Here is a 53578-nt window from a genome sequence, read left to right on the forward strand (position 1 = left end):
ACGCTCGACCGGCCGAAGGTCAATGCCATCGACATCGAGACCTCGCGCGCGCTGGGCCATGCCTTTTGCGAGCTGCGCGACGATCCGGATCTGCGCGTCGGCATCGTGACCGCGGCCGGCGAGAAGATTTTCTCGGCCGGTTGGGATCTGAAGGCTGCCGCGGCGCAGAATCTGGTCGGCAAATGGTGGAAGCACGATTACGGCCCCGGTTCCTTCGCCGGCTTGACCGAGCTCTGGGATCTCAACAAGCCGGTGATCGCGGCGGTCAATGGATTGTGCATCGGCGGCGGCTGGGAATTGGCGCTGGCCTGCGATCTGGTCATCGCGGCCGAGCATGTCGAGTTCTCGCTGCCCGAATTGCCGCTCGGCATCGTGCCGGATTCCGGCGGCGTGCAGCGCCTGCCCAAGCGCCTGCCGCACAACATCGCCATGGAAATCCTGCTGCTCGGCCGCCGCATGCCGGCGCAGGAAGCCGCGCATTACGGCTTCGTCAACAAGGTGGTGCCGAAGGAAAAGCTGATGGAGGCGGCACGGGAATGGGCCGACCTCATCGCGACCGGCGCGCCGCTCACGGTCCAGGCGCTCAAGGAATGCATCCGCGAGATGGAGGATAAATCGATCCGCGAGAGCTTCGACCTCATCCGCTCGGGCACCATGAAGACCTATGAGGCGGCCGATGAATCCGCCGACGCCAAGGAAGGCGTCAAGGCCTTCGCCGAGAAGCGCAAGGCCGATTTCAAGGGCGGCTGATCGGCGGACCCTCCAACATGAAAAAGGCCGGGAAGAGGGGCTCTTCCCGGCCTTTTTGTTTCCGCGCGCCTTACGCCTCGTGCGGGCGCAGGACGGCGCGGGAGATGATATGGCGCTGGATCTCGGAAGTGCCGTCCCAGATGCGCTCGACGCGGGCGTCGCGCCAGAAGCGCTCGATGCCGGTTTCCTCCATGAGGCCCATGCCGCCGAAAATCTGCACGGCCTGGTCGGTGACCCGTGCGAGCATCTCGGTCGCAAAGAGCTTGGCCATGGCGTAATCCTGGTCCTGGGCATTGCCTTCCGCTGTTTTCCAGGCGGTCTGCAGCACGAGGAGATTGGCCGCCTCGATCTCGGTCGCCATGTCGGCGAGCTTGAAGGAGACGCCCTGGAACTTGCCGATGGTCTGGCCGAATTGCTTGCGCGTGGCGGCCCAGCCGGTGGCCATCTCCATCGCGCGCTGGGCGCGGCCGACACATTGCGCGGCGACGGTGAGGCGTGTGGCGCCCAGCCAGGTATTGGCGACATCGAAGCCGTGATGCACCTCGCCCAGGACCTGGCGCTTGTGGACGCGGCAATTGTTGAACACCAATTCGCAATGGTGGAAGCCGCGATGGCTGACCGAGCGCGAGCCCATGCGGACTTCCAGCCCCGGCGTATCCTTGTCGATGAGGAAACTGGTGATCAGCTTCTTCGGGCCGCGCTTCGTCTCCTCGGTTCCGGACGAGGCGAAGAGGATGATGTAATCGGCGACATCGGCATAGGAGATGAAATGCTTGGTGCCGTTGATGACGAAATCATCGCCTTGCGCCTCGGCGCGGCATTGCATCGAGCGGACGTCGGAGCCGGCATTGGGTTCGGTGATGGCAAGGCATTCCACCCGCTCGCCACGGATGGTGGGGAGCAGATAGCGCTCCTTCTGCTCGTCATTGCAGGCGCGGAGGATGTTGCTCGGTCGATGCACGGCATATTGCAGGGCGAAGGAAGTGCGGCCGAGTTCGCGCTCGAACAAGGTGAAGGCGAAATGGTCGAGGCCGCCGCCGCCCAGTTCCTCGGGCATGTTGACCGCGTAGAAGCCGGATTTGATCGCGCGCTCGTGGATCTGATGGATGAGTTCCGGGCGGACGTGATCGGTCTTCTCGACCTCGTTCTCGAACGGCACGAGTTCCGCTTCCACGAAAGCGCGCGTGGCGTCTACGAGCATCTGCTGCTCGCTGGTCAATCCGAAATTCATGTCACGTCACCCTTTTTTAGGCGGCATTCCGATAGAGCGGCCAGCCTGGGCGGGCCGCGGCAGTTTCGCATGTTCGGCGGCGATCGCCTCGATCCGGGCCAGCACATCCGGCTGGAACGGCGCCACGCGCGGACCGGTCATGTCCATGGAGAGCTGCATCTGCTCGTTGGTCGCGACCGGTTCAGCCTCGTCGCCGCGATACATCGTGTGGAAGATGTGGAGGCGCTTGGCATCGACACCGAGGAAGGTGGTCTCGACGCGCACTTCCGTTCCGACCTTCACCTCTTTCAGATAGTTGAGGTGCAACTCGGCGGTGAACAGCGAGTGATTGCTGCGCTCCCGCCCCGCCGCATCGAGCCCGATCTGGTCCATCATCGCGTCGGTCGCGTGACTGAAGATGACCAGATAGAAGGCATCGTTGAGATGCTTGTTGTAATCGGCCCATTCGGGCCGAACGACCTCTCGATGCGGGCGGAGCAGGGCGCTCATCAAATCAGTCCTCGTACTTCCAGCCGTGCTTGGCCTTGGCCTCGGTGATGGCACCGATCACGCTGATGATGCAATCGTCGCGCAGGCGTTCGAGATCCTTGATCGAATGCTTGCCGGCCTGAGCCCCGGTGCCTTCGACGATCTTGTTGATGAGATCGTCGGTCAAGGGCGGGGCTTTGAGATGGGTCCAGGGCAGGTCCAGCGCCGGGCCGAATTGTTCCAGGAAGTGGCGCATGCCCGCTTCGCCGCCCGCCATGTGATAGATCATGTACATGCCGAAGAACGACCAGCGGATGCCAAAGCCGAAGCGGATCGCGTCATCGAGTTCGCCGGTAGTGCAATAGCCGTCCTTCACCATGTGAAGGCCTTCGCGCCAGACCGCTTCAAGGAGACGGTCGGCGAGGAAGCCCGGGACTTCCTTGCGCACATGGAGCGGGCGCATGCCGAGGCTCTTGTAGAACTCGATCGCGGCGGCGACGGCTTCGGGCGAGGTCCATTTGCTGGGGCAGACTTCAACCAGCGGCAGCAGATAGACCGGGTTGAAGGGATGGCCGACCATGCAGCGTTCGGGATTCTTCGCTTCCTTGTAGAAATCCGAGGGCAGCAGGCCCGAGGTCGAGGAACCGATCATGGCGTCGGGCTTCGCCGCCGCGGTGATCTGGGCATGGAGCTTGGTCTTCAGGTCTTCACGCTCCGGCGCACTCTCCTGGATGAAATCCGCATCCTTCACGGCTTCTTCCACGGTGGCGACGAAGGTGAGGCGGCTCTGGGAAGCGCCGGGCTTCAAGCCGACCTTTTCCAGCGCCGGCCAGGCATTGGCGACATTGGCGCGGAGCTGCGCCTCGGCACCCTTGCCGGGATCCCAGGCGACGACGTCGAGGCCGGCGGCGAGGAACCGCGCGGCCCAGCCCGAGCCGATGACGCCGGTACCGATGATGGCGCATTTCTTGATGTTGGTGATCATGTTCATATGTCCTTGGTCTGTTTAGCCGCGCGCCTTGAGGCCGAGCTTCTTGCGGCCTTCGGCCGGGGTGAGCGGGCGGGCGCCGAGGCGCGTGATGATTTCGCAGGCGCGCTCGGTCAGCGAGCCGTTCGAGGCGTGGACACCCTTGTCCAGCCAGATATTGTCTTCGAGCCCGACGCGCACATGGCCGCCCAGCAACAAAGCCTGCGCCAGCATCGGCATCTGCATGCGGCCGATGCCGAAGCCCGCCCAGATGGCGCCCGCGGGCAGATTGTCGACCATCGCCTTCATCGTGGTGGTGTCGGCGGGAGCGCCCCAGGGAATGCCGAGGCAAAGCTGGAACATCGGGCTGTCGCCGAGGAGGCCTTCCTTCAGCATCTGCTTGGCGAACCACAGATGGCCGGTATCGAAGATCTCGAGCTCGGGCTTCACGCCGAGTTCCATCACCTTCTTGGCACCGGCGCGCAGCATGTTCGGCGTCGAGATATAGGTGTAATCGCCATCGCCGAAATTGAGCGTGCCGCAATCGAGGGTGCAGATTTCGGGGAGCAAGGCTTCGACATGGGCGAGGCGGGTGAGGGGGCCGACGAGGTCGGTCGCCTTGCCGAATTTGAAGGGATCCTCGCCGGCGCCGATTTCAAGATCGCCACCCATCCCAGCGGTGAGGTTGATGATGACGTCCGTCCCGGAGGAACGGATGCGGTCGACCACTTCGCGGTAGAGGTTGACGTCGCGGCTGCCCTTGCCGGTTTCCGGATCGCGCACATGGCAATGCGCCACGGTGGCGCCGGCCTTGGCGGCCTCGATTGCCGCATCGGCGATCTGCTTCGGGGTCACGGGAATGGCCGGGTGCTTGCCCACGGTATCGCCGGCACCGGTGACGGCGCAGGTGACGATCACTTCGTAATTCATGGCTGGCTCTTTCTTTGCGGCATGAAGCTTTGAGAGATTCTGGTTGGCGGCGATGCTGGCCCGGAGGCCTTGCGGCAGGTTGACGCATTCCGACAAGCGCTTGATGAATTCCGCCGCGCCCGCCTTACCGCAGCGACGGCATGATGCCGAGGGCCGGGCGGCGGCGCTCGGCGCTGGGGGCCTTGCCCGCCCAGCCGTGATAGGAACGCGAGAAATGCGCGGCCGAGCCGAAACCGCAGGCGACCGCGACCTCGACGATCGACATATCCGTGTATTGCAGCATCGAGCGCGCCCGCTGCAGGCGGAGGTCGAGATAGTAGCGGCGCGGCGACATGCCGAAGAATTTGTCGAACAGGCGCTCCAATTGCCGCAGCGACAAACCGGCGGTCTTGGCGAGGACCGCACTGGTGACCGGTTCCTCGAGGCGCGATTCCATCAGCTGGATGACGCGCGAGAGGCCGGCATGGCTGATGCCCTGGCGTTCCTTGGGCTCCATGCGCTGGCGGTCTTCGGGCCCGCGGATTTCCGGATGGATGAATTGCTCGGACACAGCGGCGGCGAGGCGGTGGCCGTGCTGGCGCCTGATCATGTGCAGCATCAGGTCGAGGGCGGCGGTGCCGCCGGCGCAGGACCAGCGGTTGCGGTCGATGACATAAAGGGCGTTCTCGACCTCGACCTTGGGGAAAGCTTCGGTAAAACTGTCGAGGCTTTCCCAATGGGTGGTCGTGCGATAGCCATCGAGGAGCCCGGCGCGCGCCAGCAGGAAGGCGCCGGTATCCATGGCGCCGATCTCGATCGCGGCACTGTTCTGGCGCTGCAGCCAATGCTTCAATTGCGCATCGAAATAGCGCAACGGATTGAAGCTGGCGCAGATCACGACCATGTCGTAGGTCGGATGCTTGGCGATCGAATGATCGGCCGCCAGCGACATGTTGTTGGAAGCGGTGACCGGATTGCCGTCCCGCGACAGCACTTCCCAGCGATAGAGTTGCCGGTCGGCCATGCGGTTGGCGACCCGCAGCGGTTCCACCGCCGAGACGAAGGCCATCATCGAGAAAAGCGGCATCAGCAGGAAGCCGATGGTCATCGGTTGGTCGTTATCGGATGTCGGCGGCATGGGTGTGGCGATCGCTTCCGGCCGCTCAACGCGGGCTAGGGAGAGAAATTTGTTGTGGCGCTGCATGATGCAGTGTCGCATACAGGCAAGCAAGGGGATGCGTTGGAACGGGGATGACGTGGGTATGAGCAGGGATAAAGCGCAGCCGGAGCCGGAGGTGGTCGACTTCATCAACGCCTCGGATGCCGTATTTACAGCAGCTTTTGACGCCCTGCCGATTGCCGAGCAGCGCGCTGTCTATGACCGGTTCTGGCAGCGGTTCAATGCGCCGCGACCGGCCGGCGTGACGGTTGACGACATCACCCTGCCGGGGCCGGGCGGCCCCTTGCGGGCCTTGCTGTACCGGCCGGAAGGGGCCGCTGGACTCGTACCGGCGATCGCCTATTTCCATGGCGGCGGCTGGACGCTGGGCTCGCCCGAGAGCCATGACATCGCCACCTCGCGGCTTTCTGCGCAGACAGGTGCCGCGGTCCTCAGCCTCGATTACCGATTGTCGCCGGAGCATCGTTTTCCCGACGCGCTGATGGATTGCCGTGCGAGCCTCGACTGGCTGGTGCAGGAAGGACCGCGTTTCGGCCTCGATCCCGACCGGATCGCGGTGGCTGGCGACAGTGCCGGCGCCAATCTCGCGGCGGCACTTTGCCTGTGGGTGCGGGACCATGGCGGGCCGAAGATCCAGTTTCAGGCCTTGATCTATCCGATGCTGACCTGTCCGGTGGAGCCCGGCAATTCCGGCGGCGTGTCGCCGGAATCCGTCAGTCAGTATCTCCGCGCCTATTTCGGCGGCCGGGCGCTGTGCAATGATCCATATGCGATGCCGCTTTCTGCCAAGTCGCTCGAAAATGTGCCGCCGGCCTACATTGCGACCGCGTCCCTGGACCCCATTATGCTGCATGGCGAACGCTATGCCGAGCGTCTGCGTCATGCTGGCATACCTTGCGATTATAGTTGTGGTTCCGGCCTGCCGCACACTTATCTAAGGGTGCTGCACCAAAGCCGGCAGGCCGCCGCTGAGTTCGCCGCCTTGTGCACTGCCGCAAAGCATGCGCTAACTCCCAATCTGGTGCGAGCCATCTGAAATATCGTTCACGATCCGGCCATTATGTCGCATACCAATGACCGCGTGTCGTAAATCATCAAGAATCCAGAACGCAGCGCCGTAATGATGCGTTACGTTAAGCGAGATGGCATCACCGCTTCAAAGACGGATGAGCCACGGAAAACAGGGTTCGCCGCCGGTCGGCATGGGGTCGGTCGGTTCGGCCGTTAGGGAGAGATAAATATGAATCAATGGGAAGAACTGCAGCAGGCCGCTTTCACCAAGCGGATCTCGCGGCGTGACTTTATGCGCCGTGCGACCGCGCTCGGCGTGTCGACGGCTTTGGCCACCGGCGTGCTGGGGAAGGCCGGCTATGCGCAGGAACCGAAGAAGGGTGGCAAGTTCATCATCGGCCTCGGCCATGGTGCCACGACGGATTCGCTGGATCCGGCGACCTATCCGGACCAGATGACCGGTACGGTCGGCTGGGGCTCGACCGCCAACAGCCTCACCGAGATGGACGAGAAGGGCAATATCGTCGGCGACCTCGCCGAGAGCTTCGAGCCTTCGGCCGATGCCAAGACCTGGACCTTCAAGCTGCGCAACGGCGTTACCTTCCACAACGGCAAGTCCGTGACGGCGGAAGACGTCGTGGCCTCGTATCAGCACCATATGGGCCCGGATTCGAAATCGGCGGCGAAATCGATCGTCGACACGATCACCGAGGTCAAGGCCGACGGCAATAACATCGTCTTCTCCCTGACGGGCGGCAATGCCGACTTCCCCTTCTATGTCAGCGATTATCACCTGCCGATCATGCCGGCCAAGGATGGCAAGGTCGATTGGCAGTCGGGCATCCGCACCGGTCCGTTCGTGCTGGAAAGCTTCGATCCGGGCGTCGGCGCCAAGATGAAGCGCAACGAGAACTACTACAAGGACGTCTGGTTCGACGAGTTCGAAGTGAAAGTCATCGCCGATGTGGCGGCGCGTACCAATGCGCTGACCTCGGGCGAGATCCACTTCATGGATCGTTGCGACCTCAAGACCGTCAATCTGCTGAAGCGCAACAAGGAACTGACGATCAATCAGGTGACCGGTTACGGCCACTACATCTTCGTCATGAACACCCAGGTGGCGCCGTTCGACAACCCGGACGTCCGCAACGCGCTGAAATACGCGATCGATCGTGACGAAATCCTGCAGAAGGTGTTCCTGGGCTATGGCTCGGTGGGTAACGACAACCCGATCGCGCCCAGCGTCCAGTATGCGATCAATCCCGAGCCGGTCCATTCGTACAATCCGGACATGGTCAAGGAACTCCTGAAGAAAGCGGGCCTCGACAGCCTGTCGGTCGACCTCTCGGTCTCCGATGCCGCCTTCTCGGGCGCGGTGGATGCCGGCACCCTCTTCAAGGAGAGCGCTGCCAAGGCCGGCATCAACATCAACGTCATCCGCGAAGCGGACGATGCCTATTGGGACGCCGTCTGGCTGAAGAAGCCGTTCGTCGCTTCCTATTGGAACGGCCGTCCGGTCCAAGACTGGATGTTCACCACGGCCTATGCGGCGGACGCCGCCTGGAACGACACGTTCTGGAAGAATCCGCGTTTCAACGAGCTGCTGGTCGCGGCCCGTTCGGAAACGGATTCCACCAAGCGCGCGGCCCAGTATGCCGAGATGCAGCAGCTCGTCCATGACGATGGCGGCCTCATCAACATCGTCTTCAACTCCTACATCAGTGCCAATTCGAACAAGGTCGCCCATGGCGAAATGCTGTCGAACTGGGATGTCGACGGGATGAAGATCGCCTCGCGTTGGTGGTTCGCCTAATATCGGCTTGAGGTGAGGCCGGGCCGCAGCCCTTTGGGCCGCGGCCCGGCCGAACTCATTCCGAAGCCATGCAGTCAAGCTAGCAAATGAATTATTGGGGAGGCACCGCGGGGCAGGCGGTGCGGGACGCGATGCATCCAATCCTTCGAACGGTCTTGCAGCGATTGGGACTGGGCGTCTTGACCCTGTTCATCGTCTCGCTGGTGATCTTCTCGCTCATCGAAATGCTGCCCGGCAATTTCGCCAAGCGCATCCTGGGCCAGGCCGCGACGCCGGAAACGGTCGCCGCCTTCGAGAAGGAAATCGGCCTCGACAAGCCGCCTGTCGAACGTTACGTGAGCTGGATCGGTGACGTGGTGACCGGCGAATTCGGCAATTCCTTCACCAGCCGCGTCGGCTATCAGCGCAAGGTCGCGGACCTCATCGTGCCGCGCCTGAAGAACACGCTGTTCCTGGCCAGCATGACCGCCGCCGTTGCCGTGCCGCTGGCGTTGATGCTGGGTATCCTGGCGGCGCTTTACCGAAATTCCTGGTTCGATCGCGTGGTCAATTCCGCGACCCTGACCACGATCTCGATGCCGGAATTCTTCATGGCTTATATCCTGATGCTGTTCCTGGCGGTCAATTGGCAGCTCTTCCCGAGCTTGGCGTCGGTCGATCACGACACGCCGCTTTGGGAGCGCATCTATCGCTGCACCTTGCCGGCGCTGACGCTGACCCTGGTGATTGTGGCACACATGATGCGCATGACCCGGGCCGCCATCATCAACCTGCTCGCCAGCCCCTATATCGAAATGGCGCGCCTTAAAGGCATCAGCAAGTCGCGCGTGATCCTGCATCATGCCTTGCCCAATGCCTGGGCGCCGATCGTCAACGTGATCGCCTTCAACCTTGCCTATCTCATCGTTGGCGTGGTGGTGGTCGAGGCGGTCTTCACCTATCCCGGCATCGGGCAGTTGATGGTCGACGCGGTGCGCACCAAGGACATGCCGGTGGTACAAGCCTGTGCGCTGATCTTCGCCGCGACCTATATTCTGCTCAACCTGCTGGCGGACATTATCTCGATCGCCACCAATCCACGCCTGTTGCATCCACGATGAGCTGGGCGCAGGCGGAGAAGGGCGACATGATGAACATCGATCTCTGCGTGGGGAACAGGCATGAGTGACGCAGCAGCATTGACCAAGACACCGCGCGCCCGACGCTCCAAGATCGAGGCAGCCTTGCGTGAATTGCGCAAGGCGCCGTGGAGTGCCTGGTTCGGCATGATCGTGCTTTCCGGCTATATCATCGTCGCCTTGTTCGCGCCGATGATCGCGCCGCACGGTGAATCCGAAGTGGTGAGCAACGAGCCCTTTGCCGTCTGGAGCGACGAGTTCTGGTTCGGCACGGATCAGCTCGGTCGCGACATGCTCTCGCGCATGATCTATGCCGCCCGGAACTCGATGGGCATCGCCTTTGCCGCGACCGCGGTCGCCTTTCTGACCGGCGGGTTGCTTGGCATCGTGGCCGCCCTGCTGCGCGGCTGGGTCGATCAGATCGCCAGCCGACTGGTCGATGCCGTGATGGCGATCCCCAGCCTGATCTTCGCCCTGATGGTGTTGGCGATTTTCGAACAGCCGACGGCGCTCAACATCATCCTGGTGATCGGTTTCGTCGACGCGACCCGCGTCTTCCGTCTGACCCGCGCCGTCGCCATGAATGTGGTGGCGCTGGATTTTGTCGAAGCCGCGAAACTCAGAGGCGAAAAAACCGGCTGGATCGTGTTCCGCGAAATCGTGCCGAATATTCTGCCGCCCCTCATTACGGAATTCGGTCTCCGGTACTGCTTTGTGTTTCTCACCATCAGTTCGCTGTCTTTCCTCGGCCTTGGCCTGCAGCCACCGACGGCCGATTGGGGCCTGATGGTGAAGGAAACGGCGACGCTTATCACCTATGGCGACATCACCCCGCTGCTGCCGGCGGGTGCCATCGCCTTGCTGACCGTCTCGATCAATTTCGTCGTCGACTGGTTCCTTCACAAGACAAGCGGGTTGCGCGATGGCCAATGACAACATGAAGCAGCCGGCGCGGGAGAAGGGCTCGGTCCTTCTCGAGATCAAGGATCTCCGCATCGAAGGCGAGAGCGACGACGTCTGGCACAAGATCGTCAAGGGGGTCAGCCTGACCCTGCGGCGCGGTGAAGTGCTGGGCCTCATCGGCGAATCCGGCGCCGGCAAATCGACGCTGGGCATCGCCGCCATGGGTTTCGCCCGGCCGGGTTGCCGCTTTACCGGCGGCAGTATCGTGTTCGACGGCATCGATTTGATGAAAGCGAGCGAGGAGGAGCGGCGCAAGCTGCGCGGTTCGCGCATCTCCTATGTCGCGCAAAGTGCGGCCGCTGCTTTCAATCCGGCCCATCGCCTCATCGATCAAACCACCGAGACGGAAGTTCAGCACGGGATCCGCAGCGGCAAGGCCGCGGTTACCGATGCGCAGGATCTCTATGGTCGTCTGCGTCTCCCCAATCCGACGACGATCGGCGAGCGTTACCCGCATCAGGTCTCGGGCGGCCAGTTGCAGCGCGTGATGACGGCGATGGCGATCACCTGCCGGCCAGATCTCATCATTTTCGACGAGCCGACCACCGCCCTCGATGTCACCACCCAGGTCGAGGTGCTGGCGTCGATCCGCTCGATCGTCGAGGAATTCAACACGGCGGCGATCTATATCACCCACGACCTCGCGGTCGTGGCACAGATGGCACATCGCATCATGGTGCTGCGTCACGGCAATCTGGTTGAGGAAGCGCCGACGCGCGAGATGCTGACGGCGCCCAAGGAAGATTATACGAAATCGCTTTGGGCAGTGCGCGGCCTTGCCAAGCCAGAGCAATCCAATGACGACACCATCCTCAGCATCGAGCATGTCGATGCGGCCTATGGTAATGCGGTCAAGATCCTGGACGATGTCTCGGTCCGCATCCCCCGCGGCCGCACGGTCGCGGTGGTGGGTGAATCCGGCTCGGGAAAATCGACCCTGGCCCGCGTCGTCACCGGTCTGCTGCCGCCCAGCAAGGGCCAGGTTTTGTTCAACGGCCAGCCTCTGCCGCCGTCGCTGAAACAGCGCGACAAGGAATTGCTGCGCCGCATCCAGATGATCTATCAGAGCCCCGACACGGCGCTCAATCCGCGGCACCGCATCTACGACATCATCGGCCGGCCGCTGCAATTCTATCATGGCCTCCATGGGAACAAGCTGGAGCAGCGGATCGTCGATCTTCTGAAGATGATCGAGCTCGACGAGAGCTATATCGACCGTCTGCCGAGCGAGATTTCCGGCGGCCAGAAGCAGCGCGTCTGTATCGCGCGGGCTCTGGCGGCCGAGCCGGAACTCATCATCTGCGACGAAGTCACCTCGGCGCTCGATCAGATCGTGCAGGAAGAAATCCTCAAATTGCTGCTGCGCCTGCAGGCGGAGTTCGACATTTCCTATATGTTCATCACCCATGACATCGCGACGGTGCGCGCCATTGCCGACGAGATCGTGGTCATGAACCAGGGCAAGGTCGTGCAGCAGGGGCCAAAGACAGAGGTGCTTTCCCCGCCTTATCCTGCCTATACTGAGCTCTTGTTGTCGTCGGTTCCGGAAATGGACCCCGACTGGCTGACCAATCTCCTCGAGAAGAGGCGGGTCAAGAGCAAGTGAGTGGATCATGGCGGTTGCAGTTGAAACCCCTCTGAAAGTCGAGACTACCGAACATTTCTGGATCACCTTGAAGGATGGCTGCCGGTTGGCAGCGCGCCTCTGGCTGCCCCAGGGTGCTGCCAAGAAGCCGGTTCCGGCGATCCTCGAATACATTCCCTATCGCAAGCGCGACGGCACCCGTTCGCGCGACGAGCCGATGCACGGCTATTTCGCCGGCCATGGCTATGCCGTCTTGCGCGTCGATATGCGCGGTTCGGGCGAGAGCGACGGGTTGATGTGGGACGAGTACCTGAAACAGGAGCAGGACGACGCCCTCGAAGTCATCGACTGGATGGCGGCGCAATCCTGGTGCGACGGCAATGTCGGCATGATGGGCAAGTCCTGGGGCGGGTTCAACTGCCTCCAGGTGGCGGCGCTACGGCCCAAGGCGTTGAAGGCCGTGCTCTCGGTCTGCTCGACCGATGACCGCTATGCCGACGACATCCATTACATGGGCGGGTGCCTGCTCAACGACAATCTGTGGTGGGGCACCATCATGCTGGCCTATCAGGCGCGGCCGGCGGATCCCGAACTCTTCGGCGAGGGCTGGCGCGAAAATTGGCGCGAGCGGCTGGAGACCATGCCGTTCTGGCCGGCGCTTGCCATGCATCACCAGCGCCGCGATTCCTATTGGCAGCATGGTTCGATTTGCGAGGATTGGGACGCGATCCAGGTGCCGGTCTATCTAATCGGTGGCTGGGTCGATTCCTATACCAACACGGTCCCGCGCATGCTTGAGCGCCTGAAGGTGCCGCGCAAAGGCGTCATCGGCCCCTGGGCGCATATCTATCCGCAGGACGGGACGCCGGGACCGGCGATCGGCTTCCTGCAGGATGCGGTGGCCTGGTGGGATCGCTGGCTGAAGGGCAGCAGCAATGGCGTCGAGAACGAACCGATGCTGCGCGCATGGCTGCAGGAATACACGCCGCCGGAAACGACGCGGCTTTCGCATCCCGGCCATTGGGTGGCCGAACAGAGCTGGCCGTCGCCCGGCATCGAGCCGACGCATTTTTATCTCAACAAGGACGGGCTCGCCGCCGTGGGCGGTGCCGAGGAAACAGTGCCCTTGTGCTCGCCGCAGCATCTGGGGCTTGCCGGCGGCGAATGGATGGGCGCTGGTTGCGTCGGCGAATTGCCGGGCGATCAGCGGATCGATGATGGCGGCTCGCTAGTCTTCGACACGGCGCCGCTCAACGAGGCGATGCAGATTCTGGGTGCACCGGAACTGGAGCTGGAATTCACCAGCGACAAACCGGTGGCGCAACTTTGCGCGCGCCTCTCAGACGTGGCGCCCGACGGCAAGGCGCTCCGCGTCAGCTTTCAGGTAATCAATCTCACGCATCGGGACAGTCATGCCGCGCCGACGCCATTGGTTCCCGGCAAGCGCTATAAGCTGAAACTGATCCTGAATGCCTGCGCTCATCGCTTCGCAGCCGGTCATCGCCTGCGCATCTCGCTTTCCAGCGCCTATTGGCCGCTGATCTGGCCGTCACCGGCAGCGGCGACGCTGGGCATCGTTACCGGCGTGAGCCGTCTCACGCTGCCGCATCGGCGGCCACAATCGATTGATGGCTCCGAGCCTTTCGCCAAGCCCGAGGCGGCGAAGGCGACGCCGGTTACGCAGGTCAGCGAAGGCAGCGTCACGCGCAGCGTCAGCTTCGATATCAGTTCAGGCGCCGTCACGACGGTTACCGATACCGAGGGCGTCTTCGGCGAGGGCCGCCAGCGCTTCGACGAGATTGGCACGGAAGTGCTGCACAATATCCGCCGCGAGTTGAAGATCGCGCCCGACGATCCGCTTTGTGCGTCCTATGCCTGCCAGCAGACCTATGTGCAATCGCGGCCCGGCTGGGATATCCGCATCGAGGTGAAGACCCGCATGCATGCGGATGCGGATTTCTTCTATGTCAGCGGCGATCTCGATGCCTTCGAGAACGGCGACCGTTTCGTCAGCCGCGAATGGCAGGAAAAGATCAAGCGCGATCTCGTCTAGAGCTCGATTTTCTTCCCCAGGCGGCCGGCGAGATCCTGGATGAATTGCCAGGCGACGCGGCCGGAACGGGCGCCGCGCGTCATCGACCATTCGACGGCTTGCGCCTGGACTTCCTCGGCGGGCAGATCGAGGCCGAAGCTGCGGCAATACCCGTCGATGATCGCGAAATAGGTTTCCTGGTCGCAATTGTGGAAGCCCAGCCACAGGCCGAAGCGATCCGAGAGCGAGACCTTTTCCTCGACGGCTTCGGAGGGATTGATCGCGGTCGAGCGTTCGTTCTCGATCATGTCGCGCGGCATCAGATGTCGCCGGTTCGAGGTGGCGTAGAAGAGAACGTTGGTCGGCCGGCCTTCGATGCCGCCTTCCAGCACCGCCTTCAGCGATTTGTAGCTGGCATCGGCCGCATCGAAGGAAAGATCGTCGCAGAAGATGACGCTGCGATGCGGCGCCGCGCGCAGCAAGGTCAGCAGGCGGGGCAGGGTGACCAGATCCTCGCGGTGGATCTCGATCAGCTTCAGCGGCGATTTGATGGCGAGATTGATGGCGGCATGAACCGCCTTCACCAGCGAACTCTTGCCGGTTCCGCGCGCACCCCACAGAAGAGCGTTATTGGCCGGCAGCCCTTCGGCAAAGCGCCGCGTGTTGTCGAGGAGGATGTCCTTGTTGCGATCGATCCCCTGCAACAGGTTGATATGAACCCGCGACACGGCCGGGATCGGTTCCAGCCAGGATGTCTCGGCATGCCAGACGAAGGCGTCGGCGGCGGAAAAATCGATCGGCTTGGCCCGGGTCGGCGCCAGCCGTTCGAGGCTGTCGGCAATGCGTTCTAGCAAGGGGCGAATTTCGTCGATGCTCATCTGTCTGTCCTTATGGATCAGCAGATTTCTAGCGGCTTCGCGGCTTTCACGCCAGTCCCCAGGCCAGAGTCCCCGGGCTAGAGCGACCACGGTCGTTGCGGGTCGTCCATGCGGTAGTGAATATAGCCGAACAGGGCTTCGATCTCGCCGCCGCCACGGCGCAGCGGCAGCAGCAGGATCAAATAATCGACATGGTCGCGGCTGTTGTCGCGCACCCAGCGCAGGCTGTCATGGCGCAGCGCCACAATTCCCGCGGCGGCGTCGAGATGATGTTGCCAGATATGATGGTAGGCCTCGGTGCTCGGAACCATCTCGCTGAGGAGCGATCCTTTGTAGTCGACGCCGTCGATAGCGACGATGGCGGTACCGAGGAGTCGATAGTGGAAGTCGTAGGCCGGTTGGCCGATCACGTCGATCAGCAGGACATTCGGCAGGAGCTTGGGAATTTCCACGGGATCGATGGCAGCGCGATCGGGTGGCCTTTCGTCAATGCGTTTCGATTGCCAATAGGCCAGGAAGGCGCGCAGATCCGCATGTTCGGGGGCGGCCATGATCGCGTCGAATTCCGGTGTGCCAGATGCCAGCCGCGCCGTCGGCGCGGTCTCGATCAGCACTGGCATCATGGAATGCTGCACACTGACACCCTTGGTTATCCAAGTGCGGCGTAGCTAAACCTGAACCGAATCTTGGTTACGGTCCGTTAACCATAGTGCGGCGGCGATGCCTCAGAGTCAAACGCCGATGACGACCGCTTCGGCCGCAGCCCAAAAGGTCACGATCATCGGCATGACGGCGCGGGCGAGCTCATCGGTCGGCAGATGACCGGCTTCCGGCAGAACATGCAGCCGGGCATTGGGAATGAACTCGGTAATTGCCATCGCCTGCGACAATGAAATCACCGGATCTCTGGCGCCATGGATGCCCAGATAGGGCGCTGTCATGCAGTGCAATATCGATTGTCTGTCGCCGCCGGCGCGCATGGCACAAGCCTGGCGCCAGATTCCGGCGGGACGATAGGCGCGTTCGAGCGAAGCGATTGCCGCGGCGCGCCGCAGATGGATGTCGGGCAGGGGGAGATTGCCGGCATAGGCCGTTTCGGCCGCCAGCATCTGCCGGATTTGTTGTTCGGGGTCAGGCGCGTGGACAATGGAGCGGCGCATATGCGCTTCGGCATTTTCCTGCATCGCGAGCCAGGGCTGACCGGCCGACGTCATCAACCCGACAATGCTGGCGACCCGGTCCGGTGCTTGCACAGCAAGTATCTGCGCGATCATGCCGCCCATCGAATAGCCGATGAGATGCGCGCGCGGAATCGCGCAGGCATCCAGGAGAGCCAGGGCATCCGCCGCCATCGCAGCCAGGTCATAGGCAGGTGGTTGCGGCAGCTCGTGCCAGCCGGGAAAATCCTCGGGCCTCAGGGCTGGATCGCTGGCGGGGCCACAGAGCGACGACAAGCCGGCATCGCGATTGTCGAAGACGATGGCGCGGCGTGTCGCAGCAATGCCGTCGATCAGCGGATCGGGCCATTCCGTCGCCTGCATGCCGAGCCCCTGGATCAGCAGGACAGGGAGGGCGTTGCTGTCTGTTCCTTGGCTCGGAAACGCGTCGAACCAGAGTGACAGACCGCCGGTTTCAATCAGGGACATGGCGGTCTGTCGTCTGTTTTCGTCAGAGCCCGAGAGCCGATTTCACGGCGGGGAGGCCGTCGGCACCTTCAAAGGTCGTGACGCCCTTGAGCCAGCCGTCCAGATAATCTGGATGCGCCGCCAGGGTCTTCTTCGCGGCTTCGGTTGCGCCGAGATTGTCGCGGATCAGATAGGCCATGCCTTCGTTTTCAAGTGCTAGGTCAAAGGTGACGTTCTTCAACAACGCGGCCACATTCGGGCATTCTTCCAGATAACCTTGGCGCACCTGGGTGTGCACGGTCGCTGCACCAAGATTCGGCCCGTAATAGGCGTCGCCGCCGGTCAGGTAGGCGAGTTGGAAATCGTTGTTCATCGGATGCGGCGCCCAGCCCTGGAACACAACCCATTCCTTGTTGCGCACCGCCTTGTCGACCTGGCTCAGCATGCCCTGTTCGCTCGATTCAATGACCTCCCAGTCATCCAGCTTGAAAGCCGGGTCCTTGACGATGTCGAACATCAGTTGATTGGAGCCGGGTTCGATCCCGTACATTTTCCGTTCGAACTTTTCGGCATGCGCGGCGAGATCGGCGATGTCCTTGACGCCGGCATCGAAGACATATTGCGGCACGGCGAAGGTGTATTTGGCGCCCTCCAGATTCTGGTGCACCGTCTCGACCGATCCGTCCGCCTTGTAGGGGTCGTAATAGGTCACCATGGCGGGATCCCAATAGCCCATGAAGACGTCGAGATCCTTGTTCTTGAGGCTCTGATAGATGATGTCGAGGCCGAGCAAATCGGAACGCGCCTCATAGCCGAGCGCACTCAGGACCGTCTGCATGATCCCGGTGGTGAAGGTGAGGTCGTTCCAGCCCGGCTCGGCCAGGCGGACCTGCCGGCAGGCTTCCGGCTCGGCGGCCTGTGCCGTTCCGAGATGGGCGATGAACAAGGCGGCGGCGCCCGCCAGCAAGGAATGTCTGCGCATAAATCGTCTCCCTCATGAAGCCGCGATAGATTATTGACCGTATGGTCTGTTTATTATCCCTGTGGTCAATTTATAGTCCAGTTGGACAATTCCGGCAAGCCCGGCTCATAATGGGGCGAAAATCACGGAGAGTCGGATTGCCGCGCCTCAGCATCGAACAATTGCGCCGCCAGGAACTGGCCGAAGCCGCCTATGAAATCCTTCAGGAGGAAGGCATCGCCGGGACGACTTTGGCCAAGGTGGCTGAGCGGGCCGGCATGTCGAAGGGCATCGTGCTGCATTATTTCCGCGGCAAGGACGAATTGCTGGAAGTCGTCATGCGGCATGCCAACAGCCTGCTGCGCGACGAGGTCATTCGCCTGATGGGCGAGGCCCAGGGACCTCGGGCGCGCATCGATGCGATCATCGCCGGCAATTTCTCGCCCAAATTCTTCAAGCCGGAAATCTGCAATGCCTGGCTCTCACTCTGCGCCGAGGTGCCGCGTAATGCGAAATTCGCCCGCATCCAGCGGGCGATCCATGCGCGGATGCGCAGCAACCTTCTTTCCGGATTGCGGCACCTGCTGCCGCCGGAAAAGCGCGAGGCAGCGGTCATCGGCATTACCGCGATGATCGACGGGCTGTGGCTGCGTTTCGGCCTCACGCAGAATGGCCTCGCCGAGACGGGCCTGAGCCTGGAACAGGCCATGGCGCAGATGGAAAGCCTTGTGACGCAACATCTCGGCCCACACCGCTAGCGTCGGATATTGCAACGCAGCGTGGTTTGGTCTACCACCTAATCAGGTTGTCCCCACTCGCTGACGCGATGTCGAGCGAGCTCATGCCACAGAACTGTGTAGTGGGGATGACCGCGCCAATCGTCAGCATCATAAGGCTCTATATCCGCGTGGCTTTGCTGCGGCGGCGCCTGCATGTTCCTGGGTATCATGGCCTGGGATATTGAGGGGCTGTTCCGGCGTCATGCGGGTGCCATTGCGCGCTCCTTGCGCCGCCGCGGCCACACGCCGGAGACAGCCGCCGATCTCACGCAGGACGCCTTTGTGCGTTTGATGAATGCCAGCCCGGCGGGGACGGGGGACGCCGACAATTCCTCCGCCTATCTCTATCAGATCGCCCGCAACCTATCGATCGACCTCAACCGCCGTGCGCAGCGCGTCGAATACACAAGCATGCCCGAGGATGCCTTCGCGCAGATCGCCGATCCATCCCCGTCCCAGGAAGACATCGTCTATGACCGGGAGCGACTGGCCATTGTCGAGAGGGCGCTGCGGGAATTGCCGGATAAAACGCGCCGGGCCTTCGAGATGTATCGCCTGGGCGAGCGGACATTGAGCGAGGTCGGAGCCGAGCTCAACCTCTCGACCACGCGAACCTGGACCTTGATCCGTCAGGCTTATCTGCATCTGCGCGCCCGTCTCAATGACGATTCGCCCTAATTTCCGTCATTCTGGAGGGAAATTGCCTTTCCCTCATTCGTATTAGGTTATGCGGGCAAATCCGCCCGTGGGAACGAGACGCAGCCATCCATGAAGCGGAAAGACATGACGCAACCGCCGCCGGGCGACGGCAAATTGTTCGGGGAGGCCCTCGACCTTTGCATCCATCTTCAGAACGATCCGGCAAACCCGATCGTGCGGGAACTGGTCCAACGCTGGCGCGCACTGGATCCCGCGCGGGAAGCCGTCTGGGCCGAGGTCGTTGAAATTCATGGCATGGCCGGCAAGGTCATCACCGACCGGCACAGGGCGATACGGGCGAGGGCAGCCACGACGCGCCGCAATGTCATGCTGGGAGCTGCCGGTCTTGTCGCCGCGGGTTTGGGTGCCGCCCTGGGGCCGCGTGCCGTTACCAGGCTGCGTGCCGATCAGGTGACGGCAACGGGTGAAATCCGCGATGTGCAGCTCGCGGACGGCACCATGGCAATGCTCGGCCCCGACAGTGCGATGAGATCGGATTTCACGGCCGATCGGCGCCGCGTGGAACTGCTGTCGGGCATGGCGTATTTCGCTGTCGCCGAAGATGCCGGTCGGCCGTTTCAGGGAATTGTTGGAGACCTCAGCGCGACGGCGCTGGGCACCGCTTTCGAGATCGGCGGCGATGCCGGCTATCTGACCGTGGCGGTCGAAAGGGGCGAGATCGAGATCGGCATCCCGCATGCGCCGGACGAAAGATTGGGTCCCGGAGCGTGGCTGGCCTGGGACAGCGATACCGGCCGTATCGCGCGCGGCGAGCGAAACCCGGGGCAGGTCGCGGCCTGGCGGAGCGGCATTATCATCGCCGATGGCGAGCCACTCTCTTCCGTGATCGCCCGGATCTATCGCTGGCAGACAGGCCGGGTCGTGATTGCCGAACCGGATTTCGGTGCGCGCCGTGTCAGTGGCGTCTTCGATGTCCACAATCCGATCCTGGCGCTTGAAGCCGTCCTGCAGCCGCATGGCGGCAAGCTCCACCGGATTTCGCCCTGGCTGAGTGTCGTGTCCACTATTTGAAAATAATTCGCAACTGAAGAGAAAACTCCGCCGGCCAGATCGTTTCAATCGGTAGGAGTTTCCGTTAGCCGCTGCCAAACGCCGAGCTCTTCCTGAAAATGAAGCGGAGCGATTGGATCATGCGTCCAAAGATCGGGGCTGGAGGAAAGACGCGCGTTGTTGGTTGCGGGATATTGGCGGCCATGTTGTTGACCATTCCAGTGCTCGGCGTCTCGCCGAACAGCGCCTATGCGCAAAGCGCGGAGCAGAGCGCGGCCTTCGACATCCCCGCCGGCCCGCTCGCAAATGCGCTCATGGCGTTCGGCCAGCAATCCGGACTGCAGGTGACTTACCTCCCGGAACTGGCGGCCGGCAAGGACTCGCCCGGCGCGCTGGGGACGCTTGTCCCGAGCGAGGCGCTCGAACAGATATTGTCCGGGTCCGGACTGACCTACAGCTTCACCAATGCGCGCACAGTGGCGATCATCGCAGTGATCGATGACAGTGCCGGCATGGCCGAGGATATGCTGATCCTCGACCCGATCGATGTCACCGGCACGGTTCAGCCGCAGGACAAGCCATATGAAACGCCCGGATCCGGCAGCTATATCTCGCGCGAGCAGATCGATCGTTTTCGCGGCGGGACCGCCGGCGACATCTTCAAGAACACCACCGGCGTGATCGCCGCGTCGAATCACAATGGCGCCGCACTCGACGTCAACATCCGCGGCATGCAGGGCCAGAACCGGGTCAAGGTGGCGATCGACGGCACGCAGCAGACCTCCACCACTTGGCGCGGCTATATCGGGGTCGACGAGCGAACCTATATCGATCCGGATCTGATCGGCGGCGTCGATATTGCCAAGGGTCCGACCGGCGGTGCCGAAGGGGCCGGCGCAACGGGCGGCGTTGTTTCCATCCGCACCTTGAACGCCAAGGATATCGTCAAGGAAGGCGAGGAATTCGGGGTCCGGCTGCGCGTCGGCGCCAGCGACAACGCCATCTCGCCGCAGACACCGCCGGCCTATGTGCAGCGCACCGCGGAGGAATCGCCGGATTTCTTTGATTTCGAGAATTATTCCGGCAGCGCCGCCATCGCGACGTCGCTGGAGAATTTCGACTTTCTCGCGGCCGTGGCAAAGCGCAAGACCGGCAATTATTTCGCCGGTTCGGAAGGCGACGACGATTTCGAATTCATGAACCGGATTTACCCGCTATCCTTCACGCTGCGCGATGAGGAAGTTTTCAACTCTTCCGATGAATCGCTCTCGCTCCTGACGCGGGGCACGATCCGTTTCTTCGACGATCACAGCCTTGAACTCAGTTTCATGCGCTACGATAGCGAGTTCGGCGAATCGATGGGCTCACTCCTGTTCCAGCAGGATAACGGTTTCCGCCAGGTCAATCTGTCCGAGGTGACGGCGGACACGTACACGGCGCGGTATCGCTGGGCACCGGACGAGGATCTGCTCGATCTGCGTTTCAATATCTGGGCCAGCGATGTTGCCCAGACCACGCGCGCTGTGGCCTCGGCACCGGATTTCTCGCAATTCGGCTTCATTCCCGCGGACGAGCCGCGCTTTACTGAAACCTGGACCTATGGCGGCGACATCAACAACACCAGCCTCGTCCTTACGGACTTTGGTGACTTCACCTTCAATTACGGCCTCTCCTATCAATTGGAGGACATGAACGGCGAGGAATATTGCAGCCGGACCTATACGCGTAACTCATGCGTGATTCTGAAACCCAGCATCGGCACGCGCGAATTGGGCAGCGCGTTTTCATCCGCCGAATGGGTCGTGATCGATTGGCTGAAGTTTGACGGTGCGCTGCGATACGATGCCTACAAGCTGGAAGACAAAGCGCCGGTAACGACGACGGGTGTCCGCAAGATCGATGGCAGCCGAGTGAGTCCCACGGCGAGCGTCACGCTGACGCCCGTCGAGGGTTTGCAGTTCTTCGCCCTCTATGCCGAGGGCATGCGCCCACCGACGAAGCGCGAGACCATGGGGAGCGACGCCAACAGCATTCCCAATCCCTATCTCGATGCCGAGATCACCCGCAATTGGGAAATTGGCGCCAATCTCAGCCAGGATGATTTGCTGTTCGACGATGACAAGTTGCGCCTCAAGGCCTCTTATTTCCGCAACAATCATTACAACTACATCTCCCGCGTGGCTTCGAATGCCGGACCGGGGCAACCCGTCTTCACCTTCGGCAATCTGGACCGATTGACGCTTTCCGGGATCGAGATTTCCGGCGGCTATGATCTGGGGCCGATCTTCACGGAAGGGTCGCTCACCTATTACACGGATTACGCCTTCTGCCCGACATCCTCGACCTGCGGCGATGCCGCGGTGATGTACGATTACGCCACCAATCACGTGCCGCCGGATTTAGCCTGGAGCGTCACGGCAGGCGCGCGGCTCTTCGATGGCGACGTGACCTTCGGCGCCCGCATGACCTATGCCGGCGAACGCATCGCGCCGCTCACCACGGCCGACCGGTCGCGCACCGCCGTCTGGCTGCCTTATACCATCGTCGATGCCTTCGCCTCGTTTCAGGTGCTTGACACAGTCTCGCTGGATTTGAATGCCGAGAACATCTTCGACGTCTATTACGTCGACGCGCTGAACGGCTGGATGCCGTCGCCCGGCCGTACCATCCGGGCCAGCCTGACGGCGAGCTTCTGATGATGGGAGACAGCCGTCGCAATCTCTCTCGCTGCCCCGAGCGATGTTGCCGCTGACGGGTCGTGACAGGCGTGCTGTCGAGGCAGCTTCATGGGGCGCCGCTGGTTTCCTGGTGCTTGGCCTGCATGTCGGTGCCGGCATGTGGCTGTTGACGGAAAAGCCGGCGGCGGAGATCGTGATGCCGCCGCCCGTCGCGATCATGGTCGAGTTCGCGCCTGAAGCGATCGCCGAGGTCACGGAGACGCAGGACATCGCCGCCGATGCGCTGGCATCCGCCGAGAGCCAAAGCCGCGAGGCCGAGCCGGTGGAGGAGGTGGTCGAAGAGACAACGCCACCACCCGAAGAAGCCGTGGCGGAGCCGGAGCAGGCGGCAGCCCCGCTTAAGGAAACACCGCTGCCGATCCGCGAAGATGCCGAGGCTCAGCTTCCTGCCGCTCGGCCCGAGCCGATTGCCGACAAGAAGACGGCCAAAATCCAACCTCAAGCAGCGATGCCTGCGCGGAAACCTGTCGAGCCCGATAAGCCAGAGCCCGAGGAGCCGGCAGAGATCCAGCCGCCGCCATCTCCCGCCTCGGCAAGTGCGGTTCAGGCGAAGGCCAAGGTGCTTGAGGCCGATCGCACCGCCGCGCCACTCAGTAATGCCGGCATCGTTTCGGCCGAAGCGGTGGCGACATGGCAGTCGCAGCTTCAAGCCCATCTCGAGCGCCACAAGCGGAATGTGAAGGGGGCGGGACGCGGCATCGCCAGCGTCAGTTTCAGCCTGGACGGAAATGGCAACGTGCTCACCGCGCGCCTGGCGAAGTCATCCGGAATCGACTCGCTGGACGAGGAGGCGGTCGCCATGGTGGAGCGGGCCTCACCCGTCCCGCCGCCGCCCCCGGGAATGAAGCGCAACATCACGGTGCCGGTTCGCTTTACCAAAAAGCGTTGACCTGCCCGGGTTGAGCCAATTTCGATCCAGAATGCCCGAACGCGACGCGCAACGTCGGCGGCTAATCGTTTAACTGTTTGATTTTACGTAGGAAATGGTGCCGTCGAGAGGAATCGAACCTCCGACCCCGTCCTTACCAAGTATGGGCGGGGCTTGGATCAACTGGCCTTTTCGGTTTTCCCCACGAACTTCCCCACATTTCCCAGTGCCAGGCGCTGCCCTTTGACGTCGGTCGACTGGTAGCGCATCGAGGATTTCGGATCCTTGTGATCGAGGATGTCCATGATGCTGCGCAGGCCCGCCCCGCTGGCGTTCAACCACTTGCCCAGAGAGTGCCGCGCCATGTGAGGGGTGAACCTGATGCCGGTGGCCTTCAGGACGGGCGCCAGGGCGCGGTAGAAGGCCCAGCGGTTCCGCCACGGGAAAACATAGCCGACCGTCTTTCCCAGGCTGTCAGGCGCCGCCGGCATCGCGGCGAGGGCCGCGCGTACATCTTCCTGCAGAGCCTTCACGACTGTCTCGTCGGATTTCTCAATGTCGACCTCGATCGTGCCGCGGGTGAGATCGAGACGCGGCCATTGGATGGCGATCGCGTCCGAGATCCGCATGCCTTGGCCAAACAGGAAGGTGAGGGCGGCCGTCATTTCAGGCTCGCCCATATCCTGGGCCGCTGCGATGAGGGCCTGCGCTGAATCCATGTCGACGGCCCTGGTGACGGCGCGCGGTTCCTTGAAGCGCGCCAGGCGCTGATAGGCGCACCAGCCTTGGTCGGCCGCGTAATGCAGAATGGCGCTGGCCGGGGTGATGCCGAGCCGGTTGCGCGACGATGCCTTGTGGTTGGGGTAGAGCTTGATCGAGGCCGCCACCAGATCCGCATGCTTGATATCGGCCAGCCGGCGGTCACCGAGTTCGGCAACTAGGTGGTTGATTTCCTTGATGGCTCGGTCGACCTGTTTCAGCTTCTCGCGCGCGGCCGGCTCGCCGTTGCGCAGGGCGGCACGTTCCTGGTCTGACAAAGGCGGGTAGCGGAAGCCGGTATAGGCGACGGCCGCGTCGCGGAAGGTCTTCGGTCGCTCTATGTCCGGTTCGCCGGATTGCGCATCGGCAGCACTTGCGGTGAGTTCGGCAAGAGCCGCAATCGCATACCTTTCAGCAGATGCCTTGTCCGCTGTCCGGCAGGAGAATTCGACGAGCTTGCCGCCGACCCGGCCTCGGGCGATGTAGTAGGTGTTGCCTTTGCGCCGGCCGGGCGGGATGAGTTTGAGCATGTGAGCGCCTTCAGCAGGGCCTTATAGGCATCCTCGTCGAGCCGGGTGCCCCGGCCCTTGCCAATGGTGGCGATTTCCGGGTGGGCGCGCAAGGCCCGCCAGATCGTGTCCTGGCTGTACTGGGTGGCTTCGCGCACCTGGGCGAGGGTGTAGAGGCGGGGAAGGCTGGGCGCGGCCGGGGAGTTCATGCTGCCGGTACCTCGAAGAATCCCAGGGCGCCCCTGCAGGGGCGGAAGGGCAGGGGCGTAGGGTTGGCCAGCACGAGCCCAAGCGGCCCGAAGAACCATGGAGAATCGTGGTCGTCGACGATGCTGACCAGATCTACCTCGCCGATGATCCCACCCCGTGGGAGATCCTCGTATGCTGGTACCGGGAGGCCGCGCGGCAACAGCGCCGGCACCAAGTCAGTGTCAGACCCACCGGCGAAGCATAGGAATGAAACGTATTCTTTCCGGGGCATGATGCTCGACGCGTGGAGAGCGACGCGGGTGCCGCCCGGCCGCTTCACCATTTCCCGCGCTTCCCTCAAGGCCGGATAATGGGGGCCCCAGTCACGATTCTCGATCGTCTTCCCGGCATGCATGATGGCCCAGGCCCACGGCTGACGGACGGAAAGGGCTTTCACAGCAGCTTCTCCTGCGGCGGGTGATTGGCGATGATCCAGGCGCGGACTTCCTCGGCGGCCTGGACGTAGTCGGCGCTGGGGGTTTTGGTGATTTCCTGTCCCGGTCGATAAGTCGCCCAGATGCGGTCTCGGAGCGGCTTGGGCAGGGCGTACCAGTGCGCCTTGCAGCCCCAGAGCTTCGGCGGTACCGTCTTGCCGCAGCTCGGCCAATGGCAGGTGTGGCGGCTCAAGCGCGACCCGCCTTTTCATGCTCCGGCGCTTCCCGTGTCTCGAAGCTATCGATCGGCGCTCCAAGGGCAGCCTCGGCGGCGCGGAAAAACAGGTCGCGGACAGTGGCGAGGTAAACGTCTTTGGCGTCTTTTTCCGCCACCAGCGTCATGCGGACCGTCGCCAACAGTGTTGCACCTTCCATGGTTTCGGGCGGCGCCATGTAGGCATTCCACCATTCGCCCTCGACGCGCATGGCAAGGCGGAAGGGATTGACGGTATTGGTCATGGCAGCAGCTCCGCTTCAGCAACATCAATCCAAACCGGCGGGTGGCCAGTGCCGTAGACAACAAGGCGCACGGCATGACCGGCGTTCAATTGGGCCAATTCATCCTCGGTCGGCTTCCAGACGGAGATCATCGCCGGGCCGTCCTGCAGTTGCTGGCGCATGATCGGCAGCGCGCCACACCGGATATCGGGGTTGGATTCGTTGTGGCCGAGCGGCGGCTGCAGCAAGCAGTTCTGGCCGACAAATTCGCGCGGGGTCATGCGGCGGTCTTTCGGGTGAGGGCCTGCGGGCGGCGATCGCCGGGCATGTCGTCATGGGTGCGGCCATCGAGCAGGCGGCCGGCAGCTTTCTTGCCGACACGATAGACCAGATTGGTGGCGTGTTCGGTAAAGCTATGGGCGTCGAGCCGACTTGCGTGATCAGCGCACACGACATAGCGGCGCATCCAATCCTTGACGTTGCCGTGTCGGTCTGTGACAGGGCCGTCCTGAATTGCACCGAAGGTATCGCCAGGCGCCCATTCGCCCCACTGCTTGAACAGGAACGGCACGCCAGCAGCGAGGCACTGATCGCGCAGGGATCGAAACCAATCCGGATGCGACGGCCGCGCGTTTGGCCCGCTCTCGCCGCCGCAGACGATCCAATCAAGTTTCGGTGTTGATGCCTGACCCGTGCGGGCAACGGCCACTTTCCCATGGGATCCCGGATATTCGATCCGGTGAAAGCCGTCGAGGGCGTTCAAGCTGAATCGGTCGACGGAAGCAAAGCCCGGCATCATGCGATCGAAATCCGAGGCCGGACGGGTGATGTCGGTAAAGTTGACCGGCCCGAGGGCTGGCTCATACGAAACCCAGCGCAGGGCGGCGGGCGTATCCAGCAAGATTGGAACGCGCGCATCGGCCGTCGCCTGATCCTCGACGCTGACACCAAGCCAGAGATTGTCTATATGCCAACCGATACCGGCGCCAGCACTGTAGAAGAAACCCGATCCGGGGCTCACCATGTCGGCGTCAACCATGCGTTTGATTTGCAGGCTAATGCGATCTTCGCTGTGGTGCCTACCGAGGGATCGGCAATAATCGCGCATCCGCTCCGGCCGCTTGGTTAGGATCTGGAAGGTATGCTGCGGGCAGAGCGCCATGACGGCGAACACCTGATCGAGATGGTCATCGGTCACGGTTTCGTGGAACAGGTCCGACATCGAGTTCACGAAGATGAATTGCGGCGTCTTCCACTTGAATGGCTTCAGAAGAAGGGGATCGACGAAAAGGGTCTGTCCGGTCCAGTTCGCGATAACCTTGCCGTCGCTGCCCCTGCGGCGGGTGGCCAGGCCCTCATAGGGTTGGCCCGGCCCGTTGAAGCGCGCGGCGATGCCCTGGGCATAGCAGTTGCGGCAGCCCTCAGAGACGCGGCTGCATCCGCGAATGACATTCCATGTACGGTCGGTCCATTCGATGTCGGTGGCGTCGGTCACGACCGCACCTCCGGCTGATCGCAGCCAGGCCCGACGGCGCCAGGGTCGTTCGGGTCGACGAAGTCCGACCATTTGACGAACCGCTCGTCGCCGTCCTTTTGCTGGCACCAGAAACCCCAAATTCTGATCTTCGGGCCGGTGATGAAGAGGGTCCACGCGGGCAGGCTTTCGAAGATCGGCATGCCGTCGGTGAAGCCAACCACGGCGTGGTCGTAATGCTTTTCGAGCTCCAGGCGGTGCCGTGCCCAAGGCGAGCGCAGGACGACGCTGCCGGGGCGGCGCCAGTGGCGACCCCGCGGCGTCTCCTCCCAATAGCCGCCGGCCATAACGATCGAGAGATTGAACCACGGGTGATCATGGAGCGCGCGATCATCATCGTCGCGCAGCACGCAATGCAGATAGATGTTGAACAGGCGGTTGCGCGGGATCACCCACCAGCGCTGGATATAGGGCCGATCCTTGCCGCCAATGATGAAATCGGGCGCGCGGGTGGCGGCGACATGCTCGGTCACGAAACTGAACAACCATCCGCGCCAGCGCGGCTTGAGCCAGAACAGCCAGGCCATGACGGCGAGGGCGAAGAAAGCGATGAGCAGGTGCAAGCCGTTCGGTGTCATGTTCATTCCCGTCCTTCCGGTTCTCGACCCTTTCGCCCCACCCAGCGGCAGCTTCACGCCGCAGCTGGGTGGGAGGGTCCGCACCAACGGCCGGTGCGGTGGCCCTGGCGCAGCCGCGAGCGCCAGTCCGCCGGCTTCCAGGCTCCGGCACGATCAATCCTCTGAGACCGTGCCATCAACGCCCGGAGCCGCTCGGGGATCTGCTACTTGTCGGTACCGCGATAGAGCGGCAGGCCGGTTTCGGCAGCGGCCTTCTCAGCCGCCTCGGTAAAGGCGTGTTCCAGTCCCTGCTCGACGCGGTACATCTGGTAGAACCACTTCACCTTGGCATCGACACGGCGGTAGCGGAGCCGCACGGCAATGACATAGCGGGCGCCGTTGTCGTAGACCGGGATGGCGATCAGGAAGAGATTCGGCACGTGAAGCGGCGCGCCGCTGCCGTCCTGGTGCTGGCTCTCGAAGGTGAGATTGGTTTCGCCAGTCGACAGGTTCTCCTGGTTCTTGAAGCGGAGATCCTCGCGAATGGTGAGGCCACGTGAGAGCGTCACCAGTTCGGACGGTGTGGCAAAGCGACCGTTGAGCGTTTTCGCCAGATAGGCCAGATCCTCCTGCGGCGTGCGAATGCCGAAATCACCGCCGGCACTGGCATCGGTGATGACGCCCATCAGATTTTCATGGGGTACGATCACATCGGCGATGCGATCCTCGATGAAGGCGGCGAAGGTCAACTGGTCCAGCACCTTGCCATCCATCTCGCGCCAGGCCAGCCATTCCTTGGAGTGGGGCAGGCCGTAGCTGATCCGGTGGGCGCCGAAGCGGGCATCGGCATTGTCTTCGCCTTCCGGGTGGAAATCGATTACCGCCTGAATTTTCGCATTGTCGCGATCGGCGAAGATGACCGAGTTCGGCGCCTTGAAACGATTGGCGAGTGCGATGAAGGCCGCGAGGGTGTGGGCGACATGAGTGCCGCTGCGGCGCTTGGGCTTCTCGCGGTTCTTCTCGAACAGCGGCTCGAGGTCGAGCATCTTCAACCCTTCTGGCGCCAGCAAGGCAGTCGCCTTGTCGGCGGTATGATGGCCGCTGATCTGCATAATCTGCGGCATCTGCAGCCGGTCGTGGCGGGCGAGGATGGTGGCGAGGTCGCCGATCTGGCCAACATTCGCCGGGCTATTGGTCTTGTCGTTCATGTTACGAATCCTTTCGGCAGATTGCGGGATGAAACGATCAGGCGTGCCGGATCTCGGAGTTGCCAGGGACCAGGCGCGGCTCGCCGAACATTTCGACCTGGTTGGGGTTCTGGGGGGTGAGATAGTTGTCGGGCGTCGCCCAGGCATGGGTGATGCCGCGGCGTTTCTTCGGCGCCTTCACTTTCACATCGCCGGCCAGTTCATAGATGCCATTGTCGAGCTTGAAGCCGAGGGTGATGGTGATCGAGCCCTTGGCCTTGCCGCCGTTCTCGCCGGCGGCATTCTCGATATCGCCGACGAGATCGCGCAAGGCGGCCGACAATTCATTGCTGAATTCACCACGCTGCAGCGAGTCCAGATGCTGGTTCATGGTCATCGATTTGCGGATGTTGGGCTCGGTCATCGGATCAATCCTTCGGTTGGTACTGGGACGGGGTGAGGTCGGTAAGCGGCACCGAGTGATTGATGCCGTTGGCGGTGTAGTCGGCATGGAGGACGGCACCGGCACCGGTCCCGATGCGCACCCACCGGATATCGCGGATGCGGATGACGATGCCGGATGGCAGGCAAGCGAAGCTGCCGGGCAACAGGCGGGTGCGGGGGTGACGAGGCGCCGCGTCGTCGGTGAGTCCGAAGCCGAGCGACCGGCGCAGACGCGCATCATCCAAATGGGTAACTGGCCGGATGTCGTTCGCCGGAAGGCGATGTTGGCAAAGTTTCGTCGTGATCATGCGACCCTCCAGACGCGCACGAAATCGTCCATGCTTTGGGTGACGAACTGGCCGGGTAGATAGCGACCGCGACTGGCGATATCCGAGGCAAGGCGAGGCACGGTCGCGATGCGTGGGAAATCCGCCAAGGGCGCATCGAAATGCCCACCGGGTTTCGCCGCGCGCATGGTGGCGATGAGCTTCAGCATTTCAGGCTGGGCCGATTGACCGCGTGCTGGCAGCTTGCGTCCCTTGGGCGGAGGCAGGCTATATGAAATCGGGTAGAGATCGCTCATGACGTCTCACCGGAGAAATGGGATTGGCCGTCGCGCGCATCAGCGGCGGCGAGGCGTCGTGCAATGTTGCCATCGTTGGCGAGAGCGGCGCCCACGATCGCGATGGCCAGCAACAAGGCGAATGCGCGGATCATGCGTCCACCGATGCGCGGCGCAATGCCGTGCGGCCGATATGCAGCTTGCGGGTCAGCTGGTCACATTTTGCGGCGTCGAGCAGCAGCCTGGTCGGCGCACCGAAGATGCGCGTGATCTCGACCTCCAGATAGTCGCGGCCGCTGACGTTCACTGTCTTCACGGTGAAGCCAGTGATGTTGGCGAGAGCGGCCACGCGCGGATCGAAGGCCTGCGCGATGCGCGCGGCGTGGTCCTCGACCGCATAACCGGCGCGGTCCAGCACCTGGCCGGCGCGCTCGATATTGGTGATGGCGGTGGGAAGGTCGATCATGCGCGGCCTGCCCCTTCGCCGATCGCTGCGAATTCACCGTGCATGCCGGCAATGCTTTTATGGACCTCCGCCAGAAAGGAGTCGGCCTCCATGCCGTCGCCGAGGGCAGCCACGGTGGCGCAGGTGCCGCTCATCACGATGGCGCCGATCACGGCCGGATGTTTCGTGGCGAGGCGCTCGCTAACAAAGCGCTCAATCGCGGCGGAAAGTATCTGGCTGAGGTCGACGGCGAGATCGCCCTCGGCCATTGCGAATTCCCGTCCCTCGGCGATCGCCTGCGGGGTCAGCTGCTCGGGGGTCACGCTGTTGACCAGATCGACAATGCGCATGTTGGCCTCCTTACGCCGCGATGTCGCGGCAAAGGCGGCGGGCGCGGGCTCGGGCGCGGTCACCGAACTCGGCAATGTCCTGGTCGGTGAAGCCTTCGCGCTTGAGATCCTCGGTCGTGCAATTGTCGTTGGCGTTGCGCCGATCGACCATAATCTTGGCCATGTCGCTGATCTTCATCTGCACGCCGGCAGCGCCGCGGGGATACTTGGCCTGGACTTGGTCCACGCGCGCGGCGACATCGGCGGCGATTTCGTCCTGGCTGCGCTTGATCTGGCCTTGGCCACCGAAATTCATCCGCGCCATCACGCTTTTCCTTTCTGTCCAAAAGTGAGGCGGGCAGCGACGTCCCAAATTCACCGCTGCCCGCCCCAGTTCTCCCTTGGGGGCCCGCCAGGGGTTGGCGGGTGGACAGATATTTCCAAAATGGAAAGTTTCGGTCAAGAAGAAAATTTCTAATATGGAAATCTAAGGGGTGAACGGTTGCGGAACCGTTGCGGGGGGTTGATCTGCATGGCTAAATCCAACCGGGAGTAGGGAGGAGCAGATGCGTTCTTTAGTAGTGGCGGCTTTTTTGGTTGGGGCTGTGACGCCTGCATCTGCGGAGTCACCCATTGAACAGTTCTGCAACAACGTCCTGATCAACTACGTGACATGCTCTTTGGAGCAGCAGATCATCAATCTTGGTGGTGTTCCGCCCGCACCGAAATCAGGAAAGAGTTGCCTTCCAAATTACGAGGGCAACGTAAGGCCAAGTTATGATGCCGTGATCAATTCGGTGAAAGGGAAGCCGGAATCCACGGCTATGACAAAAGACGTCTACGCCTTGTTTCTGACGTCGACCCGAAATCTGATGCCGAAATCCGACGAGCGCAAAATCGTTTACGAAGCGCGTGTAAACAAGGCCCGCGACGATATCGCTCTGGCCTGCGAACGATTGAAGTTGGAGTAGCGGATGAGGGGAGCCAGCATCCTGATTTGGTCGGTCGTGCTGGCAGCATGCACCACGGTGGTTCCGACGCCGGTCTATCAGCCTGGCACGACGCAAGAACTGACCGGCGCGATCGTGGTCGAGCCGTTTACTTACTCGCCGCGCGAGGATGTCGCGCAGGATGAGATCTATTACACCATGGCCGGCACATGGAAGTTGCAGCAGCCGGTCGGCGCCTATGTCACCCAGGCCGTTCGGCATGAGTTGCGGCAGGCTGGCATTTCTCTCGCCGAGGGCAAGTGCCGCATTGGCGGCGATGTGAAGTCGATACGGCTTGAAATCGGCAGCGCTGCCTATGCGGCCGAGATCGCCTATTCGGTGTCTTCGCCAGGAGGCAGATTCGAGAGGTTGGTTGCGAGCCGCGTCGGCAACATCCGCCTTTATGACACCGGCGACGCCGCCGCATTCCTCAACCAGACGATCTCGCAAAACATCGACGAGTTGCTGCGGGATGAATCCTTTCGCGCGACATTGCGTGATGAATGCGCGGCTTAACCTTCCTGCCGATAGAAACCGATGACCAGCGCCGTTATGCGGATGCCGTCAGCATGCTCTTCGTGATCGCCGTTCCAATCGGCAGGATTGGGCATGCGCCATGCCGTGCTGAATTCGGGATCGGATGATTTAGGCACCAGCCAGTAGCTGCCATCCGCGTTGATCTGGATTTCCTTTAGAGTCGCCTCGATCTGGCCGATTTCGTTGGTCCGCTGCACCACCACCCGCATGCCGGTTCGTGGCATCCAATCTTCGCCAAGTTCGATCGTCGGCACCACGATGACATATGAGCCATCGGAATAGAGCAGGTTCATCGACGGGCCACGCACCTTGAGCGCCGCCCGATTCATGCGGCGATAGCGCGGGTCGACCGGCACATAGATGTCGAACTGCTCGGCGGGTTCATACTCCAGCGCATCCTTGAACACGCCTGCCTCGACCTCGCCGATGACGCGGGTCGGGCCAATCGGCATCTCCGACTCGGTCACGTTCAACGGCAGCGTTTTGGGATCCGCGATCAGCCCCAGAATTGTTGCGACGGGCATTTCAAGGTAACGCGCGACCTCAGGCACCTCGTCGGCGTGGATGCGCCGCAGGCCGCTGATCATCTTGTTGACCTCAGCCGGCGTCAGCCCGAGGGCTTTCGCCATCTCGATCTGCTTTCGGCCCAGCTTTTTTAGCCGGTCTTTAATCCATTGATTTCTCATATGGAAATTATCGCGCCGCCCCTGAGTCGCGGCTATTTCCGTTGTGGAAATATTCCGCTTGACTGAAATTTCCATTTTGGAAATTATTGGGGCATGGCAAACATCGCTCAACATGTCATCTCCAAATGCGGCGGTGCCCACTTTGTGGCAAACCTGCTCGGCCTCAAACCCCTGGAGGTCTATCGCTGGACCTATCCGCGTGAACGCGGCGGCCGCGACGGCTTCGTGCCGGCGCGCTATCAGGTGCGCCTGCTGACCCTGGCGCGGGGCAGGGGCATTGACCTCCGCACCGACGATTTCTTCGGCCTCGATGGATTGCCGCCGCTGATGCCGGCGGCCAACGACAATCCGCCATCCCCGGCGATGTCGAAACTAACGCGGCATCGTCGCGCCTCAAATTCCAATCAACATTCTGAAAAAGAAGGGGGTGCCGCATGACCAAGCGGCGCGATCCGGCCACATTCGATGCGGCTGCGCTTGAGGCGATGCACCTGCTGGGCGTCGATGAATGCGCGCGCATCATCGACCGTGGCCCCGGTGCAGTCCGGAAGTATGCCGATCCCGAAGCCGACGGCAGGCCGATCATCCACCATGCGCTGCGGCTCGATATCGCCTGTTTCAAGGCGATCGGGGCGACGCCGTTCCTGGCCGCGTACAAGCATCTGCTGCGCCTCGGCACACGCGATCTGCCGCCAATGGGTGCCGGCGATCCGGTGATGGAAACCCTCGATGTGGCGGAGGCTGTCGGCACGCTCTCGGCCGCCGTGAAGGCAGCCGCCTGCCACAGGGGCGAGGCGGGCGCCGATTTGAGCCCGGCCGAGCGGCTCGATCTGCTGCGCCAGATTGCGATTGCGCGGCGCGAGATCGACCAACTGGAAGCGGCGGTGCGGGGTGACCAGTCATGAAACATGCCGACGCCGCTGTTTCCCGTGAAACTGTTGCAAGTGGAACATCAGCGGTCGTGGCCGCCGATGCCGCCCCGTCGCCAGACGAAATCGAACGGGCACTGATTGAGCAGGCGATGCCACTGCCGGTACCCGGGCCCCGCAGTCGCCTGACCTGGTGGAACGAGACGCGTCTGAGGCGCCTGCGAGACCTGGTGTTGGACGGTTGGAGCGACGAGCGGATCGCCCGAGATTTACAGACCGCCGATTGGCCGCTGACCGGCAACACCATTCGCTCGCGCCTCTCGCGCCTCGGCTGGGTGGTGCGACGGCCAAGAAAAGCGAAAGCCAAGACAACCGAACGCCACCGGACGCGGCAGTAACGCAGCGGTGGAACAGGGTGGCGGTCAGTAGGGGCGGATCAGTCTGCCGCGCCGACCGCCGCCGCCCGACACAATGAGCAGGGAGGTCGCCATGGGAGTTCACTACGCCGATCGTTTTGACTGGTCTGACAGCGCCATCGAGGCGTTGAAACGGGAATGGGCGAAGGGAACGCCGGTCAACCGCATCATGGCCATCCTCGGCGCGCCGACCCGCAATGTCGTGATTGGGAAGGCACACCGCCTGGGCCTCGACAAGCGTAAATCGCCGATCGCAAAGGCAGGTGATGGGGATGCGGCGACCGGGGTCAATATCTCGACCGAGCGGTACCGGGCCTTCTGGGCCGAGCACGACCATATCTTGATTGCAGGCTATTCAGACGCCAGCACCATGTTTGTGCCCGACATTGCCCGGCAGATTGGCGTCTCGCGCCAGACGGTCACCGAACGGGCGAGGGTATTGGGGCTCACCCATCCCTGGCGCTTCGGCCGCGGTACCGAGCGTGGTTGGGGCGGTTCGCCACAAAAGCGGGTGAGGTCGACCGATAGCGGTCCGCGTGCCTTGCCAAACCTTGCAGAGCGCCAGGCCGCTCGCGCGGTGCCGGTGGCACCCGAAAGCCGCAACCTCGCGTTGGCCGACCTCGACATCGGTTTTTGCAAGTTCCCAACCAGCCCGCATGACGCGCCGCACGGGCAGCACCGGTTCTGCGGGGCGAAGATCGCGACCGAGATCGATGCCGGGCTGGCTGGGGGGCTGGGGCTTCCTTATTGCGCGTTCCACCAGCGGGTGGCTGTGCGCCAAGGCTACACCATCGGCGTGCCGGACAAGAGGGCGGCCTAGATGCTGCAACCTGACGAGCTGGTGGTCGACAATTTCGCGGGCGGTGGCGGTGCCTCGTATGGCATCGGCGAGGCGATCGGGCGCGACCCTGATATCGCGCTCAATCACGATGCCGACGCCTGTGCCATGTATTCGGTTAATCACCCCAGCACGCGCGTGTATTGTCAGTCAGTTTGGAAGGCTGACCCCCGCGACGTGGTGGCGGATGCTAACGGCAAGGCGCGGCCTGTAGGGCTCGCCTGGTTTTCGCCGGACTGTAAACATTTCAGCAAGGCCAAGGGCGGCAAGCCGGTCGAGAAGCATATCCGCGATCTCGCCTGGGTGGTGGTGCATTGGGCGAAGCTGGTGAAGCCCCGTGTCATCATGCTGGAAAACGTCGAGGAATTCCGTGACTGGGGTCCGCTTATTACTGTCGCCGACGGCAAGTTGATGCCGTGCCCGGAGCGTAAAGGGTTTACCTTCCGTCGATGGGTGAAGGAACTGCGCAAGCTCGGCTATGTGGTCGAATGGGATGACCTCCGAGCCTGCGATTACGGCGCCCCCACCATCCGCAAGCGGCTCTTCCTGGTGGCGCGCTGCGACGGCAAACCGATCGAGTGGCCCGCAGCGACACATGGCCCCAAGGGGTCTGGTTTGCGCCCCTATCGCACGGCAGCGGAGTGCATCGATTGGTCGATCCCGTGTCCCTCGATTTTCGGCCGGAAAAAGCCGCTGGCTGAAAACACACTGAAGCGCATCGCGCGCGGTATCAAGCGGTACGTGCTCGACGCTGCCGAACCTTTCATCGTGCCGGTGACGCATCATGGCGATGAGCGATGCCATTCGGCGAACGAACCGCTGCGCACCATCACCACGGCGAAGCGGGGCGAGATGGCGCTGGTGACACCGACGCTCATTCAGACCGGCTATGGCGAGCGGGAAGGGCAGGCGCCCCGCGCACTCGATATCGAGAAGCCGCTCGGCACCATCGTTGCCGGCGGGGTCAAGCATGCCCTCGTTGTGCCAACCCTCGTCGGCTGTGGCGGTCGCGCAGCGCAGTCGCGCCCGCGCTCGGGTGATGAGCCGTTGCACACGATCACGTCCAAGGCGGACACCTGCATCGTGGCAACGCATATCACCAAGTTCCGCAGTGGCGCCGTCGGCCACGGCATGGACGAGCCCATGCACACGGTGACCGCAAATAGCTACATCAAACGGCCGGGCGGTGCGGCGCCGATCGGCCTCGTCTCTGCCTTCCTGGCTCAGCACAACGCCGGGCCACGGAACGACAACCTGTCCGGGCGGCCGGTCGACAAGCCCGTGTCGACCATCACTCAGACGGGGGCGCAGCAGGGCCTGGTGACGGCCATCCTCAGCCACCAATATTCTAGCAACCTCGCGGGTGGCGAGGGAGATCTGCGGAAACCCATGAAGACCATCACTGCGGGCGGGCAGCATCACGCCCTGGTGCAGGCCTTCCTCATCAAGTATTTTAGCTCGGCCGTCGGCCAGGACATAAAAGAGCCGATGCACACGACCACGGCGAAGGCTCGCTTTGGGCTGGTCGTTATTCAAGGCGAAGAATACGAGATCGTCGATATCGGCATGCGCATGCTGCAGCCGCGCGAACTCTTCCGCGCGCAGTCGTTTCCAGATTGTTACATCATCGATCACGGCCCGGATGGCAAGGCTATCACCAAGACGGCGCAGATCGGCCGCTGCGGCAACAGCGTGCCACCGGTTATGTCGACGGCCCTGGTCTGCGCCAATTTCCATCTCCCGCTGCCGGCGAGGATTGCGGCATGACCGTGCAAATCCTCCTCGGCGACGTACGGGCGCGGCTGAAGGAACTGCCTTCGGAGAGCGTGCATTGCGTTGTGACCTCGCCGCCCTATTGGGGGCTGCGCGATTATGGCGTGGTGGGGCAGCTCGGCCTCGAGGCGACTCTGGGCGAGCATCTGCGCATCATGGTCGAGGATGTGTTTGCTGAGGTGTGGCGGGTGCTTCGCAAGGATGGCACCTGCTGGGTCAATTACGGCGATTGCTATGCGACGGCGCCCAATGGCCGCTCGGCGGCCGATACCAAGGCGGCGGCGAATGATGACCGCACGTTCCGCGACAAGCCTTTCTCGACCGTGGGACCGGTCTATGTCGCCGGTTATGAAAAGACCCAGCGGGTCGGTGTCTCGGCCAATGGCGGGAATGTTGCTGGCGCACATGGCGGGCGCGTCGTCGCTGCCGGCGTGCTGAAGCCCAAGGACCTCTGCATGATGCCGAACCGCTTCGCCATCGCGATGCAGGATTGGGGCTGGTGGGTGCGCAGCGAGATCATCTGGCACAAGCCGAACCCGATGCCCGAGAGCATCAAGGACCGGCCGGGCACGGCGCATGAAAAGGTGTTCCTGTTCTCGAAAAGCGAGCGCTACTGGTATGACGCCGAAGCGGTGCGTACTGATGCATCGGAATCATCAATCGGCCGCTGGCAGCAGGATATCGAAGCGCAACAGGGTAGCTTGCGCGCGCATGGTGGCGAGCGCAGCGATCGCCCCATGAAGGCCGTGCGCGGTCGTGACACTTTCGGCCGCCATACTTTGGACGACAAGGTGCCGAAGAGCGAACGCCGTGATGCGAGGGGTGCGTATGAGCCTTCGTCTGGTTTGCTGCCGCCTCACAAGGGACTGGCTGCTGCGAGGGAAGTTTCGCGTGAGAAAAAGCGCGCGCTGACGCCGCGCCATGAAGGGCATGTCAATCATACCCAGCTGGATGCGACCCCGCGCGGCTCGGCCAATCTGCGCAACGTGTGGTCCATCCCCGTCGCTGGATTCAAGGAAGCGCATTTCGCGACCTTCCCGCCGGCACTGCCTGAAATCTGCATCAAAGCCGGATGCCCGGAGGGGGGGGTAGTGCTCGATCCTTTCGGCGGCGCCGGCACGACAGGACTTGTGGCCGATCGGTTGAAGCGCGACGCCATCCTGATAGAACTCAACCCGGCCTATGCCGAGATCGCTCGCAAGCGCATTCACGGCGACGCGCCGCTCTTTTCTGCAGTCGATTATCAGGTGGGAGCGGTTCGATGACCTTAAATCTTTATCAGCCCTCTCCCCGTTATCCACAGGCTGTGATCGCGGGACGTGGTGATATGTGGATAGGCACCGTTGCAGTCGAGTCGCATGGAGGTGCCCTATGAGTAACCCGCTCGCGGCCAAGGCGCTGATGGCGCTGGGTGCCGGTTGCAGTCACGGACTGACGCGCCGGGCCTATGAGATGTGGCAGCGCCAGCTGCGCGACCCGCGCCTGACGCGACTGGTCACCGGGGCCTATTTCGGCATCGATGAGATGGGCGATATTCCCAGTCTCGAGAAGGGTGGCCCGCTTACCGCCTGGCCTGGCTGGCAGGCCTTTCCCGGCGTGGCGCGCGCGCGTTTCGACGGCAAGGGCGGCTGGGATGAGCATCCGCTCGGGGAAATCGGCTATGGCCGCCTAGTGGTGACGCTGCCGGTCGGTGTCTGGGAACCGGTCTGGCAATACCACACGCCGGACGTCCCTGGCGTCTATCGTCTGGGTGAGCAGTACCCGGTCGATCAGCACCGAGCGCCGGCCAATGAGTCGCCGCCCGTCCGCCTGACCGGGTGGCGCTTCCTGGTGACGGACATCATCGCCTGCGATCCCGTGCAGCCATCCCTCTATGGCCGCCTGACGCGGCATGCCGACCTTCTCGGCGAAGATCTGCTCAACGAACTTCATGCCGGCGATGGCTTGCAGCCGGATCTCCGGCAGCTGCGCCTGCATCGCTATCCGCTGGATTGGTGGCGCGCCGGCAATGGCTGGGCCGTGGTCGGCACCTCGTGCTGCATTCTGGAGCCGCGCGCCTGGCGGGAAGAGCGCGTGCTTGAGCGGCCTTGGATCTGCGACGATGAACTGCATGCGGCCGATGTCGCCGCGCGCCAAAGTCGCGCGCGCGCGGCGCTCACGGCAAACCTGATTCCCCAGGTGGGCGCGCTGGCATTTGTGGCACAGGGGTTCAAGGGCGGCGGCATGGGCAATGCGGGGCGAGGTGCCTGACGCATGACCGAGATCGTCATTCCGTTCTCGCCGAAAGGCGGCAAGCAGAAAAAAAACGACCCCGCCGCGGGCGATACTCAGGGCGGGATGGGCGGCTTCGACGGCGGTCCGCCAGAGGGGCAGCCGCCGGAGGGTGGCAAGTTCGATTGGGCCTGCGCGTTTCATCCGCGCAATGACCTTGGCAATGCGCGGCGCCTGCAGGCGCGCTTTGGCGAGGATCTGCGCTACGGCGCCAATATCGGTTGGCTGGGCTGGGATAAGCGCAGATGGTCGCAGGAATTGGGCGAGACCATGTCGATCCGCGCCGCACACAACGTGGCTGAAGCCATCCGCGATGAGGCGAAGGCGTTGCGCAACGGCATTCCGCCACGCTGGTTCACGCCGCCGGCCTGGGCCGAGTTTGTCGAGAAACACCAAAAGTTCGCCGTAACGGCCGGAAACCAGCGCCAGGCGGTGAACATGCTGGCGGCGTCGGAACCCTATCTGCAGGTGCATGCGCGCGACCTCGATGCTAACCAGCGGCTGTTCAATTGCCGCAACGGGACGCTGCGCCTGGGTGATGTCATCAAGGATGAATTCGGCGAGCAGATAGTGGATGTCGAATTCCGGAAGCATGACCGCGCCGATTTGATCACGCGCATGGCCGAGGTCGATTATGACCCGGAGGCCGAGTGTCCGGTGTTTCAGGCTTTCCTTCAGGACATCCTGCCCGATGCCGGCACCCAGGTTTTCGTGCAGAAGGCTCTTGGCTACGCGCTTTCCGGCGATGTGACCGAGCAGGTGATGTTCATCTTCTATGGTACCGGCGCCAACGGTAAATCGACCCTCACTGACATCATCGCTCATGTGATGGGGGATTATTCGGTCGCCACCTCCATCCAGACCTTCATGTTCGATCCGCGGCGATCGGGTGGGCAGGCGACGCCGGATCTGGCGCGGCTGCCGGGCAGGCGCCTGGTGCTGGCCAATGAGCCCGAGCAGGGCATGCGGTTCTCGGAATCCATCGTCAAGCTGATCACGGGCGGCGACGTGATGACGGCCCGCAACCTCAATGAGGGGTTCTTCGAGTTCAAGCCGGTCTTCAAGTTGTTCCTGTCGGCAAATCTCAAGCCGGTGATCCGGGGGCAGGACGAAGGTATTTGGCGGCGCATGCGGCTGGTACCATTCGAGCAGTTCATTCCTCCGTCGCGGCGCGACCGCCGGCTGCCGCAGAAGCTGCTGGCCGAGGCGAGCGGCATCCTCAACTGGCTGATCGATGGCTATCGGCTGTGGCGCGAGCAGGGCTTGGTGCCGCCAGAGACTGTCGCCAAGGCGACCGAGGAATATCGCGCCGAGAGCGACCCCGTGGGTGAGTTCATGGGCGTCGCCACAAGGCGCGTGCCGGCATCGGAATGCCCCGGCGGCATTGCCGGTACCGGGCCGCAGGTCAACGCCAGCAAGCTCTATGCCCTTTATTGCAAATGGGCCGGCGCCAACGGCATGAGGCCTTTCAGCGGCACGGCTTTCGGGCGGCGCCTCTCTGACCTCGGTTATCACAAGGACAAATGGGGCGGCTTTGTCGTCTATCTCGACCTCGCCATCACCCAGGAAGAGTTTGGAGGGTTGGAGGGTTCGGCGCCGTCAGGTGGCGACCCACGGCCAGAACCGCCAAGCCCGGAGGTGGTGCTGTGACCGCTCTCGCCCGGCGATCTGCGTTGTGCGGCGCGCAAACCCTCCAACTGTCCGCAACCCTCCAGCGGAAAAGCGTAGCGATATCAAAGCGCCTGGAGGGTTTGGAGGGTTGGAGGGTTTGCCCCGTACATGTCTGGATGCGCGCGCGCCATGTTGTTTGACTGAATCTGTATAGGCTTTGTGACTAACCCTCCAACCCTCCAAACCCTCCAGATGGGTGAAACAGGGAAGGAAAGAAGGAAAGGGAAGAGGATGGCACAGGAACAATTGAAGCTGGCGGGCGGTGCCCTCTCACCGGAGCGCCGTGAAAAGATCGCCAAGGCGTCGTCGGTGGCTGAGGTGTGGCCGGCGGTCAAGCAGACGCCCGCCAATGCCAATGAGAAGGCGGCGCTGCGGCTGCGGGCCTCAGGCTTCAAGCGGGTCGAAGTGAAGATCGCCGAGCGCCTGCCGGTCGATTTCGATGAGAACGATCCGATCATGGTGCTGCTCAACCCGGTCAAGGTCGAGATCGAGCAGGCTATGCGGACCTGGCATCTGATGCGGGTGAAGGGCTGTTTCCCGGCCAAGCTGCAGGCGGTGTGGCCGGATCATGTGCGCGGGCATGAGGCTTATGGCTATGACGATGCGGCCAATGACAATCGGGTGGTGCCGAGCAACCAGGCCATCAGCAAGGCCGACATGGTCTATGTCTGGCTGATCGGTATCCTCAATGAGCGCGAGCGGTTTATCGTCTCGGCATTCTCGGTCGGCATGTCGTGGCGGTGGATCGGCGAGAAGATCAAGCGCGATCACAAGACGGTGAAGAACGACTATCTCATCGCCCTTTTCCGAATTTGTTGCGAGCTGCAAAAAGGGACTCCCCAAATTCCCCAAAGTTAGGTACATTCTTATCTAATGTTGGAATTGGAACGCCCGGCCGAGCAATCGTGCCGGGCGTTTCGCATTTGGGAAGGGTCAATGCCGAGGGCGCCTAGTACCCACGATCCCTATGCTGGCCGTGGCCAGAGCCGGGATCAGGAACGGGCGCAGGCGGATCATCGGCTCTATGACTATCGGTGGCAGCAGGCGCGCTTGGCCTATCTCGCCGAGCATCCGCTTTGCGTCATGTGCGAGGCGGCAGGCATTGCCACAGCGGCGGGTGTTGTGGATCACATCATCCCGCATCGTGGCGATCGCGTTCTCTTCTGGGATCGTGGCAACTGGCAATCGCTTTGCACCGAACATCACGACAGCGCCAAGCAGCGCATGGAACGCGCGCAGCGCAAGTGAGCCGACGTGTCGGCATTCTCGCCGCCACTACAGGGCTCATCGCATGTGTTGCTGTCTGATTGTTGTTATGTTCTTAGGCTGAAAACAGCGCTGGGGAGGGGTGGGTAAAAAGTCCATACCCTTACGCCTCTAGACCCGCCCCCATCCACGCGTGTATCGCCGCGAAATTCAGGAATTATTTTTTTAGGACAGGCAGATGGTGAGGGGCCGCAAGCCAGATACTGCATCTCGTCAGGAGGCGAAGGGTAATCCCGGCAAACGCAAGAAATCCATCGAGGCCGCCGGCGCTGTCCAGATCGACAGCACTCCGGCGCATCTGAAGCCGCCGAAGGGTCTATCGGAAGCCGGCTTGGCGCTGTGGCGGGAGATCCTGCCGGATGCCACCCGGATGAACTTCCTGAAGCCGACCGACCGTCATGCCTTTGCACGCTATTGCCAGATGTTGGCCCGCTACTGGGAAGCCGAGAAAGCGATCGGGAAGAGCGGGTCGGTAAGGCTCGTCAAGACGGTGAGCGGCGACAAGATGCAACGCATTTCCCCCTGGGTAGCGATCCGCGACCGCTTGGAAGTTCGTCTCATCGCTCTGGAAGATCGCCTCGGCTTCTCGCCGCAGGCGCGGCAGTCGTATCTTCGCAACCTTATCGCCGGTGCCGGCGGCACGCAGCCGGATCTCCCACTTGGCGGCGAACAGCGCCCGCCGGAACCCGAGAATACGGAGAACCCGATCGGCATCCTGGGGTCGCTGCACTAAGGCCCAACCATGACTGTCATGCTCTCCATCCCGACCATGCCGCGGGGTGGCGAAAAGTTCGGCGCATATTGGGATGAAAGGGCAGCAGCAGCGGCCTGCGCGTTTTTTCCAACCTTTCTCTGCCACACTGAGGCGGAGTGGGCTGGAAAGCCGTTCGTGCTGGCAGATTGGCAGCGTGATCTGATCCGTCAGATTTTTGGATGGAAACGCGCGGACGGAACGCGCCTCATCCGAATCGTGTGGCTGGAGGTGCCGCGCAAGAACGGCAAGACAGAATTGGCAGCGGGCGTGTCGTTGCTGGCCCTGCTAGGTGACGCGGAGTACGGCGGTCAGGCCTATTCCATGGCGGTCGATAAGGATCAGGCCAAGATCGTCTTTGACAAAGCCGCTGTGATGGTGGGCTTCTCAAAGCGCCTTGCCGAGCATCTCGACGTGTTCGCGCCTTCGATTTACTGCCAGCAGCTCAACGCCAGCTTCAAGCCGCTGGCGTCGGGCGCGCGCAGCAAACACGGATTCAGCCCTAGTTTCGCTGTTGGCGATGAAGTCCATGAATGGAATGACGGCGGTACGCTCGCGGATGTAGTTCACAAGGGGACCGGCGCCAGGCGGCAGCCGTTGGAGTTCTACATCACCACGGCCGGTATCAAGGGTGAAGGTTATGCATCCGAGATGCATGACTTTGCGATGATGGTGTTGTCGGGTGAGATCGAGGATCCAACCTTTCTGCCGGTGATATTCGCGGCGCCTGATGACGAAAGCTGGTGGTCGGAGGAATCGATCAAGCTTGCCAATCCCAACTATGGGATTTCGATCAAGGCGGAATATCTCCGCGAGGAAGCAAAGAAGGCCCGCCGCACACCCCGTGCGGAGAATGACTTCAAGCGCTTCCATCTGAACATCTGGACCGAGCAGCTGACGCGCTGGTTGCCGATGGACAAGTGGAAGGGGTGCACTGCGCAACCGGCGAATGCGCTTTACTGGCGGGCGCTGTTCGATGCGTGGAAGGGCCGGCTTTGCTATGGCGGGCTGGATCTCGCCATCACCGATGACATCACTTCGCTGTGCTGGGCGTTTCCGCCAGACAGGGATTGGGAGCGGTGGGGCTTTCTGTGGCGGTTCTGGCGGCCGATCGACACGCTGGAGAATGAACCGCTGCCGCGCAAGCGGCGCTATGAAGCATTCGAGGCCCAACAAGCGCTGACGCTGACGCCGGGCAATGTTACCGATTACGGGCTGGTGCGCCAGGCGATCCTGGCGGATTGCAAGTCCTATGACGTGCAGCAGATCGGCATTGACAAATTCAATGCCAGCCAACTGGCGACGGATCTTCTTAACCAGGATGGCCTGCCGATCGAATGGTTCCGGCAGGGCACCCTCAGCATGAACGGCCCGAGCCGCACCTTCGAGCGCCTGGTGGCGTCGGAGGCCCTGGAGCATGGCAATCATCCAGTCGCCAAGTGGATGGCGCAGAACGCTGTGGTGGAATCGGACGCGGTCGGCAACATCAAGCCCGTCAAGGGCAAGGCGGCCGACAAGATCGACGGCATTGTGGCGGCGATCATGGGAATCGGCCTCGGCTTCCAGGCGGAACCTGATGGCAGCGCCGCGCTCGAAGCGTGGCTCAACAAACCGGTGATGGTGATCTGATGGGCTGGTTCGGCAAGCGGGTGAAGCTGACCGATGCCGCCGCATGGGCGCACTGGTACGGCGCTGAGAACTATGCCGACAAGGTGGTAACGCCGCATAGCGCGCTTCATGTCGCGGCCGCTTGGGCCTGCATCCGGTTGCTGTCGGAGACGGCCGGCATCATGCCGATTTCGGTCTATCGGCGCCGCGCCGATGGGCAGCGGGAGACGGCCAGTGATCACTGGCTTTATGGCCTGGTGCATGACGATCCGAATGCCGACCAGACCTCTCCGGAGTTCTGGGAATCTCGTGTCTTCGACCTCAACGGCTGGGGTAATTCCTTTGCCGAGAAGGTCTTCAGCGGCAGCCGAATCGTGGCGCTGCAGCCGCTGGATGCTGAAACGACAGGTGTGCGGCGCGATGATCTGAATCGTCGGGTCTATAGCATCAAGGATCGTGGCAAGACCTACGAGTTGCCGGAGGACAAGGTTTTCCACCTGCGCGGCTTCGGCAAGAGTGGCGATCTCGGCCTGTCACCGATTTCCTTTGCGCGGAACTCCTTGGGTATCGCGATGGCAGCCGAGGAAGCGGCCGGCAAGGTCTTCGCCAATGGCCTCCAGATCGGCGGCCTGATCGGTTTCAAATCGGCTTTCAAGGACGGATTGCTCGAAAAGCTGGAATCGCTGGTCGAGAAATTTGTCGGATCAAAGCGCGCAGGCAAGATCCTGGCATTGCCGGCAGAAGTCGAATTCAAGCCGGTCAACATGAACCCGGAGGATGCGCAGCTTCTGGCCTCGCGCGGCTGGTCGGTCGAGGAGGTGTGTCGCTGGTTCCGCGTGCCGCCTTTCATGATCGGGCATACCGAGAAATCGACCAGCTGGGGCACCGGGCTGGAACAGCAGATGATCGCGTTCCTGACCTTTGCGATGCAGCCCTATCTGACCCGCATCGAGAAAGCGATCCGCAAGCAATTGCTGACGCCGGCCGAGCGCCAGACTTACTTCGCCGAGTTCAATGTCGAAGGCTTGCTGCGCGCCGACAGCGCGGCCCGGGCCGCCTTCTATGCCGTGATGGTCAATAACGGCATCTATACGCGCAATGAAGTCCGCGCAAAGGAAAACCTGCCTCCTGAGGCTGGTGGTGATCAACTCACGGTGCAGAGCGCGATGGTGCCGCTTGACCGCATTGGTGAACTGCAATCGGACGCTGAGGCTGCCATGACGGCAATGAGCCAAGGTGTGCTGTCGAGAGTTCGAGAAGAACTTCTAAAGGATATGAAGAAATGAATATCCGCAGTTTCAAATTGCCGAGCTTGCGACAGGTGAGTGGCATTGAGTGGGATCTGCCGCACAATGTTCTGGCGAAGTGGCAGTCCGGTATCCAGGCCGCTGACAGCAATGGCGACAACACCATCTCGATCCTTGATGTAATCGGAATCGATTGGTGGACCGGCGAAGGCGTCACCGCCAAGCGGGTCGCCGCGGCGCTTCGTGCGATTGGCGACAAGGATGTAACCGTGCTGATCAACAGCCCTGGCGGTGACATGTTCGAGGGGTTGGCGATCCGCTCGCTGCTGGCCGAGCACAAGGGCCGTGTGACCGTGAAGGTGCTGGGCCTTGCGGCATCAGCCGCTTCGGTCATTGCCATGGCGGGTGACGATATCCAGATCGCGCGGGCCGGGTTCTTTATGATCCACAATGCCTGGTTGATCGCGATCGGCGACCGCAATGCGCTGCGCGAGATCGCCGACATGATGGAGCCGTTCGACGCGGCGATGGCCGATCTCTATGCCGCCCGCACCGGCATCGAGGTCAAGGACATTGTCACGATGATGGACAAGGAAACCTGGATCGGCGGCTCCGCTGCCGTCGATCAGGGCTTCGCCGATGCGCTGCTGCCGAGCGATGAGATTGACGATAGTGGCGCCCAGGCGACGGCATTGCCGAGTCCCAAGGCTGCCCGGCAGATGATCGAGCAGGCGCTGGCCAAGGGCGAGCAGATGCCGCGCGCGAAGCGCCGGCTTCTGATGCGGGCGCTTCATGAGAGTCAATCCGAGGAACAAAGGGGCACGCCTGGCGCTGCCCCATCCGGCACGCCTGGCGCTGCCGAAGACGCGGTCAGTCCGGCCGCGCGCGCGAAGCTGGCGGCAAGCCTGGCGCTGCTCAAAGTTCGCGGAAGCAACTAACCAGATCCACCTTTCATTGATAGGAGACGATCATGCCCGATGGTGGCACCAAGAACCTTGAGCAGATGCTCGAGGAAGTATCGGCCGAACTCGTCAAGATCAACAGTTCGGTCAAGCAGCATGCCGAAACGTCGCTCGCTGAAGTCAAGGCGATCGGCAAGCTGTCCGAGGAAGCCAAGGCCGAGACCGATAAGCTTCTGGTGAAGCAGGCAGAAGTCAATGCCCGGCTGACCGAGGTCGAGCAAAAGATGGCGCGCCAGCGGGATGGCGGTGTCGAGAAACCAAAGAGCCTCGGCCAGATGTTCGCCGAGAATCCTGATGTCAAGAAGTTCTGCGAGACGCATCAGGGTTCGACCAAGGGCAGCTTCAAGATGCCTGTGAAGGCCGAGCTTTCCAGCACCGGCAGTGCCGGCGGCGTCCTGGTCCAGCCGGATCGGCTGCCCGGCATCATCGCGCCGCCGCAGCGTCGCCTCACCATCCGCGATCTGCTGATGCCCGGTCGTACTTCCTCGAACCTGATCGAGTACGTGAAGGAATCCGGTTTCGACAACCAGGCGCGCTCGGTGACCGAGGGTGCCCAGAAGCCGGAAAGCAACATCACCTTCGAGGATGCCAACGCGCCGGTTCGTACCATCGCGCACTGGGTACTTGCCACCCGCCAGATCCTGGCGGATGCGCCGCAACTGCAAAGCTATGTCGACGGGCGCCTGATGTACGGGCTCAAATTCGTCGAGGAATTGCAGCTGCTGAAGGGTGATGGTACCGGCGTCAATCTTGATGGCATCGTGCCGCAGGCCACCAGCTTCTCGCCGGCCTTCACGCCGGCAAACGGCACGCGGATCGATGAGTTGCGCCTTGCCATCCTGCAGGCGGAACTCGCCGAATATCCGACCAACGGCATCGTTCTGCACCCGACCGATTGGGCGGCAATCGAGCTGACCAAGGATTCGATCGGCCTCTATGTATTCGCCAATCCGCTGCAGATGGCCGGCCCCGTGTTGTGGGGCAAACCGGTGGTCCCGACCCAGGCGATGGATGAGGGCGAGTTCCTGACGGGTGCCTTCAGCATGGGTGCGCAGGTCTTCGATCGCGAGGATGCCTCGATCGAGATCAGCACGCAGGACCGTGACAATTTCGTCAAGAACAAGGTCACGCTCCTGTGCGAGGAACGGCTGGCGCTTGCCGTCTATCGCGGGGAATCCTTCATCACCGGCGAGTTCCAGTACACGACCAACTAAGCATATCTGCCGAAATCCGCCCCGGCGCATGACGCCGCCGGGGCGGATGCTCTACCTCGCGTCATCAGCGTCGCGCCGCGACGCCCGATACCGATCTTTCGAAGAGGTTCATCATGAAAGTCCGCATCATCCGGGGCTACTACAATGACCGGGAGAAAAGCGTGAAGGCCGGCCTCATCAAAAACGTGACCGATGCGCGTGGCGCTACGCTGATCAAGAAGGGCCTCGCCGTCGCGATCGAGGAGCCGAAACCAGCCGGCAAGGGCCAGCGTGCCGGCGCCCCTTCCAGCAACAAGCGCCAGACTGGTTCCCAGACTGGCGCGGCGAGACCTGTATCATCGTCGCGTCGGGGCCAAGCGCGGAGCGGGCAGGGGTCCAAGACTTCGCCGACCGGCGAAAGCGGCGCGGGCTCCGCTTCGTAACCGTCAATACCTCCTGGCGCCTGGCGCCATGGGCCGATGCGCTTTATGCCGCCGACGGCGCCTGGTGGAACCAGGCACAAGGTGCCGGTGATTTCGCCGGCATCAAGATCACCCAGGACACACATGCCGCGCGTCGGTGGAATCTCCGGCGCATCGGCTTTGCCAAGAACTGCGATGTCCTGTTGACCTGGCCGCTCGGCACGATCGGCGATGGCGGCAATAGCGGATTTCAACTTCTGAACACCGTATTGCAGTTCGGTATGCGGCGGATTGTGCTGGTCGGTTTCGACCTCCACGACCGCGAGGGTGTGCATTGGCACGGCAATCACCCGCCGGTGCTGACCAACCCGGCATCTGCCAATCTCGCGCGCTGGCGCCGTGTGCTTGATGCACAGGCGTCGCTGCTGGACGGGATCGGCGCCGAGGTCACGGTAGTGGGGCTTGGATCGGCGCTCACGGCCTATGCAAAAGTTGGTTCTATCGCTGATGCGATTGAAAGGGGTTGACATGGTCAAGCGGATTCCGCCCGAGTTCGGACATCATGTGTCGAAGGCTAGAGATCCTGCCTATCAAAACATCGTCCGTCCGCGCGGTGGCAATGTTGTGCGAAACGAGAAGGCACGCCGGATGCGCGAACCAAAGAGTCCGGATCGGTTTTCCGTACGTGCAGTTTCGCCAGTTGATGACAATACGCTTTCGGCCGTTCTGGATCTGTCCGACGCGCCTGAAGGCGCACTTGTCGTGCACATCAATCCACATGTACTACAAGGCGGTGCCGGAGTATTCAGCAACGGCCCTGGAGATCTCGAAGTTTACTTCGAGTCGGCGGGAGAGTCCGGGGATATCGGTTTGGGTGTCAGCATCATTTCAGGAGAATCTAGTATCTGGGCGCGCGGCATGTCGCCGGAGGATGGGTTTTCCGAGAATGAATGGGTTCCGGTTTTTGTAAGCTGGAAAACTGACCTTCCGGCTGGGGAGAAGATCGTTCAAATCTATCGTGCCGATCAAGATGTCGTCGGTGCAGTCGACGACTACGGGCCATCTTTCAATGCTCAGCTTGGCTCTGATCCCATCAGAATTTTTGCTGATACCCCATACGACGGCGATATAGCAGAGTTGTGGTTTGATGATTCGTTCATTGATTTTTCTATTCTAGCTAACCGCCGCAAGTTCATGAATGATGAAGGAAAACCAATTGATCTCGGTGCGGACGGATCATTGCCCACCGGCAATGCCCCGCTGATCTATCTTTCCGTCCGCCCCGGAGATACCGCTGCTGATTTCCTTGTCAACCGCGGCACGGGCAACAACTTCACCCAGAGCGGTGTGCTCACGCTGGCAGATACGAGCCCGAGTGACTGATGCACATTGCCCTTGTCGGCCACGGCGCGTCGCTGGACGGCGCGGGACGTGGCGCAGAGATCGATGCGGCCGGTGCGGTTTTGCGGCTGCATGACTGCGTGTGGCATGTGCCGGCCGACCACGGGCATCGCTGGACCTGGGGCGTCATGCCTGGGCCCTGGCGGAACCAGGATCTGGCCCGGTTTGCACGCGATCTCGCGATCCGGCCGCTGAAGGGCTGGCTGGTCTATCACTTTGGCCAACCGCATCCGAAGCTGCCGCCGCAGACGATTCCGGTCGATGTCCGGTTCTGGAACGAGCAACTGCGGCGCCTCACCGGGAAACCCGAGATCGTGGTGACGCGAGGCTTTGCCATGTTCGCCTGCGCGGCCTTGCTGAATTGCGACAAGGTCACCGCCTATGGTTTCGACGCGATCGCGGCCGGTACCGGAGCCGGGTATCGCTATCACGGGAAATGCGCAAATCCGGTGGATGAGGCGAAGGCCGCGCGCCGCCATGATTTCGCGGGCGAGCGGCAGCTGATCGAGCGCATCGCGCAGCAAGCCGGGATGGCAATCGGTTTCGCATGAAGGCCTATCTGCTGGCGCCTGGTGGCGGCCTCAGCCATTACCTGCAAGCGGTGATGGAAGGGCTCTTGCGTCACGGCGTGCAGGTATTCCCGGTGCAGCATCTTCACCAGGTTCCGCCGCGCGTGGTCAATCCGGAATTCAGGATCGCGATCTGCTGGGGTTGGCGCCGGGGCAAGGAGTTGCAGTCCCGCGGCTATGACGTGTTGCTGGTTGAACGGGGCTATATAGGCGACCGGCGAGACTGGACCAGCCTTGCCTGGAACGGGCTAAACGGGCGCGGTGATTTTTGTCTCGCAGCCGGGATACCGGCACTGGATGTGTCACGGTCAGCGCTTTTGGGCAGCCAGATGCAGGATTGGCGGTCGGCCACGCGTCGCCGCACCGATACCATCTTCGTGATGGGCCAGGTCATGGGCGATCAATCGCTGCAGGGGCGTGATCTGACGCCCTGGTACCGGGATGTGTTCCACCAGGCGCGGCAGAGGTTCGGGATGCCCGTGCTATTGCGGCCGCACCCGGTGGCGATCGCCAAGGGGCGGCATGCGTCGACCGGCTTACCGGAATCGCGCAGCACGCTCGCCGACGATCTGGCGCGCGCCTGGGCGGTCATTACATGGAACAGCAACAGCGCGGTGGATGCGGTGTTGGCCGGCGTACCGGCGCTGGCGGTGGATCAGGGGTCGATGGCCTGGGATGTGACCGCGCACGATCTTTGTGGCCTGGGCGCCCGGCCAGAGAGAGAAGAATGGGCGGCTCGCGTCGCCTGGTGCCAATGGCGCATCGAGGAATTGCGTGCCGGTAGTTGGTGGGAGCGGATGGCGGCCGGTGTCAAGCGGCGAGATCAGTGGAGCAGGAAAAATGGGACTCGTGCGCGTCACGCCGCCGCAGGGTGATGTTATCCCGCTGGAGGAGCTGCGGCGGCAAGTGCGCGTCGATCATGCCGATGAGGATGACGATATCCGCACCCTGGCTGCCGGGGTGGTTTCGTTCCTCGAGGGCGACGGGACGGGTCTTGAAAGCTGCTGGCTGGGTCGCGTACTGCTGCCGCAAAGTTGGGCCTTGACGCTGGATGCCTTTCCCGCGCGCGCCATCATGCTGCCGATCGGGCCGGTGATCGCCGTCGAGAGCATTACCTATATCGATGCCGACGGGGATGCGCAGGAGATCGACAGCGAGAAGTATCGACTGCTCGCCGACCGCCTGCCGGCAGAGATCGTGCCCGCCTTTGGCGAAAGCTGGCCGCTGGCGCGAGAAGAGGAAGCCGTCATTACAGTCACCTTTCGTGCTGGCTATGCCGGAGGTCAGGAACTCGACAGCCCGCCCGGGCCGAGCGCGGTCCCGAAATCGATCTGCCAGGCGATCAAGCTTATCGTCGCGCATTGGTACGCGAACCGCGAGACGGTCAATATCGGTAACATCGTCAACAATCTGCCCTGGGCGGCCGAAGCATTGCTGACGCCGCAGCGCACGGCGCTGTCGCGGCTGGCCTGGTCGGATCGGCCATGATCAAAGCGGGTGAACTCGATCGGCGGGTGACGCTGCTGCGGCCCGTGATCGGGCGCGATGGAGCCGGCGGTCCGGTGACCAGCTGGCAGAATGCCGGCCGGGTGTGGGCGAAGGTCAAGGATATCAGCGGCCGAGAGTATTTTGCGGCAGCGCAGGTCAATGCCGAGATTACCACCACCTTCCTGATCCGGTACCGGGCCGACATCACGCCGGATATGCGTATCCGATATCGCGATCGTGACTATGACATCGTGGCGGTGCCTGAGGTCGGCAATCGGAACGAAGGGTTGCAGATCATGGCGAAGGCGCGGGCCGACAAACTGACCGCCGTGGTGGCGTGATGGCGAAGAGGTCGAGCCTCAGCGGGTTCAAGGAGCTACGGGAGTTGCTACGGCAGTTGCCGGTCGCGGTTCAAACCCGTGTCAGCCGCAATGCGGTCTATGCGGCCGGAATTGTCTGGCGCGACGCCGCCAGATCGGCGGCACCGCGCGGTAAACAGCCGAGTACCTCGAGCGCGCAATACGGTGCGCTGCGCATAAACGTCAATATCTATCGCTGGCGGAGGTTGCGGCGGAAGGGGCTGAGCGGTGCGTCGATCAGCACCAATGACGCCTTCTGGGGATATTTCCAGGAGTACGGCACCGGTCCCTACTATTCCGGCCCTGGCACGCGCAGCAAAGGTGCCGGCGCACGCACCAAGTTGAAGCCGAAACCCTGGTTCCGGCCCGCGCTCGATGCCACCGCCGATCGGGCGCTCGAAGCGATGCGGGGTCGCATGGCGCGGGGGATTGCCACCGAGGCCGACCGGCTGGCGGCGCGGTACCGCACCCGATAGCGCGAGAGGAACATGGACATCATCGGCACTCTCGAAGCGGCGCTCATGGCAGCGCTGACCGGCGATTCGCCGCCGGCCTTCACTGAGGCGCCGATCTGGGCCAATGAAGCGCCGCAGACCCAGGAGGCGGCCTTTGTGGTCTACCGCATCGTTTCGGAAACACCCTGGGTGGATCTGGAAGGCGAAACCGGCACCGATCAGGCACGGGTTCAGTTCGATGTGCAGGCCGCGACCTATCAGGAACTGGTCGCCATTTCGCGTGCCCTGCGCAGCGCGCTGCGGGGCATCGGATCGACGGATCCGGATTCCGTGATCCAGTCCGTCACCTACAGCAACAAGGTCGATTTCCTCGAGGAAACGACCAATCCCAAGCTGCATCGCCGCAGCCTGGACTTTGTCGTCACCTGCAACCCGTCACTTTAGGAGTACCGCCATGGGCCGCGCAGTCCTTTCGCAAAAGAGCCGACTTTTCCTGGGCGATCTGTCGTCGCCCCCCGATTATCAGCACGTCAAAGGCCTGGTTTCGTGGAACGGCCCGGATGGTGAAGCTTCCGAGATCGACACGACCGACCTCGAGGACGTCGCCCGCGCCCGCGAACCTGGCTTGCAGGATTTCGGGCGCATTTCGTTCGAGGGCAACTTCCTGCCGGACGATCCATCGCAGCTGGACCTGGCGTTGGCGCGACGCAACCAGGAAACTCGGCCGTTTATCTTTGTCTGGCGTAGCGGTTATTGGGCGCGCTTCAATGCGAG

The 53578-nt window shown here is 62.4% G+C and carries 64 protein-coding genes (1 of these 64 cut by a window edge); 39 read left to right on the forward strand and 25 right to left on the reverse strand.

Annotated features, from left to right (window positions below):
• On the forward strand, positions 1-750 hold a 750-nt coding region (locus ACE3PR_RS16980), incomplete at its 5' end, for an enoyl-CoA hydratase-related protein (RefSeq protein WP_374374364.1).
• Between the two features lie 70 nt (positions 751-820).
• On the opposite strand, the gene ACE3PR_RS16985 is transcribed toward ACE3PR_RS16980, so the two are convergent.
• The 5 genes from ACE3PR_RS16985 to ACE3PR_RS17005 are packed head-to-tail and all read right to left on the reverse strand — an operon-like array spanning position 821 to position 5529.
• Positions 821-1981, reverse strand: coding sequence for an acyl-CoA dehydrogenase family protein (locus ACE3PR_RS16985; RefSeq protein WP_374374366.1), 1161 nt, complete (start codon positions 1979-1981; stop codon positions 821-823).
• Between the two features lie 6 nt (positions 1982-1987).
• Positions 1988-2470, reverse strand: a complete 483-nt coding sequence (locus ACE3PR_RS16990) for a thioesterase family protein (RefSeq protein WP_374374368.1) — start codon at positions 2468-2470, stop codon at positions 1988-1990.
• A gap of 4 nt (positions 2471-2474) precedes the next feature.
• Positions 2475-3434 (reverse strand): L-carnitine dehydrogenase, encoded by a 960-nt coding sequence (locus ACE3PR_RS16995; protein ID WP_374374370.1) that lies wholly within the window; start codon positions 3432-3434, stop codon positions 2475-2477.
• Positions 3435-3455: 21 nt separating this feature from the next.
• On the reverse strand, positions 3456-4442 hold the full coding sequence (locus tag ACE3PR_RS17000; RefSeq protein ID WP_374374373.1) for a 3-keto-5-aminohexanoate cleavage protein: 987 nt from the start codon (positions 4440-4442) through the stop codon (positions 3456-3458).
• A 28-nt stretch (positions 4443-4470) separates the two neighbouring features.
• Complete coding sequence (locus tag ACE3PR_RS17005) at positions 4471-5529, reverse strand: GlxA family transcriptional regulator (protein ID WP_374374375.1); 1059 nt, start codon at positions 5527-5529, stop codon at positions 4471-4473.
• Between the two features lie 58 nt (positions 5530-5587).
• On the opposite strand from ACE3PR_RS17005, the gene ACE3PR_RS17010 reads away from it, so the two are divergent.
• The 6 genes from ACE3PR_RS17010 to ACE3PR_RS17035 all read left to right on the forward strand — a co-directional run bounded on the left by ACE3PR_RS17010 (position 5588) and on the right by ACE3PR_RS17035 (position 14048).
• A complete protein-coding gene (locus ACE3PR_RS17010) occupies positions 5588-6541 on the forward strand; it encodes an alpha/beta hydrolase (protein ID WP_374374378.1) in 954 nt (317 codons plus the stop codon).
• Positions 6542-6745: 204 nt separating this feature from the next.
• Positions 6746-8329, forward strand: coding sequence for an ABC transporter substrate-binding protein (locus tag ACE3PR_RS17015; RefSeq protein ID WP_374374380.1), 1584 nt, complete (start codon positions 6746-6748; stop codon positions 8327-8329).
• A 131-nt stretch (positions 8330-8460) separates the two neighbouring features.
• Entirely contained in the window at positions 8461-9429 is a 969-nt protein-coding gene (locus tag ACE3PR_RS17020) for an ABC transporter permease (protein WP_374374382.1), read from the forward strand.
• A 60-nt stretch (positions 9430-9489) separates the two neighbouring features.
• A complete protein-coding gene (locus ACE3PR_RS17025; RefSeq protein ID WP_374374384.1) occupies positions 9490-10380 on the forward strand; it encodes an ABC transporter permease in 891 nt (296 codons plus the stop codon).
• A complete protein-coding gene (locus ACE3PR_RS17030; RefSeq protein ID WP_374374386.1) occupies positions 10370-12016 on the forward strand; it encodes an ABC transporter ATP-binding protein in 1647 nt (548 codons plus the stop codon). The genes ACE3PR_RS17025 and ACE3PR_RS17030 overlap by 11 nt, the downstream gene beginning before the upstream one ends.
• Before the next feature lie 7 nt (positions 12017-12023).
• Positions 12024-14048: a CocE/NonD family hydrolase gene (locus ACE3PR_RS17035; protein WP_374374388.1), complete on the forward strand. Its 2025-nt coding sequence runs from the start codon at positions 12024-12026 to the stop codon at positions 14046-14048.
• Here ACE3PR_RS17035 and ACE3PR_RS17040 read toward each other — a convergent pair.
• From ACE3PR_RS17040 to choX, 4 genes are all read right to left on the reverse strand, one after another.
• Positions 14045-14905, reverse strand: coding sequence for an ATP-binding protein (locus ACE3PR_RS17040; RefSeq protein WP_374374391.1), 861 nt, complete (start codon positions 14903-14905; stop codon positions 14045-14047). The two genes, ACE3PR_RS17035 and ACE3PR_RS17040, sit on opposite strands and share 4 nt — an antisense overlap.
• Before the next feature lie 77 nt (positions 14906-14982).
• Positions 14983-15528 (reverse strand): PAS domain-containing protein, encoded by a 546-nt coding sequence (locus ACE3PR_RS17045; RefSeq protein ID WP_374374393.1) that lies wholly within the window; start codon positions 15526-15528, stop codon positions 14983-14985.
• A 108-nt stretch (positions 15529-15636) separates the two neighbouring features.
• On the reverse strand, positions 15637-16551 hold the full coding sequence (locus ACE3PR_RS17050; RefSeq protein WP_374374395.1) for an alpha/beta fold hydrolase: 915 nt from the start codon (positions 16549-16551) through the stop codon (positions 15637-15639).
• A gap of 22 nt (positions 16552-16573) precedes the next feature.
• Entirely contained in the window at positions 16574-17512 is a 939-nt protein-coding gene (choX, locus tag ACE3PR_RS17055; RefSeq protein WP_374374398.1) for a choline ABC transporter substrate-binding protein, read from the reverse strand.
• Between the two features lie 137 nt (positions 17513-17649).
• Here choX and betI point away from each other — a divergent pair, with 137 nt between their 5' ends.
• From betI to ACE3PR_RS17080, 5 genes are all read left to right on the forward strand, one after another.
• The gene (betI, locus tag ACE3PR_RS17060; protein ID WP_374374401.1) at positions 17650-18249 is read left to right on the forward strand and encodes a transcriptional regulator BetI; all 600 of its coding nucleotides are present in this window, start codon (positions 17650-17652) and stop codon (positions 18247-18249) included.
• Between the two features lie 174 nt (positions 18250-18423).
• Positions 18424-18948, forward strand: a complete 525-nt coding sequence (locus ACE3PR_RS17065; RefSeq protein WP_374374403.1) for an RNA polymerase sigma factor — start codon at positions 18424-18426, stop codon at positions 18946-18948.
• 90 nt (positions 18949-19038) lie between these two features.
• A complete protein-coding gene (locus ACE3PR_RS17070; RefSeq protein WP_374374406.1) occupies positions 19039-20001 on the forward strand; it encodes a FecR family protein in 963 nt (320 codons plus the stop codon).
• Between the two features lie 182 nt (positions 20002-20183).
• Positions 20184-22676: a TonB-dependent receptor domain-containing protein gene (locus ACE3PR_RS17075; protein ID WP_374374408.1), complete on the forward strand. Its 2493-nt coding sequence runs from the start codon at positions 20184-20186 to the stop codon at positions 22674-22676.
• Positions 22677-22719: 43 nt separating this feature from the next.
• Positions 22720-23607 carry an energy transducer TonB gene (locus ACE3PR_RS17080; RefSeq protein ID WP_374374411.1) on the forward strand — a complete coding sequence of 296 codons (888 nt, stop codon included), beginning with the start codon at positions 22720-22722 and terminating at the stop codon, positions 23605-23607.
• A 158-nt stretch (positions 23608-23765) separates the two neighbouring features.
• Here ACE3PR_RS17080 and ACE3PR_RS17085 read toward each other — a convergent pair whose 3' ends face one another.
• The 15 genes from ACE3PR_RS17085 to ACE3PR_RS17155 form a co-directional block, all read right to left on the reverse strand.
• A complete protein-coding gene (locus ACE3PR_RS17085; protein ID WP_374374413.1) occupies positions 23766-24875 on the reverse strand; it encodes a tyrosine-type recombinase/integrase in 1110 nt (369 codons plus the stop codon).
• 184 nt (positions 24876-25059) lie between these two features.
• On the reverse strand, positions 25060-25500 hold the full coding sequence (locus tag ACE3PR_RS17090) for an ASCH domain-containing protein (protein ID WP_374374415.1): 441 nt from the start codon (positions 25498-25500) through the stop codon (positions 25060-25062).
• Entirely contained in the window at positions 25497-25730 is a 234-nt protein-coding gene (locus tag ACE3PR_RS17095; RefSeq protein ID WP_374374417.1) for a hypothetical protein, read from the reverse strand. The genes ACE3PR_RS17090 and ACE3PR_RS17095 overlap by 4 nt, the downstream gene beginning before the upstream one ends.
• Positions 25727-25996: a hypothetical protein gene (locus ACE3PR_RS17100; protein ID WP_374374420.1), complete on the reverse strand. Its 270-nt coding sequence runs from the start codon at positions 25994-25996 to the stop codon at positions 25727-25729. Before ACE3PR_RS17100 ends, ACE3PR_RS17095 begins: the two co-directional genes overlap by 4 nt.
• Positions 25993-26256, reverse strand: coding sequence for a hypothetical protein (locus ACE3PR_RS17105; RefSeq protein WP_374374422.1), 264 nt, complete (start codon positions 26254-26256; stop codon positions 25993-25995). The genes ACE3PR_RS17100 and ACE3PR_RS17105 overlap by 4 nt, the downstream gene beginning before the upstream one ends.
• Complete coding sequence (locus ACE3PR_RS17110) at positions 26253-27470, reverse strand: phage Gp37/Gp68 family protein (RefSeq protein ID WP_374374424.1); 1218 nt, start codon at positions 27468-27470, stop codon at positions 26253-26255. The genes ACE3PR_RS17105 and ACE3PR_RS17110 overlap by 4 nt, the downstream gene beginning before the upstream one ends.
• Positions 27467-28093, reverse strand: coding sequence for a hypothetical protein (locus ACE3PR_RS17115; RefSeq protein ID WP_374374426.1), 627 nt, complete (start codon positions 28091-28093; stop codon positions 27467-27469). The genes ACE3PR_RS17110 and ACE3PR_RS17115 overlap by 4 nt, the downstream gene beginning before the upstream one ends.
• A gap of 197 nt (positions 28094-28290) precedes the next feature.
• Complete coding sequence (locus ACE3PR_RS17120) at positions 28291-29274, reverse strand: DUF2303 family protein (protein ID WP_374374428.1); 984 nt, start codon at positions 29272-29274, stop codon at positions 28291-28293.
• A gap of 37 nt (positions 29275-29311) precedes the next feature.
• On the reverse strand, positions 29312-29677 hold the full coding sequence (locus ACE3PR_RS17125) for a hypothetical protein (RefSeq protein WP_374374431.1): 366 nt from the start codon (positions 29675-29677) through the stop codon (positions 29312-29314).
• 4 nt (positions 29678-29681) lie between these two features.
• Positions 29682-30005 (reverse strand): hypothetical protein, encoded by a 324-nt coding sequence (locus ACE3PR_RS17130; protein WP_374374433.1) that lies wholly within the window; start codon positions 30003-30005, stop codon positions 29682-29684.
• Entirely contained in the window at positions 30002-30280 is a 279-nt protein-coding gene (locus tag ACE3PR_RS17135; RefSeq protein WP_374374435.1) for a hypothetical protein, read from the reverse strand. The genes ACE3PR_RS17130 and ACE3PR_RS17135 overlap by 4 nt, the downstream gene beginning before the upstream one ends.
• A complete protein-coding gene (locus ACE3PR_RS17140; RefSeq protein WP_374374437.1) occupies positions 30277-30414 on the reverse strand; it encodes a hypothetical protein in 138 nt (45 codons plus the stop codon). The genes ACE3PR_RS17135 and ACE3PR_RS17140 overlap by 4 nt, the downstream gene beginning before the upstream one ends.
• Complete coding sequence (locus tag ACE3PR_RS17145) at positions 30411-30725, reverse strand: hypothetical protein (protein WP_374374439.1); 315 nt, start codon at positions 30723-30725, stop codon at positions 30411-30413. The genes ACE3PR_RS17140 and ACE3PR_RS17145 overlap by 4 nt, the downstream gene beginning before the upstream one ends.
• Entirely contained in the window at positions 30722-31054 is a 333-nt protein-coding gene (locus tag ACE3PR_RS17150; RefSeq protein ID WP_374374441.1) for a hypothetical protein, read from the reverse strand. Before ACE3PR_RS17150 ends, ACE3PR_RS17145 begins: the two co-directional genes overlap by 4 nt.
• A 10-nt stretch (positions 31055-31064) precedes the next feature.
• Positions 31065-31358, reverse strand: coding sequence for a hypothetical protein (locus ACE3PR_RS17155; RefSeq protein ID WP_374374443.1), 294 nt, complete (start codon positions 31356-31358; stop codon positions 31065-31067).
• Between the two features lie 241 nt (positions 31359-31599).
• Here ACE3PR_RS17155 and ACE3PR_RS17160 point away from each other — a divergent pair, with 241 nt between their 5' ends.
• Together ACE3PR_RS17160 and ACE3PR_RS17165 are read left to right on the forward strand one after the other, a co-directional pair.
• Positions 31600-32004: a hypothetical protein gene (locus ACE3PR_RS17160; RefSeq protein ID WP_374374445.1), complete on the forward strand. Its 405-nt coding sequence runs from the start codon at positions 31600-31602 to the stop codon at positions 32002-32004.
• Positions 32005-32007: 3 nt separating this feature from the next.
• Positions 32008-32538, forward strand: coding sequence for a hypothetical protein (locus tag ACE3PR_RS17165; RefSeq protein WP_374374448.1), 531 nt, complete (start codon positions 32008-32010; stop codon positions 32536-32538).
• On the opposite strand, the gene ACE3PR_RS17170 is transcribed toward ACE3PR_RS17165, so the two are convergent.
• On the reverse strand, positions 32535-33359 hold the full coding sequence (locus ACE3PR_RS17170) for a LexA family protein (RefSeq protein WP_374374451.1): 825 nt from the start codon (positions 33357-33359) through the stop codon (positions 32535-32537). The genes ACE3PR_RS17165 and ACE3PR_RS17170 overlap by 4 nt on opposite strands.
• Between ACE3PR_RS17170 and ACE3PR_RS17175 the strand changes: the two genes are divergently transcribed.
• The 25 genes from ACE3PR_RS17175 to ACE3PR_RS17295 all read left to right on the forward strand — a co-directional run.
• On the forward strand, positions 33339-33683 hold the full coding sequence (locus tag ACE3PR_RS17175) for a hypothetical protein (RefSeq protein ID WP_374374453.1): 345 nt from the start codon (positions 33339-33341) through the stop codon (positions 33681-33683). The genes ACE3PR_RS17170 and ACE3PR_RS17175 overlap by 21 nt on opposite strands.
• The gene (locus ACE3PR_RS17180) at positions 33680-34150 is read left to right on the forward strand and encodes a hypothetical protein (RefSeq protein ID WP_374374455.1); all 471 of its coding nucleotides are present in this window, start codon (positions 33680-33682) and stop codon (positions 34148-34150) included. Before ACE3PR_RS17175 ends, ACE3PR_RS17180 begins: the two co-directional genes overlap by 4 nt.
• The gene (locus tag ACE3PR_RS17185; RefSeq protein ID WP_374374457.1) at positions 34147-34512 is read left to right on the forward strand and encodes a hypothetical protein; all 366 of its coding nucleotides are present in this window, start codon (positions 34147-34149) and stop codon (positions 34510-34512) included. The genes ACE3PR_RS17180 and ACE3PR_RS17185 overlap by 4 nt, the downstream gene beginning before the upstream one ends.
• 73 nt (positions 34513-34585) lie before the next feature.
• Positions 34586-35350 carry a GcrA family cell cycle regulator gene (locus ACE3PR_RS17190; protein ID WP_374374459.1) on the forward strand — a complete coding sequence of 255 codons (765 nt, stop codon included), beginning with the start codon at positions 34586-34588 and terminating at the stop codon, positions 35348-35350.
• A complete protein-coding gene (locus ACE3PR_RS17195; protein ID WP_374374461.1) occupies positions 35351-37135 on the forward strand; it encodes a DNA cytosine methyltransferase in 1785 nt (594 codons plus the stop codon).
• Positions 37132-38406 (forward strand): site-specific DNA-methyltransferase, encoded by a 1275-nt coding sequence (locus tag ACE3PR_RS17200; RefSeq protein WP_374374463.1) that lies wholly within the window; start codon positions 37132-37134, stop codon positions 38404-38406. The genes ACE3PR_RS17195 and ACE3PR_RS17200 overlap by 4 nt, the downstream gene beginning before the upstream one ends.
• 106 nt (positions 38407-38512) lie before the next feature.
• Positions 38513-39391 (forward strand): hypothetical protein, encoded by an 879-nt coding sequence (locus tag ACE3PR_RS17205; protein WP_374374465.1) that lies wholly within the window; start codon positions 38513-38515, stop codon positions 39389-39391.
• A gap of 3 nt (positions 39392-39394) precedes the next feature.
• Positions 39395-41062 (forward strand): phage/plasmid primase, P4 family, encoded by a 1668-nt coding sequence (locus ACE3PR_RS17210; RefSeq protein WP_374374467.1) that lies wholly within the window; start codon positions 39395-39397, stop codon positions 41060-41062.
• A gap of 252 nt (positions 41063-41314) precedes the next feature.
• On the forward strand, positions 41315-41941 hold the full coding sequence (locus ACE3PR_RS17215) for a DUF6362 family protein (protein ID WP_374374469.1): 627 nt from the start codon (positions 41315-41317) through the stop codon (positions 41939-41941).
• Positions 41942-42019: 78 nt separating this feature from the next.
• On the forward strand, positions 42020-42331 hold the full coding sequence (locus ACE3PR_RS17220; protein ID WP_374374471.1) for an HNH endonuclease signature motif containing protein: 312 nt from the start codon (positions 42020-42022) through the stop codon (positions 42329-42331).
• 196 nt (positions 42332-42527) lie between these two features.
• Positions 42528-43082: a phage terminase small subunit P27 family gene (locus tag ACE3PR_RS17225; protein ID WP_374374474.1), complete on the forward strand. Its 555-nt coding sequence runs from the start codon at positions 42528-42530 to the stop codon at positions 43080-43082.
• 9 nt (positions 43083-43091) lie between these two features.
• Positions 43092-44729 carry a terminase large subunit gene (locus ACE3PR_RS17230; protein WP_374374476.1) on the forward strand — a complete coding sequence of 546 codons (1638 nt, stop codon included), beginning with the start codon at positions 43092-43094 and terminating at the stop codon, positions 44727-44729.
• Positions 44699-45994, forward strand: a complete 1296-nt coding sequence (locus ACE3PR_RS17235; RefSeq protein ID WP_374374479.1) for a phage portal protein — start codon at positions 44699-44701, stop codon at positions 45992-45994. The genes ACE3PR_RS17230 and ACE3PR_RS17235 overlap by 31 nt, the downstream gene beginning before the upstream one ends.
• A complete protein-coding gene (locus ACE3PR_RS17240; protein WP_374374481.1) occupies positions 45991-46893 on the forward strand; it encodes a head maturation protease, ClpP-related in 903 nt (300 codons plus the stop codon). Before ACE3PR_RS17235 ends, ACE3PR_RS17240 begins: the two co-directional genes overlap by 4 nt.
• Before the next feature lie 32 nt (positions 46894-46925).
• The gene (locus ACE3PR_RS17245; RefSeq protein ID WP_374374483.1) at positions 46926-48131 is read left to right on the forward strand and encodes a phage major capsid protein; all 1206 of its coding nucleotides are present in this window, start codon (positions 46926-46928) and stop codon (positions 48129-48131) included.
• 113 nt (positions 48132-48244) lie between these two features.
• Positions 48245-48553, forward strand: coding sequence for a hypothetical protein (locus ACE3PR_RS17250; protein WP_374374485.1), 309 nt, complete (start codon positions 48245-48247; stop codon positions 48551-48553).
• 182 nt (positions 48554-48735) lie between these two features.
• Positions 48736-49059, forward strand: a complete 324-nt coding sequence (locus tag ACE3PR_RS17255; RefSeq protein WP_374374487.1) for a hypothetical protein — start codon at positions 48736-48738, stop codon at positions 49057-49059.
• Between the two features lies 1 nt (position 49060).
• Positions 49061-49915 (forward strand): hypothetical protein, encoded by an 855-nt coding sequence (locus ACE3PR_RS17260; protein ID WP_374374491.1) that lies wholly within the window; start codon positions 49061-49063, stop codon positions 49913-49915.
• Positions 49915-50484, forward strand: a complete 570-nt coding sequence (locus ACE3PR_RS17265) for a glycosyltransferase family 29 protein (RefSeq protein WP_374374493.1) — start codon at positions 49915-49917, stop codon at positions 50482-50484. Before ACE3PR_RS17260 ends, ACE3PR_RS17265 begins: the two co-directional genes overlap by 1 nt.
• Positions 50481-51377, forward strand: coding sequence for a hypothetical protein (locus ACE3PR_RS17270; RefSeq protein ID WP_374374495.1), 897 nt, complete (start codon positions 50481-50483; stop codon positions 51375-51377). The genes ACE3PR_RS17265 and ACE3PR_RS17270 overlap by 4 nt, the downstream gene beginning before the upstream one ends.
• Positions 51343-51990: a head-tail connector protein gene (locus ACE3PR_RS17275; RefSeq protein ID WP_374374498.1), complete on the forward strand. Its 648-nt coding sequence runs from the start codon at positions 51343-51345 to the stop codon at positions 51988-51990. Before ACE3PR_RS17270 ends, ACE3PR_RS17275 begins: the two co-directional genes overlap by 35 nt.
• On the forward strand, positions 51987-52331 hold the full coding sequence (locus ACE3PR_RS17280) for a phage head closure protein (protein WP_374374500.1): 345 nt from the start codon (positions 51987-51989) through the stop codon (positions 52329-52331). The genes ACE3PR_RS17275 and ACE3PR_RS17280 overlap by 4 nt, the downstream gene beginning before the upstream one ends.
• Complete coding sequence (locus ACE3PR_RS17285) at positions 52331-52825, forward strand: HK97-gp10 family putative phage morphogenesis protein (protein WP_374374503.1); 495 nt, start codon at positions 52331-52333, stop codon at positions 52823-52825. The genes ACE3PR_RS17280 and ACE3PR_RS17285 overlap by 1 nt, the downstream gene beginning before the upstream one ends.
• A 12-nt stretch (positions 52826-52837) precedes the next feature.
• Positions 52838-53248: a DUF3168 domain-containing protein gene (locus ACE3PR_RS17290; RefSeq protein WP_374374506.1), complete on the forward strand. Its 411-nt coding sequence runs from the start codon at positions 52838-52840 to the stop codon at positions 53246-53248.
• A 10-nt stretch (positions 53249-53258) separates the two neighbouring features.
• Positions 53259-53578: the 5' portion of a hypothetical protein gene (locus tag ACE3PR_RS17295; RefSeq protein WP_374374509.1), read on the forward strand. Its footprint extends 145 nt past the window's final position; 320 of the gene's 465 nt are visible here — the first part of the coding sequence; it begins with the start codon at positions 53259-53261; the stop codon falls past the right edge of the window.

This window comes from Dongia sp. (genome assembly GCF_041909655.1).
In the GTDB taxonomy this organism is placed as follows: Bacteria; Pseudomonadota; Alphaproteobacteria; order Dongiales; family Dongiaceae; genus Dongia.

Excerpts from the sequence above, each read along its gene's own strand:
- ACE3PR_RS16985 (WP_374374366.1), bottom strand. The coding sequence starts at position 1,981 with ATGAATTTCGGATTGACCAGCGAGCAGCAGATGCTCGTAGACGCCACG.
- ACE3PR_RS16990 (WP_374374368.1), bottom strand. The coding sequence starts at position 2,470 with ATGAGCGCCCTGCTCCGCCCGCATCGAGAGGTCGTTCGGCCCGAATGG.
- ACE3PR_RS16995 (WP_374374370.1), bottom strand. The coding sequence starts at position 3,434 with ATGATCACCAACATCAAGAAATGCGCCATCATCGGTACCGGCGTCATC.
- ACE3PR_RS17005 (WP_374374375.1), bottom strand. The coding sequence starts at position 5,529 with ATGCAGCGCCACAACAAATTTCTCTCCCTAGCCCGCGTTGAGCGGCCG.
- ACE3PR_RS17010 (WP_374374378.1), top strand. The coding sequence starts at position 5,588 with ATGAGCAGGGATAAAGCGCAGCCGGAGCCGGAGGTGGTCGACTTCATC.
- ACE3PR_RS17015 (WP_374374380.1), top strand. The coding sequence starts at position 6,746 with ATGAATCAATGGGAAGAACTGCAGCAGGCCGCTTTCACCAAGCGGATC.
- ACE3PR_RS17020 (WP_374374382.1), top strand. The coding sequence starts at position 8,461 with ATGCATCCAATCCTTCGAACGGTCTTGCAGCGATTGGGACTGGGCGTC.
- ACE3PR_RS17025 (WP_374374384.1), top strand. The coding sequence starts at position 9,490 with ATGAGTGACGCAGCAGCATTGACCAAGACACCGCGCGCCCGACGCTCC.
- ACE3PR_RS17030 (WP_374374386.1), top strand. The coding sequence starts at position 10,370 with ATGGCCAATGACAACATGAAGCAGCCGGCGCGGGAGAAGGGCTCGGTC.
- ACE3PR_RS17035 (WP_374374388.1), top strand. The coding sequence starts at position 12,024 with ATGGCGGTTGCAGTTGAAACCCCTCTGAAAGTCGAGACTACCGAACAT.
- ACE3PR_RS17040 (WP_374374391.1), bottom strand. The coding sequence starts at position 14,905 with ATGAGCATCGACGAAATTCGCCCCTTGCTAGAACGCATTGCCGACAGC.
- ACE3PR_RS17045 (WP_374374393.1), bottom strand. The coding sequence starts at position 15,528 with ATGATGCCAGTGCTGATCGAGACCGCGCCGACGGCGCGGCTGGCATCT.
- ACE3PR_RS17050 (WP_374374395.1), bottom strand. The coding sequence starts at position 16,551 with ATGTCCCTGATTGAAACCGGCGGTCTGTCACTCTGGTTCGACGCGTTT.
- choX (WP_374374398.1), bottom strand. The coding sequence starts at position 17,512 with ATGCGCAGACATTCCTTGCTGGCGGGCGCCGCCGCCTTGTTCATCGCC.
- ACE3PR_RS17065 (WP_374374403.1), top strand. The coding sequence starts at position 18,424 with ATGTTCCTGGGTATCATGGCCTGGGATATTGAGGGGCTGTTCCGGCGT.
- ACE3PR_RS17070 (WP_374374406.1), top strand. The coding sequence starts at position 19,039 with ATGAAGCGGAAAGACATGACGCAACCGCCGCCGGGCGACGGCAAATTG.
- ACE3PR_RS17075 (WP_374374408.1), top strand. The coding sequence starts at position 20,184 with ATGTTGTTGACCATTCCAGTGCTCGGCGTCTCGCCGAACAGCGCCTAT.
- ACE3PR_RS17080 (WP_374374411.1), top strand. The coding sequence starts at position 22,720 with ATGTTGCCGCTGACGGGTCGTGACAGGCGTGCTGTCGAGGCAGCTTCA.
- ACE3PR_RS17085 (WP_374374413.1), bottom strand. The coding sequence starts at position 24,875 with ATGCTCAAACTCATCCCGCCCGGCCGGCGCAAAGGCAACACCTACTAC.
- ACE3PR_RS17100 (WP_374374420.1), bottom strand. The coding sequence starts at position 25,996 with ATGACCAATACCGTCAATCCCTTCCGCCTTGCCATGCGCGTCGAGGGC.
- ACE3PR_RS17105 (WP_374374422.1), bottom strand. The coding sequence starts at position 26,256 with ATGACCCCGCGCGAATTTGTCGGCCAGAACTGCTTGCTGCAGCCGCCG.
- ACE3PR_RS17115 (WP_374374426.1), bottom strand. The coding sequence starts at position 28,093 with ATGAACATGACACCGAACGGCTTGCACCTGCTCATCGCTTTCTTCGCC.
- ACE3PR_RS17120 (WP_374374428.1), bottom strand. The coding sequence starts at position 29,274 with ATGAACGACAAGACCAATAGCCCGGCGAATGTTGGCCAGATCGGCGAC.
- ACE3PR_RS17125 (WP_374374431.1), bottom strand. The coding sequence starts at position 29,677 with ATGACCGAGCCCAACATCCGCAAATCGATGACCATGAACCAGCATCTG.
- ACE3PR_RS17130 (WP_374374433.1), bottom strand. The coding sequence starts at position 30,005 with ATGATCACGACGAAACTTTGCCAACATCGCCTTCCGGCGAACGACATC.
- ACE3PR_RS17135 (WP_374374435.1), bottom strand. The coding sequence starts at position 30,280 with ATGAGCGATCTCTACCCGATTTCATATAGCCTGCCTCCGCCCAAGGGA.
- ACE3PR_RS17140 (WP_374374437.1), bottom strand. The coding sequence starts at position 30,414 with ATGATCCGCGCATTCGCCTTGTTGCTGGCCATCGCGATCGTGGGCGCC.
- ACE3PR_RS17145 (WP_374374439.1), bottom strand. The coding sequence starts at position 30,725 with ATGATCGACCTTCCCACCGCCATCACCAATATCGAGCGCGCCGGCCAG.
- ACE3PR_RS17150 (WP_374374441.1), bottom strand. The coding sequence starts at position 31,054 with ATGCGCATTGTCGATCTGGTCAACAGCGTGACCCCCGAGCAGCTGACC.
- ACE3PR_RS17155 (WP_374374443.1), bottom strand. The coding sequence starts at position 31,358 with ATGGCGCGGATGAATTTCGGTGGCCAAGGCCAGATCAAGCGCAGCCAG.
- ACE3PR_RS17160 (WP_374374445.1), top strand. The coding sequence starts at position 31,600 with ATGCGTTCTTTAGTAGTGGCGGCTTTTTTGGTTGGGGCTGTGACGCCT.
- ACE3PR_RS17165 (WP_374374448.1), top strand. The coding sequence starts at position 32,008 with ATGAGGGGAGCCAGCATCCTGATTTGGTCGGTCGTGCTGGCAGCATGC.
- ACE3PR_RS17175 (WP_374374453.1), top strand. The coding sequence starts at position 33,339 with ATGGCAAACATCGCTCAACATGTCATCTCCAAATGCGGCGGTGCCCAC.
- ACE3PR_RS17170 (WP_374374451.1), bottom strand. The coding sequence starts at position 33,359 with ATGTTGAGCGATGTTTGCCATGCCCCAATAATTTCCAAAATGGAAATT.
- ACE3PR_RS17180 (WP_374374455.1), top strand. The coding sequence starts at position 33,680 with ATGACCAAGCGGCGCGATCCGGCCACATTCGATGCGGCTGCGCTTGAG.
- ACE3PR_RS17185 (WP_374374457.1), top strand. The coding sequence starts at position 34,147 with ATGAAACATGCCGACGCCGCTGTTTCCCGTGAAACTGTTGCAAGTGGA.
- ACE3PR_RS17190 (WP_374374459.1), top strand. The coding sequence starts at position 34,586 with ATGAGCAGGGAGGTCGCCATGGGAGTTCACTACGCCGATCGTTTTGAC.
- ACE3PR_RS17195 (WP_374374461.1), top strand. The coding sequence starts at position 35,351 with ATGCTGCAACCTGACGAGCTGGTGGTCGACAATTTCGCGGGCGGTGGC.
- ACE3PR_RS17200 (WP_374374463.1), top strand. The coding sequence starts at position 37,132 with ATGACCGTGCAAATCCTCCTCGGCGACGTACGGGCGCGGCTGAAGGAA.
- ACE3PR_RS17205 (WP_374374465.1), top strand. The coding sequence starts at position 38,513 with ATGAGTAACCCGCTCGCGGCCAAGGCGCTGATGGCGCTGGGTGCCGGT.
- ACE3PR_RS17210 (WP_374374467.1), top strand. The coding sequence starts at position 39,395 with ATGACCGAGATCGTCATTCCGTTCTCGCCGAAAGGCGGCAAGCAGAAA.
- ACE3PR_RS17215 (WP_374374469.1), top strand. The coding sequence starts at position 41,315 with ATGGCACAGGAACAATTGAAGCTGGCGGGCGGTGCCCTCTCACCGGAG.
- ACE3PR_RS17220 (WP_374374471.1), top strand. The coding sequence starts at position 42,020 with ATGCCGAGGGCGCCTAGTACCCACGATCCCTATGCTGGCCGTGGCCAG.
- ACE3PR_RS17225 (WP_374374474.1), top strand. The coding sequence starts at position 42,528 with ATGGTGAGGGGCCGCAAGCCAGATACTGCATCTCGTCAGGAGGCGAAG.
- ACE3PR_RS17230 (WP_374374476.1), top strand. The coding sequence starts at position 43,092 with ATGACTGTCATGCTCTCCATCCCGACCATGCCGCGGGGTGGCGAAAAG.
- ACE3PR_RS17240 (WP_374374481.1), top strand. The coding sequence starts at position 45,991 with ATGAATATCCGCAGTTTCAAATTGCCGAGCTTGCGACAGGTGAGTGGC.
- ACE3PR_RS17245 (WP_374374483.1), top strand. The coding sequence starts at position 46,926 with ATGCCCGATGGTGGCACCAAGAACCTTGAGCAGATGCTCGAGGAAGTA.
- ACE3PR_RS17250 (WP_374374485.1), top strand. The coding sequence starts at position 48,245 with ATGAAAGTCCGCATCATCCGGGGCTACTACAATGACCGGGAGAAAAGC.
- ACE3PR_RS17260 (WP_374374491.1), top strand. The coding sequence starts at position 49,061 with ATGGTCAAGCGGATTCCGCCCGAGTTCGGACATCATGTGTCGAAGGCT.
- ACE3PR_RS17265 (WP_374374493.1), top strand. The coding sequence starts at position 49,915 with ATGCACATTGCCCTTGTCGGCCACGGCGCGTCGCTGGACGGCGCGGGA.
- ACE3PR_RS17270 (WP_374374495.1), top strand. The coding sequence starts at position 50,481 with ATGAAGGCCTATCTGCTGGCGCCTGGTGGCGGCCTCAGCCATTACCTG.
- ACE3PR_RS17275 (WP_374374498.1), top strand. The coding sequence starts at position 51,343 with ATGGGACTCGTGCGCGTCACGCCGCCGCAGGGTGATGTTATCCCGCTG.
- ACE3PR_RS17280 (WP_374374500.1), top strand. The coding sequence starts at position 51,987 with ATGATCAAAGCGGGTGAACTCGATCGGCGGGTGACGCTGCTGCGGCCC.
- ACE3PR_RS17285 (WP_374374503.1), top strand. The coding sequence starts at position 52,331 with ATGGCGAAGAGGTCGAGCCTCAGCGGGTTCAAGGAGCTACGGGAGTTG.
- ACE3PR_RS17290 (WP_374374506.1), top strand. The coding sequence starts at position 52,838 with ATGGACATCATCGGCACTCTCGAAGCGGCGCTCATGGCAGCGCTGACC.